Genomic DNA, 57,671 nt, shown 5'->3' with positions numbered 1-57,671 from the left:
GATTCTTTGCCACTGAGCTGATTGATAGCCTCTTCAAGCATACGAATATAAAGGCTATAACCGATATTTTTAATATGTCCACTTTGAGCTTCACCTACTAAGTTTCCTCCACCTCGGATTTCTAAATCATGGTATGCTATAGAAGCTCCACTGCCTAAATAAGAGTTTTTTTCTAGTGCAAGGAGACGTTTTTGTGCTTCTGGAGTGATAGATTTTTTGTCTTCTATTAAAAAATAACAAAATCCTTCTTTGTTACCTCTACCTACGCGTCCTCTTAGTTGGTGGAGATCTGCGAGTCCAAATTTATCAGCTCCATCAATGATGATAGTGTTTGCATTGGGCAAATGAATTCCTGATTCAACTATAGAAGTGCAAAGTAGCATTTGATAACTTCCATTGATGAATTCAAACATAATATCTTCACTTTCTTTAGAATCTATTTGAGAGTGTAGGATGGCGATTTTGAGTTTTGGGATAAGTTCTTGAATTTCTTTTTTTGCTTTAGCAATACTCGCAATATTGTTATGTATATAAAAAATTTGACCATTTCTACGCAGTTCCCGGTGGATGATTTCTTTTAACAGAGCAGGATTCTTTTCTTTCAAAAAAGTTTTGTTTGTTTGTCTTTCTATAGGTGGAGTAAGCAGAGTACTCATCCCTTTGATTTGTGAAAGAGCCATATTCAGAGTGCGTGGAATAGGGGTTGCAGACATACTGAGTAGGTGTAAATCTTTGTTGAGGGTTTTGATAGCTTCTTTTTGTTTGACACCAAATTTATGTTCTTCATCTACGATAATCAAAGCAAGGTTTTTAAACTTTACATTTAAAAGTGAATGTGTGCCTATAACAACATCAATTTCACCTTCTAGGAGTGATTTGAGGATATGGGCTTTTTGGGAAGGTTTGATGAAACGATCAAGTTTAGCTATCCGCATTCCATAGGGTTCCAATCTTGTTTTGAGGGTGTTGAAATGTTGGTTAGATAAAAGTGTGGTAGGTACAATCATTGCAGATTGGAATCCATTTTTATAAATGGCAAAAATAGCATTGAGTGCTACTTCTGTCTTGCCAAAACCTACATCACCACTCAACAATCTATCCATTACTTTGCCACTTTCTAAGTCTGAGAATATTTCTTTTATAGCTTTTTGTTGGTCATTTGTGAGCGTAAAATTAGAAGAATTTTTAAATATTTCGATTTCGGGCAAAGTTGTATCTATTTTTTTTCCTTCAATGAGATTGCGTTTGGCTGCAAGATCAATGATATTGCCTGCAATTTCAAATAGCTTAACCCTGACTTTTTCTTTCAGCTTGCTAAAGCTACCTTTGCCCAGCTTATCTATGATGGGCGTATTGCTAGAAGTTGCGATATATCGTTGTATTAAATGCAAGTTTTCTACAGGAAGCAATAGTTTATCTTCATCTTGATAATCAATATGGATAAAATCCCTTGTATGACCTAAAATATCGGTTTGTATGATACCTCTAAAGATGCCTATACCATAATCATCATGTACAATACATTCTCCTATATTGAGTTCATCAACGCCCAATTTTGATTTTTTTTGTTTTTTTGTTTTGGAGTAAGTGTTTAGTGAAATGATGAGTTCTGTCGGAGTAGAAATATTGATGATACAATCAGAAATGATTGGGCTGTATTGATTTTTCAGACCAAGGTTTTTTATGAGAGCTTGATTTTTTGCAATAAGGGTGATTTGTTTATTTGTATTGAGTGCTATGATAGAGTCTAAAATTTTTGTATCTACATTGATATCAAAACTACCATCAATAGGTTCATCAAGTGTTTTTAGATTTGTGAGATCTTTGAGTTTGATGGTGGGGTATTGTTCAAGAGAAAATATTTCTCCTGCTTCTTTAAGGGCTTCTTGAGTGATGATACTTTTATAATGTTTGATAAAATCTACCCCCCATTCTCCCAAAAACCAAAAACCTAAAGAAGCAATATCTTTGCTAAATACATCAAAAGAGGAATTTTGAATTTTTTCATCAAGGGATTTGTACTGTTTTTCATTGAGGCTGAATATTGCTGGGGGGATTATGAGGGATTGTTTTTCTTCCTGGATACTGATTTGAGTGTCTGGATCAAATATGCGTATGCTTTCACATTCCGTATCAAAGAAGCTGATTCGATAAGCATTTCCAAAGGGGATAAAAATATCCATAATATCTCCTCGAAAACTTACCTCGCCTTCCATTTCTACAATATCAACATTTTCATAGCCATAATAGAAAAGCTTTTTTTTAAGCTCTTCTATTTGAATATACGATTTTTCTTTTAGTTCAAATGATTTTAAGAGATCACTACATGGCAGTGGATAAAGAAGTGTTGAAAGTGGTGCGATGATGATTGAAGTTTGAGTAGAAGTATAAAATTCACGCAATTTTGTAAGTAGCTCGCTTAATTCATTTGTAAATGAACGCATATCATCACCCATTTTTGCTCGCAAATCGGGTAATAAAATAGGTTTAAGGGAAGTTTTTGATTCAAGAAATTTGGCAACTTGATAGGATTGCAGTGCTTCTTGAAAATCTTTAGTGATTAAAATGTTAGTTTTTAAACCCTTTTGCAGGGCATCATAAAGGCTAGATTGTATCATTTTCGTGTTTAGTGATTTTTTGAAGTTTTTGGATGGTATTTTGTTTCGTTTTGCTCTCACCCATAAAAATACCTTTACGTTCAATGACGAGTTCTGAACTGATTATCTTGCCATCAATTTTACCAAGTGGAAGTATTTCGACTACTTCAGATTCTACAACACCTTCAAATTTACCACTTACTATAAGTTTTTGAGAGTGTATCTCGCCACTTACTAAACCACTTTTCCCAACCATAACGGTATTTTTAGAATGAATATTGCCTTCAAATTCACCATCAATATGTAAATGGCAATCTGTATGGATTGTGCCATTTAGTTTTGTTCCTTGAGCGATAATTGTTGCTGGTCCCATTTTTCCTGCCCCATTAGGTTGTTTATTGTCGTTAGTAAAGATTGCCATGCTATTGTCCTTTCTTTTTGAAATATAGAATCAAAATGTTTCATATCCCATTTTGCAAAATTAATTGGATTTAAAGGTTGGTTTAAAAAACGAACTTCATAATGCAAATGAGGACCTGTACTCACTCCTGAATTACCACTATAAGCGATTAATTGTCCTTTTTTTACGAATTCTCCATTTTTTACAATGATTTTATTAAGGTGTGCATAATAAGTCTTAAATCCAAAAGAATGTGCTACTTTTACAAGTTTTCCATAACCGCCATTCCAACCATTGGCAGCATAATCTATGACTCCATCAGCAGTCGCATAAACAGGTGTATCGACTTTAGTGCTAAAATCAAGGCCTGTATGTTTATGTAAAATGTGCAAAATAGGGTGCATTCTGTTTCCAAATTCTGCTGAAATACGACGATAATTTTCAAGTGGATAGCCATTAGGGATGAATTTCATTACAAAAGCTTTTTGTGCCCCAGTAATACTAGCTATATCAATACGTCCAATCAAATCATTATTATTTTCTAGTTCATAATCATCTTTGCTCACACCAATGACACTTTCAAGATCATTTATTCTGTCACCTGCAAGAGAAATTTCTTCTAAACGTTGGTTGATTTGTTCGGTGAGATAAGAGTTTCTTTTGAGCATCCTCTGATATTGGTCTTTGATGAGGATATTTTTTGAATTGATATCTTTGATTTCAGAATTGAATGCACTAATAGAGACTATCAAAAATAGTACAATAGAAATGATAAATAGTAAAAAATACAGACTAAGCTGTCTGAAAATCATACTTACATTGATATGACGACTGCCATTTTTATCTGTAATCATCAAGACAAGTCGTTTATCTGTAATCATTGATTTATTGTTGCTCGTATCTTGGTAACTCACTGGCTTGAGAGAGTTTATAGTTTTGGAGACGAGCAATATCTCCTATTGCCCATACTAAAGTTTTCCAGTCTATTGAAGGATCATTTTTAAATACTTCTTCAAAATTATCAGAATTCCAAGCAGTGTAGATGGCAGGATTGAGTATCTTGCCTAAAAACCTGACCTCATAATAAAGTGTGTTACCATTAGAATTACCTGTATGCCCACTATACCCAATGACTTGACCTTTTTGAACAAAATTTCCTTTTTTTACTACAGATTTTTCTAAATGTGCATAAACAGAGCTAAAACCAAAAGAGTGTGTGATTTTGACCAAATTACCATAGCCACTATTAGATTGATTGCGTACAATATCTATGACTCCATCAGCAGTCGCATAAACAGGAGTACCCTCATTTGTAGCAAAGTCATAACCCGCAGGGATTCCTTTGACTCTTTTTGTGGGATGAGGTCTCATAGAGGTAGATGTTTTAGAAGTGTATGAAGTGATAGGATCTCCACTTGGGATGAGGGTAAGGATAAGGATTTTTTGAGAATTTGATACATCTTGAAGATTGATTGTATTTTCATTAGATGTTTGTTTGTTTGCATTCTTTTTTAAATCCACTATATTTTCTAAATCATCTATTTTTTGACTCACAATAGTCAGTTCATCAGTTTTTTGCTTTATCTGGTCTTTTAGTCGATTGTTTTTTTGATAGATAAATTTGTATTCCGAAAGAGCAATGTTTTTATTCAAAGCAATTTGGTCTATTTTTTGCATCAAAAATTTCATCAATAAAAAACTTGATAATATGACAATCATAATGAAAGTGCAACAAAAAACGATGACTTTTTTTATATTTTTAGGCAATCGGAACTGCTTAGAGCCTGATTCATCGACAATTGTGATGACAAGTTTATCGTGCATTCCTTTCCTCCAAAAATTTTTTGATTACACTAAAAGATCCAAATACTAGATATTTTTCTTGTGCTGAAATTTTTTGCATTTCAAAAGGTTCAAAATCTATACCTAGAGATGATATTATTTTCTCCAATTTTTCATTTTCTATTATCCTTTCATTTTCGACTTGGATAATGAGGATTTTTTTGATAATTCTTTTAAGTGTTATCAAAATGGATCTGACATCTTTTTGTTTGTAGGTATTATACACCAGGATTACTTTTTTGTTGCTAAAAAGTTTTGCCAGTTCTTCTGCGGCTTGTTGGTTATGCCCAACATCAATAGTGATATTTGGAGCTATTTTTTGTGCTCTTCCAATGATATCAAGTTTTGGAAATGTAGTTATATTGATTTTGCATTCAAGATAATGCAGGACATTCAAAGCTGTTTGAAAATTTTGAGCTAAAAATCCTGCTAAATTGTATTTTGAAATATATAATTTAGCTTCTTTTGAAATAGTTGAAGGGATTTTGTATAATTTGGATTTGTATTTTTTAGCAATCTCTTGAGCTAGATAGTTTACAATACTTGATGGTTGATGGGATAAAAATGCTATTGGTGCCATTGATTTGAGTTTGGTGGTTGCAATTTCTTCAATACTATATCCTAAAATCTCTTGATGATCTAAACTAATAGGGGTAAAGACAGAAATATCACGTTTCAGACAAGTCGTAGAATCGTATTCTCCTCCAAGTCCAGCTTCAAGGACTACAAAATCTACATCTTCAGATAATACCATAGCTAAGAAAGTTGCGTATTCAAAATAGCTACAAGCTGCAATAAAATCAAATTGTTGCAAAAATTGATGAGCTTTTTGGAGTTCTTCATCTTTGAGGATTTTGCCATTTTTATAAAAACGTTCATTGAACTCAAATAAATGCGGAGAAGTAAAATGCAAGACTTTATACCCTGCATTCAAGAGTCCTAATGTGATAAATCTTCCAGTGCTTCCCTTACCATTTGTCCCTACTATATGGATTTTTTTAGTTTTATCTTTGATAAATTTTGATAAATTTTGATAAATTTTTTGAGCCCTTTGAGGATCAAAAGGTGCATATTCTGCACCTTTTTTTTCTAAAAAATCTTTGAAATTATTTATTCCCATTCGACACGGTTTCTTCCTGCTTTTTTTGCCTTATAGAGGAATTTATCAGCAGAGTCTATCATTTCATTTTTGTTTTCATAAGAGTTCCTATCGGCTATTCCAATACTAGTAGTGATGTTGATTTTTTGATTTTTGTAAATAAAATTGCTTGCTTGAATGGTTTGACAGATTCGTTTGGCAAATTCTTTAGCTTTTTCTAGATTGGTTGAAGGCATCAAAATCATAAATTCATCACCACCATATCTACCAACAATATCTGTACCACGACAATTTTGTTTTAGGATTTTGCTGAATATAGTGAGTAATTTATCTCCTGCTGCGTGACCATAAAAATCATTAATATTTTTAAAATTATCAATATCAAAAAACAAGATTGAATAATTGATATTTGCACCTTGAAATTGTTGTTCATAGATTTCTGCTATGTTGTCAATATATTTGCGATTATAAACATCTGTTAGATTATCTAGCTTGGATTGTTCTTCAATATTTTTTACATATAAAGAGAGCGTATTGAGTTGTTCATAAAGGTGTTTGATTTTCTCTTCTTTTGTTTTTAAGATCGTATTAACTTCTGTAATTTGGGTATATAAAACATCTGTCGCATTCACAAGACTTTCTTTTTCTTTTTGGAGATTATCATCATTATTAGATATGGCTTCTTTGATTTTTAGGATTTCTTTGATGTGTTCATTGTTATTATTGACAGCTTTATCAATTTCTATTAGTAATTCATTTGTATTTTGACCAATTTCTTTACCACTTTTTTTAATTGTGTTACAATTTTGTATTTTCACTTCACAAATTTCTTCTAGTATCTTGAGTATATCATTATCGTTGATTGATTGAGGGATTTTTTCAATCTCTAGGATAGCTTTTTGAAATTCTGGTTTCCTCTCAAATGGAGAAGAATTGATAAGTTTAAGGATTATATTACAGATTTTCTTTTGTATTTTAATGTGTTCTTGATTTTGGATAAAAGCATTCCAACTTTCAATGAGGTTTTTAATATCTTCTGGATTTTGAAGATTATTAGTGATGAAAAGTTGAGGGTTTTGTTCTTGTATTTTTTGACTTAAACTTTCTGTGATAAGCCTTAATAAAGTATTTAAGAGCATTCTTGTTTGGTTTAAAAATTCTGTTCCATTTTCAGAACTATTGATATTTAAAAACAAAATGAGTCGATTGATGAGTTCATCTTTTGTATGGATATCATATTCAAAAAGGTTTTTTATGTTTGGACTTATGGAGCTTAATACTTTTTCTAGCCAGTCGTCTTCTTGTGTAATGAGGTGTTCTTTTTCCCATTCTTGGCAAAATAGTTCTATTTGTTCTTCTTCAGATAATTTAGACATTTGATTGATTTTTTTAAATATTTTTCTCACTAGAGGCTTAAAATTAGACATTTATATTTCCTATTCCTTTTTGTTTAATTATAATATCATATTTATTTGCCTTGATAGGAAACTTGAGAGATAAATTTATCAATAGTTTGATCAAGTGCTTCTTCAATTGCATAATAGCGATTATTATATGTTGTTAGAGGGTTTTCTAAAGATACTGCGTAATCATAATAACCGCTATTTTTAAAACTTTTTTTAATGCCTTTTTTGTCATCGTAACTGAAAGTCACATATACTGTTGCTCGATAAAAAGTTGTGAATCCTTGTTCGTTAGTTGCAATTGAAGTATCTGTTATATTGGTTATTTCAATAGTGATGATTGAATCAGCTTCTTGTTCTGAAGCTAGTTTATTTTGGAATCTAGATACAATAGCTTTATTGAGTGAGTCTTTGAATTGGACAGAGTTTTCAGGATTAGCAAGGTTGACAATAAGTTTGACATAAATACTATTACCTAAAATTTTTTGTGCATAGTAAGCAGATGGCATATATCCACAGCTTGTCAAAATAATAAAAATAATCAGTAAAAGAGTATTTTTCATTATTTGATAACAAAATTCACAATTTTATTGGGAATGATTATTTCTTTGAGTATTTGAGTATTTTCTAACCATTTTTGAGCAGCTATTTTTGAGACTTTGAGCACTTCTTTTTCATTAGTGTTTGGTGGTAATTGGATTTGGGTTCGTTTTTTCCCATTGATAGTGATAGCGATAGTTAGTTTTTGAATTTCTAAGGCTTCTTCTTTAGGTTCTATGGGGGACATATTTTTTAGTTCAAAATATTTTTCACTGAGTTCCCAGCAAATATGAGGGATAATTGGTTCAAGGATGTGTAGTAATATAAAGTATCCTTCTGTCCATATAGAACTATTTGATTGTTCATTAAGGGCATTCAAGGCTTCCATACAAGAAGCAATAAGAGTGTTGAATGCATAGCCACTTTGTTTTTTGTTAAAAATATCATTAGATTTGTTGAGTGTTTCATAGACTTTTTTTCTGGCAGTTTTTTCTTTTTCATTTAGTTTTGATTGGTTGATTTTAGGGATGGTTTGAGTCGGGGTTATATTTTTTGATCTTTCCCAAAGACGTTTGATAAAACGGTAAGAGCCTTCTACTGCATTATCACTCCATTCAAGTTCTCTGATAGGGGGTGCGGCAAATAAAATAAATAATCTAGCTGTATCAGCTCCATACTTTCCAATGATACTGTTAGGATCGACTACATTGCCTTTAGATTTACTCATTTTAGCCCCATCTTTTAAAACCATTCCTTGTGTCAATAGGTTTAAAAAAGGTTCATTGGAATTTATATAACCCATATCTCTAAGGACTTTTGTAAAAAACCTTGCATATAAGAGATGTAAAATAGCATGTTCAATACCACCAATATATTCATCAACATCCATCCAATAAGACAAGGATTTTGACTCAAAAGGTTTTTGTCCCCAAAGATTACTTGGAGTGGTGTATCGTAAAAAATACCAGCTAGATTCTACAAAAGTATCCATTGTATCCGTTTCTCTAATTGCTTTGTTGCCACATTTTGGGCATTCACAATATTTCCAAGTTGGGTGTTTATCTAATGGATTGCCTTCGCCATCAATGACAACATCTTCAGGTAGGATAACGGGTAGATTTTCATCTTCTTGAGGTATCAACCCACATTTTTCGCAATGTATTAGTGGAATTGGAGTTCCCCAATACCTTTGACGTGAGATACCCCAATCCTTGAGTTTGTAATTTGTTCTAGCTTTTCCTAAGTGATTTTTTTCAAAATATTCAATGATTTTATCACGAGCTTCTTGAGAATCAAGTCCATCCCAATTTTGACTGTTTTCAAGGATACCTTCCCCGATGTAGGGTAGGGTATCTGTTTGTGGTGTGTTTGATCGGAGAACTTTTTTTATGGCAAGGTGATATTTTTTTGCAAATGCAAAGTCTCTCTCATCGTGTGCGGGTGATCCCATTACTGCACCACTACCATAGTCAGCCAAAACAAAATTTACTGCCCATACAGGCAATCTTTCTTGAGTGATGGGGTGTAGGACACTAATTCCTAAATCAATACCCTCTTTATCACTCATTGATCTTTCTTTAGCGTTCATATTTTGTATTTTGTTGATTTCAGAGATGGCTTTTTTGGGCAGATGATTGTTTTGGCATAATTCTTTTACAATAGGGTGTTCTGGAGCGATTGCACAAAAAGTAGCAGCAAAGATTGTATCTGGACGTGTCGTAAAAACCTCTATGTCTTGAATATTTTTTATAAGCAAGCAACTTTTTTCATCTAACTTGAATTTAAAGCTCAACCCTTTTGATTTCCCAATCCAATTTTTTTGCATCAATAAAACTTGTGATGGCCATTTCCCTTCAAGTGTATTGAGGCTTTCAAGAAGTTCTTCTGCATAATCAGTGATTTTAAAATAATATTGGAACATTTCTTTCTGGATGACTTCAGTATCGCACCGCCAACATTTTCCATCAATGACTTGCTCGTTTGCCAAGACAGTTTGATCATTTGGACACCAATTTAAGTAGGCTTTTTTGCGATAAATCAAACCTTTTTTCCACATATCAATGAAAAATTTTTGTTCCCAACGTGTATAGTCATTATCACAAGTGGCAAATTCCCTATCAGCACTGAAAGATAGCCCTAAACTTGCGAGTTCTCTTTTCATATTTTTTATATTATCATAAGTCCATTTTTTTGGATGGGTTTTGTGCTTAATGGCGGCATTTTCAGCTGGCATACCAAATGCATCAAAACCCATTGGGTGTAATACATTGAATCCATTTTTGCGATAAAATCTAGCTAAGGCATCGCCAATACAGTAATTCCTAACATGACCCATATGGATGGCTCCACTAGGATAAGGCAACATACTCAATATATATTTTTTTGGTTTAGAAAAATTTTCTTCAGGTTCGTGTGTATGGTTTTTTTTCCAAAATTCCTGCCATTTTTTTTCTATTTTTGTGGGTTGGTAGGGAATGTCCATATTTGTTTCCTAATAATCCGCATCGTTTGTTTTAGCACTCTCTATTAACAAAAGTGCGATAGAGAAAATATTAGCAATCAAAGCACCAATGATGAGTACATAAGTAACATTTAAATTCCCCAAAACTTGCAAAAAGAAAAAAGCAGGTATTAGGTGAAAATCAGCCACTAGCGAACTGGCTAAAAGTTCAGAAGCAAGTTGTTTTTTTACACCGATTTTGAGTGTCGTTGAGATTAGATTTAAAGCAAGTGCAATGAATAAAATCACAAGATTAGGATCCCATAAAAATCCTGCAGTAGAAGTTAAACTACCAAGACTAAAGAAAATAAAAATTACCTTACCCCAATCCATATTCTTTCTCCTTAAACTCGACCATTTTCATACATCTGTCGTAGTTGTTTTTTTTCTTGAGCTTTTTTAGCTTTTTTGATTTCTTTGGCGTGGTATTTTTCAATACTGAATCCAAAAATAATTGCTAATTTTGGAGCCACAAACATTGAACTATAAGTCCCAAATATAACACCTACAAGCATTGGTAATGAAAATCCAATGATAATTTCTCCACCAAAAATATAAAGTGTTAAAACTACAAAAAATACTGTCAGAGAAGTCAATAATGTTCGTGAAAGTGTGCTTGAAATAGCTTCATTGATAACTTCTTGAATGTTGTTATTGCGTGTGATGAGCATTTTTTCTCTGATGCGATCAAAAACAATGATAGTATCATTGATAGAATATCCCAGTAAGGTTAGCAATGCAGCAATCACTTCCAAATTAAGATCAATATCAAATATAATAACAGAAGCTGCTGTGATGATGACATCATGGACTAAAGCAACAATGCCTGCAAGTGCAAATCTCCATTCATAGCGGAAACTTACATAAAGCATCATTGCTATTGTTGCTAATATAAGAGATAGGATACCTTTTTGTTTGAGTTCATTCCCTACTTTTGGTCCTACTGTATCAAGTTTTCGGATTTCGAATTTTCCAGTTGATTGAAGAAGGTTGCTGATGATTGGGCTTAGATTTTTTTCTGCACTTGTTGGTGTATAGGGTATTCTAATTAGGACTTCTTCTTTTGAACCAAATTCACTGACTTGTACTCCTTTGAATTGAGTATCTTTTTCAAGCAATTCACGGATTTTTTCAATTGGGGCAGGTTGTTCATATTTGATTTGAGCAGAGCTACCTCCAGCAAAATCTATACCAGGCGTAAATCCTTTTGTTATAAGTAATATAAAGGCGCCAATAGTCAAAAAAATAGATAGGATAAGTCCATATTTGGAATAGTGCACAAAATCAAAAATCTTGACTTTTTTAAAGATTTCCATTTTTAATCCTTTTTATTTATGCCAAACCAAAAATAAAAATGCTTTGTTTTAGCAATTTTAGGAAGAATGGCAAGATAAAAACCTTGTGTTCCAATGATAGCAGTGATGATTGAAGCAATGATGCCAATACCAGTAGTGATAGCAAAGCCTTTGATAGCTCCTGTTCCATAGACATAAAGTAAAATGGAGGCAATCAGAGAAGTGATATTAGAATCAAAAATAGCTCTAGAGGCATTGATATATCCTAAATGGATAGCTCTAGTAATATTTTCTCCTGCTCTTAGCACTTCTCTAATCCGTTCATTGATAATGATATTAGCATCAACTGCAATGCCTACTGTCAGCACAATTCCAGCCATGCCTGGTAGGGTAAGGGTCGCACCAAAAATTGCCATCACTGCAATGATCAATAATAGATTTACAATAAGTGCGATAGAGGCAATTACACCTGCCATTGAATAATACACAATCATAAAACCTACGACCAAAATAAACCCACTTATGAGAGCTATCATTGAAGCTTTGATACTGTCTTGACCAAGACTTGGTCCGACACTTCTTTTTTCCAAGACTTGTATAGGTGCAGGGAGTGCACCACTCCTTAATGTGATAGCCAGATCACTTGCCTGTTCAACATTAAATCCACCGCTAATCTGACCACTTCCACCGCCAATTCGTTCTCGAATGACAGGGGCTGAATAGACTTTTCCATCTAAAACAATTGCCATCCTCTTATTGATATTTGCTCCTGAAAAATCCCCAAAGATTCTAGCACCTTGAGAATCGAGTGTAAAGCTTACTACTGGTTGATGGTTTTGATCATAAACGACTCTCGCATCTGTTAGCATATTTCCATCTAGTATAGGGATAGCTTTGAGGAGGATTTTATTCCCTCTTTCTCCTGAAGAGTCAGAAAAAGGAAGGATCACATCCCCATATTTTTGTGCTTCAAGTTCACTCATAGTGTCTACTCGACTATTCCTTTCTTCATCGACAGCCATCATTTGGAGGTGTGCAGATTTTGAGATGAGTTCCCTAGCTCTTCCTTCTTCTTGGGGAGTTTTGATTCCGGGTAGTTGAACTAAAATATCATCTTTCCCCTGTTGGGTTACGCTAGGTTCGCTCAAGCCAAACTGATCAAGTCGGTTTCGGATTGTTGAGATTGCCTGTGATATAGCATTTTTTTTGATAGTATCTTCTTCTGTAGGGGTTAGAGTAATAGTGTAGTGTTGATTGTTGGAGTCTATTTTAATTCCATTGAATTTATTTAAAATATTTGAAAGACTCCCAGATTCATCTGCATCAATCAGATCAAAACTCACACCAGTTTCATTAGAATGTATATTATTTAGCAAGATATTTGCTTGTTTTGCTTCATAGTTTACTGAAGAAGCGACAGAAGAGTATTTGGTTTTGATAGCTTCTTGGGTTTTGACTCCCAAAAGTAGATTAAGACCACCCTGAAGATCAAGTCCTAAGGTAATTTGTGGTCCTTTTGTATGGAAAATAGAGGGGACAGATAAAGCAATCCCAAAGATAATAGCAATCAGAAAAACTATCAACCTAGGATTAAAAATTTGCCTCATAAAAATCATTTTGAATTCATGTCATCAAGTTTATAAGCTACATATTCTTTAGCTAATTTTACTATTGTTTCATCATTAAGTTTGACACTGAAAAAAGTTTCTTCAGGTTTGATTACCTCGCATATAAACCCACCTTGAGCGACTATTTTATCACCTTTTTGTAGATTGCTAAGCATTTCTTTGTGTTTTTTTTGTTGGACTCTTTGAGGTCGGATAATAAAAAAATAAAAAATTGCAAATAGCACAATCAAAGGCAATATTGAAGTCAAGAGTTCTTTGTAGTTTTGCATAAACATCCTTTCATTGTTAGAAAAATTAAGCGGTATTCTAACATTTGTTTTATTTATTTTTCTTTAGGATTTATTTTTGATAGGAATATTAAATAAACAACTCCAATCATTCCTGAAATAAGTGAACCACCTAAGATTGCTATTTTAGATACTTCCATAGATTCAGGATGTGAAAATGCAAGGTTAGAGACAAACATTGACATTGTGAAACCAATTCCTGCTAACATCCCAGCTCCTAAAATATGACCCCAATTTATCCCTTTGGGTCTAGTGGCGATTCCTATTTTTTCACAAAGGAATGTGATGATAAAAATACCTAATGGCTTACCTATAACCAGACCTAAAACTACACCCAAAAGGATATGATCAATGTTAAAATTGATATCGCCACCAATATTTACTCCTGCGTTAGCAAATGCGAATAAAGGCATTATAAAATACGCACACCATGGTTGTAGAGTATGCTCTAGTTTACCTAAAGGGCTTTGTATGGTTTTGAGTTTCTTTTTTATAGTATGGATTTCTTCTTCAGTAGGATATTGTTCTTTGGTGGTTTTGGATTGAAAGGATTCTCCTAGTGTCTTGATGAGATTTGAAAAATCTTTACTTTGTTTTTTTGGAGAAATTGGGATACAGAAAGCTAAAATGACCGCAGCTATAGTGGCGTGGATACCACTATTGTGGATAGTAAACCAAAGCAATACCCCAAGAACCATATAAGGGATAAGATTTTTTATATTCATTTTATTTAAAAGTATCAAAATCATCACAACACCTATAGCACATAATAACCATAGGAGTTTTAAGCCTGTAGTATAAAAAACAGCTATTATTATAATAGCTCCCAAATCATCAGCTACTGCAAGGGTTACTAAGAAGACTTTTAAGGCTATGGGTACCCTTTTGCCTAAAAGCATTATGACTCCTAATGCAAAGGCAATATCTGTGGCCATTGGAATACCAAAACCATGAGAAGATTCACTCCCCGCATTCAATAAATAATAAATCAAACCTGGTGCTATCATGCCACCAAGTGCTGCTATAGCAGGAAAAGCAGCTTTTTTAAATCCTGCAAGTTCTCCAAATAAGATTTCACGTTTGATTTCTAAGCCTACCATCAAAAAAAACAATGCCATCAAGACATCATTAATCCAATGATGAATAGAAAAACCGACAAAATGTTCTCCAAATTGGAATCCAAATTCTGTATGCCAAAAATCAAAATAATACGAGTTTAATGTAGAGTTAGCTATAACCATAGCTAAAACAGCACTGATAAACAAAAAAATCCCTCCAAAAGATTCGCTTTTGATGAAACTTAAAAAGACATTTATAAGGCTTGTTTGAAGAGGTTTTTCAAATTTATTCATCCATTATCCTTTTATTTGATCGTGTGCTCAGTATCATTAATATGATCCCTAAAATAATTGAAATCAAAGAGGCAAATAATATAGAAATTTTCGACACATCAACACTTGCGGGACTAGAATAAGCAAGGTTGGCAACAAACATTGACATTGTAAAACCAATCCCAGCTAAAGAACCTACTGCTAGAATATGTGCATAAGTTAGACCTTTTGGACGGATAGATAGATTGATTTTTTCACTCAAATAAGTAAAAAGTACAATCCCAATAGGTTTTCCGACTACTAGCCCTAACACTGTTCCCCAAAAGATGCCATCAATGTCAAATTCTACCTGCGAGTTTATGCTAACCCCTGCATTTGCAAAGGCAAATAATGGCACTATAAAATAGGCACATAATGGTTGTAGGGCTACTTCAATACGTATCAATGGATTTTGAGCATATTTGGAATATTTAGCAATAGTATCAAGCATATGAACTTGTTTACTGATTTTTTCCATATCTACTTTTTTTTCAGTATTTTCACTTGAAGTGATGAAATTTTTGATATTTTTCCAAGATGATGCAAAAAATCCTATTTTTTCCTCGTCTTGATGTGTATGGATATCTTTACCATTATTGGTCATAAAATTGATTTTATTCCATTCTTCCATCATATTGATGAAGTAAGTTTTAGTGATTTTTGACCTTCCTGGGATGGCTAATGCTAAAATGACTGCAGCTACAGTAGCGTGGATACCACTATTGTGAATAGCTATCCATAGCAATATACCTACTCCTAAATAACTCCAAAGGTATTTTGTATCTGTATAATTCAGATAGATGAGGACACAAATAAGCCCCAAAGAGATATATAACCATTCAATATGTAATGTATTAGTATAAAAGAATGCTATCACACTGATAGCTCCCAAATCATCAGCTACTGCAAGGGTTACTAAGAAGATTTTAATGATAGAGGGTACTCTTTTACCTAAAAGGAGAATTACCCCAAGTGCAAAAGCAGTATCTGTACTCATTGCCACACCAAATCCATGTTCTGATGGAGTATTGTGGTTGAAATAAATATAGATAACAATAGGGATGATAATACCTCCAAGTGCTCCAAATATTGAAAACCCTACTTTTTTAAAACCTGCAAGTTCTCCATAAAGAACTTCCCGTTTCATTTCTAAGCCTACCATCAAAAAGAAAAAAGACATCAAAACATCATTGATAAAATTCAATAAGGTGATACCACCAGATTTATTTGCAATGAATCCTCCAAACTCCATTTGCCAAATTCCAAAATAAATATTTGAAAATTTTGAATTAGCTATCAATAAGGCAATCACTACACAGAAAAATAACAATAAACCACCAAAAGATTCGTGGCTGATGAAAGTATGCAGACCTTTTTGTAGCCTATCTTTAACATAGGAGCCAGAATTTTGAGGCTTTTGTTCTTCTTTTATTACTCTCAATACTTTTTCCATTGCTTCCCTCAAAAAATATACTTTTATAGTATAGGTATGAATTCTATTTTTTCACGGACATATAAAATATAGGCTTCAATATTTTCCCATTGAGTTTTGGTAAATTCAAGATATTTTTTGACTTGCTCTTTATGTTTATCTTGATTTTTAATCCCACTTTTATAATCTAAAATGAACATTCTATTATTCGTATTTAGCAACATCGCATCTATACGATTTAAGCTACCATTATCCAAATACGATATTTCTGATTTTATCAAAGCTTCACTGATGATTGATTTAAACATTTCATTTTTTTTGAGTTTTTCTATCAAGTGCAGGATATATTGGATATTTTTTTGAGGCAGAAAATAGCCATATTCGTTTGTAAGGATATTAAAAATTTTTTCTTCAGTGATATTGTAACCCAAATCGCATTCAAGTGCTTTGTGTAAAGCCTGACCAAAAACAATATCTGCTGAGCTATATTGCTGAGGGTTTTCTTCTTGTTTGATGAATCCAACTTGTCTACCAAAATTTTTTTGTTCAATGATGATAGGCTTGGGTTTGATTTTTTGATTTTTTGATTTTTTTTGATTTTTTATAGAGCCAATCTCTTCAGTTTTTAGATCAAGAATTTTGAATGCACTTTTAGATTCTTTTTGAATAATAATGAGTCCTTCTATTCCACGAGTAAAGGCTACATACAAGACATTTTTTTCTTCTTTTTCTCTCGCTTGATTTTCTTTTTCTTTGGCTAGTTTGTATTGTGTATCAAAAAGTTCTCTATTGTTTTGTTTATAAAAGATTTTTTTAAGTTCAATACCATCATAATCAAAGATAAGCTTATCTTTATTGTTTGGTTCCCCACTCATTCTATCACAAAGGATAACATAAGGGAATTCAAGTCCTTTAGAATTATGAATAGTCATTATTTGAAGACCTTTTCTGAACTCTAGAGCAAAGTCATTTTCAAGCCTGCCAATAGTATTGTAAAACTCATCTAAATCATTATAATCACAAGAGATTTCAAGCATTTTTTGTGCAGCTTCACTATAAAGATTAAAAGTTTCCATTATTTTTAGGATAAATTCTTGTGGTGTAGAAAAATCCTTTGCAATGGGCATTTGAATATCAGTATTGTATGATAATCCTGCAAGTTTTAAGGCAGATTTTTTGTAGAATTCTGATTTTGTTTTTGAATAATCAATTGAATGAATGATGATTTTTGATTCATTTTGTTCTATTAGTTTTTTATTGGTTTTAGTAATGATTGGGAGGTTTGGATTTTTACTCAAAAGATAATTTTTGATATTCAATCCATCTTCATTTTTAAAACATAAAATAACAATGTCTTCCAAAGCAATATTATTTTGTATCAGCAAATCCAAATTATCCCAAATATAAGCATAAATATCTTCATTTGGTGTGCATATTTTGACAAATCCATCATAAGATGTGTTTTTGTTGGGGAAATTTTGAGGTGTATAACCCTCAATTTTGGAATCAAAAATTTTATTCACATAATCAATAATATTTTTATTACTACGATAATTGTATTGTAGATTTTTTTTTGTTATATTTTTGGAAGCAATATCAAAAAGGGCAGGGTTGCTACCACGAAATCTATAAATACTTTGCTTGGTATCGCCGACAAAAAATATGCTTCGTTGTTCAAATCGACCCTCTCCAGAGTAGATTTCATCTATGATGGGTTTTAGGATTTTGTATTGGATAATGCTAGTATCTTGAAATTCATCAATTAGAATATGAGTGATTTTATCATCAAGACGGAAGTAGAAAAAATCTCTTTCAAAATGATTTTGTAACAATTCATAGGTTTTGAGCGTGATATCTTGAAAATTCAGGGTATTATTAGTGAGTTTTGCCTTACTTTTTTTATATAGTTTTAGAAAATCAGAGATTTTTGAGAGTATAAGGGATTCACGGTATTGGTAACATTGTCTTACAAGCTCTCTTAAAGTTTCAAAATCTTGTTCTAAGCAAGAAAGATTAAGTGCTTTAAAGTAGAAAAAATCATTTCCCTTTTCAAGCCAAGTGAGTGAAGTTTTTATAAAGGTATTGAAGTTTTTGTATTCTTCTATCTTAATAGTTTTTTTTGCACTATTTGAAGCATTTTTTTCTTTCAAAATAACATTTTGTATTTTTTGTGCTATTTGCAAAATTTCTTCAAAAAATATATTTTTAGGTGTCTCTATCATGTAGTCTTTTGGATCAAAATTTTCAGTATTCATTTTATCCAGTAGCTCAAATAGGGTTTTTGGTTGGATATTTTGTTTGATGCAAAATTCTGAAAATTCTGAAAATTCTACTTGAATTAAAGAGGATAGAAATGTTTCATAATTCTTGTCTTTATCATCAAATTCCACTTCAAAATTATGCTTGACCCCAGCGTGCCAGCAAAATTTCTTTAAAATAGATTGTAAAAAAGAATCAATAGTCATTATTTTTACATTCGCACTCAAAAATCTCTGATAAATCAGAGGAATATTTTTTTCAATCTCTTGGACATCAATGTTGTATTCTTTTTTTAGTTCATCAATAAGGTTTTGGGCATTTTTATTTTCTTTTAATGAAAAGAGATTGTCGTGTATCCTTTTTTTCATCTCTGTTGCTGCTTTTTTGGTGAAAGTGAGGGTAAGGATTTCGTTAGGATTAGCCCCATTCAAAAGCAAACTGATATAACGCATTGCTAGGGAAAAAGTTTTTCCACTGCCTGCAGAAGCCTTTAAGGCAAGCCATTGTTTGGAGTCCATTTTTATTAAACCTTAATATGAATTGATTTTGTTAAATATAGCAAAATTTTTGCCGATATATTGAGTAGATTTTTGTTATAAAAATTTTGATGTGGAGATTCAAATGAAAAAGCTATTTTTTATTTTATTAGGGGTTTTGTTATTTTTATCGACTATTGATGCTGCTACAAATACAACAAAAAAGAATCAAAGCACAAGACCGACTATAAAAACAGTCCAACAGAAACGTAATCTTATTTTGGGTAATTTTACTAAAGGTTCTATTGTTGATGGTACTAAAGGTACAGGCTCTGTTAGGAGATGGTATCTTTTTAATGAAGGAAGTGTGGGTAGCTCTTATACCATATTGGGTAAATCACAATATGTCTCAGTTGATTTGGGCTATAGTACTTATATACGTACAATAGAGTCTCTTTTAGGGGGGATGAATTTTATAGTTGGTACAGAGATAACTGTACCTATTTATCTGATGACTAAAGGAAGATCAAATATTTTAGATGATCATCGATTTTTAGAACGTGAAGAAACTAAGGGTGTTGCAGGTTTTGGTGTTCAGCTACCTTTAATAATGGGATTGGAATACAAGGGATTTTATATCTTAGGACTTGGTGGATATACTTGGCTTTTCATGAAAGATACTTATTATAATGCAGGACAAGGCGAGAATCCTACCGTTTCAACACAATATGATGGTATTATTTATGGTGGTGGGTTAGGGTATAAAATCAGCAATGTTGTCAATATAGGTCTACGTTATGTCAGGGGTAATATGACCAATCGACTCAATCAGACAAATTTTGATGCTCAAGCAATAGCAGAAGGATTAGAGGATAACAGCATTACAAAAGCTCGTGGTAGAGACCTTTATAATGTTAATTATGAAAGATTTTATGCTTTTATTTCCTATGTTTTTTAAAGTTTAGTTTTTGCCTTTGCTAGCCAAGATGATATATTGATTTTTCTAAATTTGTTATAGAAAATGACTTATGTTAATTTATTAGGATTGTTCAAAGACTTTTAAGATTTTTCCTGCACACTTTTTGGCATCATCAAGTGTCATTTTTTGATGGCAGGGGATTGATATTTCTGCACGATAGAAATCATTGGCATTATTGAGTTTTATATCACCAAAAAGCTTTTTGTAAAGACTAAATTCATAAATAGGTTTGTAATGGACTTGTACGCCCAACCCCTCTTTTTGAAGTTGAGTAAAAATATTTTCTTTAATACACCAAAATTCAGGTGATAGTATGATTGGATAGAGGTGATTGGTTGTTTTGTGTGGTATATTTTGATGTAGAGTGAAAAAATAAGGATTATTTTTGAAGATAAAATCATAAGTTTGTGCGATTTCTTCACGTATGCCTATAAAAATATCAAGCTTTTTGAGCTGAGAGATTCCAAGTGCTGCTTGAAGCTCTGTCATACGGAAATTGAATCCGCTATTATTCACATCAGTATTCCAAAGATCTTTTTTTATTACTCCATGAGATCGGATAAGTTTAGCTTTTTCATACAAGTCTGTATCGTTAGTTACAATTGCTCCGCCTTCACCTGTTGTGATCGGTTTGATAGCGTGGAAGCTAAAAATACTCATATCTGCAAGGGTGCCAATCTTGTGATCTTGATAGATGCCCCCAATAGAGTGAGAACTATCAGAGATGAAGAATAGATCATGCTTTTTACATATATTTTTAATAACTGCTGCTTCAATACTATTGCCTGCATAATCGACACTAACAATAGCTTTTGTTTTAGGGGTGATGAGAGGTAATATAAGCTTTTCATTAATATTACCATCTCTTTTAACATCACAGAATATAGGCTTAACACCACATTCAAGGAGCATATTTGAAGTAGCTACAAAGCTTATGGGTGAAGTGATGGCTTCATCATTTTTGGATAATCCGATTGCTTTGTAAGCAGCATAGAGAGCAGAAGTAGCAGAATTGAATGTCAAGCAATACTTCATATTGAGGTATTCTGAAAGTTTTGATTCAAACTCTTCGTTTATTTTGCCTTGGGTAAGTTGAGGACTACGCAGAGCATTTGTGACAGCTTTGATGTCATCTTCATCTATTGATTGAGTGCTATAAGGGTTCATCCTAATAACTTTGTGATACGTTCTAAAGTGATGCCTTCAGGTTTGTGTGCATTTTTGAATTGACTTTGATTGAGGGCTGATTTATCAAGCGTGTTATAGCTAGAATCAGTTTTTTTAAGTTCATCCATCGTTGTGCTGAGTTTATTATGAAGTATGTCAATCGCTTCTTTGGCATATTTTTTTTGTTCATCAAGATTTTTGATGAAATTTTGAGGGGTATTGGGGTCTTGGATATTGACAATAGAAACTTTAATTGATTTTGGATCAAAATGGATGTCTGTGGATAGTCTTTGGTAATTTTTGGAAAAAACATTTTCTCCATTGAAGTTTGAATCTTGAAGTATTTTGTAGATTTTTTCTTTGAGTTCGTCGGCTTTTTTGATATTTTTTTCTTCTTGAGGTTTTTTTGATATTTTTACTAAGTCTTTTGCATCGTGATTTATTTCATCAATTTTTTTTACTGCTATTTGTAATGCACCGATAGCATTGTTAATATCTTTTACAGTTTTAGAAATTTCACTTTGATTGATTTTTATAGAATCTTGAGTTTCTTGAGTATCTTGTGTTTTGTCTTGAGGGTTGATTTTTGAAGATTGTTTTGAAGTGATATTTTCTTTGATAGAGGTAGAGTTATGTGGTGTAATCTTCATAATCCATTCCTTCGGGTTATTTTGATTATTACAAGCATTTGTTATTCCATATTTTGTTCCAAATATTTTGTATGTATTTTGGAATTTTTGAAATCAATATTGTCCATCATTTTGAGGTGAAAAGGTATGGTCGTCTTAATGCCTTCAATGCAAAATTCTCTGAGGGCTCTTTTTGTCTTATTGATAGCTTTTTCTCTATTTTCTCCCCAAATAATGAGTTTACCAATCATTGAGTCATAAAACATCGGCACTGTATAGCCAGCATAAGCATGTGTATCTAACCTCACATTGGCACCCCCAGGTGCAATCCATTTGGTAATCTTGCCTGGGCAAGGATAGAATTTTTCAGGATCTTCTGCTGTGATGCGACATTCTATAGAATGTCCTTTGAAAGTGATGCTTTCTTGTTTTGGGAGTTCTTCTCCTTCTGCAATCCTTATCATCCACTCTACCAAGTCTAGACCACTGACCATTTCACTAATAGTGTGTTCAACTTGAAGCCTTGTATTCATCTCCATAAAATAAAAGTCTTTGTTATTTGCATCCAAGAGAAATTCAAAAGTACCTGCTCCTACATACTTGATGTATTTAGCTGCTTTTACAGCTGTTTGCAAGAGAGATTCTCTCACTTCGGGACTCAAAACCACTGCAGGGGTTTCTTCAATAAGTTTTTGTTGTCTACGTTGCACTGAGCAATCTCTTTCACCAATATGGATAACATTACCGTGCTTGTCTGCAATGATTTGAACTTCTATATGTTTTGGATTTCGGATAAATTTTTCCATATAAATGGTGCCATCACCAAAAGCATTTAGTGCTTCACTTTCAGCTGCCAGATAGAGATTTTTGAGTAATTTGGGATCTTCAACTACACGCATTCCTCTACCTCCACCCCCTGCAGCAGCTTTTATGATGACAGGGTAGCCAATTTTTTCAGCTACTTCTTCAGCTTCTTTATAGCTTTTTAGTGCACCATCGCTCCCCAAAATCACAGGCACACCTGCTTCTTTCATTACATCTTTTGCTTTGGATTTATCGCTCATCATTACCATTACATTTGCATTCGGACCAATGAATTCTATGTTATGGTGGGAGCAGATTTCGACAAAATTTTGATTTTCACTCAAAAATCCATAACCTGGAAATATAGCATCCGCATCAAATAATTCTGCTGTACTCATGATTGCAGGTACATTCAAATAGCTTTCAGAAGATTTTGGACCTCCAATACATACCTTTGCATCGGCAATATCAAGATAATGAGTGTCTTTATCAGCTGTTGAATAGATAGCAATAGCTTCTTTACCCATTTCTTGTATAGTCCTAATAGCTCTTAGGGCAATTTCTCCTCGATTGGCAATCAATATTCTTTGAAGTGTTTTTCTTTCTTTCATTGGATTATATTTTCTCTACTTTGATAAGTTTAGTGCCAAACTCTACTGGTTGAGCGTCATTGACTTCAAGCGAGATGATTTTGCAATCATATTCAGCTTCAATTTCATTCATTATTTTCATTGCTTCAATGATGCCTATTGTTTGACCTTTTTTGATTGTATCGCCTATATTGACATATGGGGCAGCACCAGGAGATGGACATTTATAAAATGTACCTACCATAGGAGATGTGATAAATTCACCAGAATTTGTGTTTGTTTGCACAGTTGTTTCATTTTGAGTTGAATGTAATTGAGAGGCTTGGGGTGCTGTGATTGTTTGGGAAGGAGCTTGTCTTGAAGGTATTTGTGTGCTAATAGATTGTTTGTCAAGTTTGAGTTCAAAGTCATTTTGTTTGAGGCTTAAACGTGATACTCCAGAGTTGTCAAATATTTCAATTAGCTTTTTTATTTCTGAAAGGTTCATAATTCTCTTATCCTTTTTTGGAGATTTTATCAAGTTGGGTTTTTATCTTTGGTATAATACCATAAGTTTAATTTAAAAAAATTTTTAGGAATAAGTAACAATATGGGATTAAAATCAGATACATGGATCAAAGAAGCAAGTCTTAAATATGGAATGATAGATCCATTTTGTGAAAAGCAAATTGGTGAAAATGTTGTGAGCTTTGGTTTGAGTAGTTATGGGTATGATATCAGAGTGAGTGATGAGTTCATGATTTTTACAAATGTAGGGGCTATGATTGTTGATCCTAAGGATTTTCATCATAGTAATGTCATAAAAGTCAATGCCTCAAAAGATGGCTATTGTGTCATCCCGCCAAATTCTTTTGCTTTGGCAAGGACAATAGAATATTTTAGGATACCAAGAGATATATTAGCGATTTGTTTGGGTAAAAGTACTTATGCTAGGTGTGGTATTATTGTGAATGTAACTCCTTTTGAGCCAGAGTTTGAAGGGCATATCACAATAGAAATATCTAATACTACACCTTTGCCTGCTAAGATTTATGCAAATGAAGGTATTGCACAAGTATTGTTTTTGCAGGGTGATGAGGCTTGTGCTACGAGCTATAAAGATAAAAAAGGAAAATATCAAGGTCAGATAGGTATCACCCTCCCTAGAATACTAAAATAATCTAAAATCTATAATTCAGCGATAACATATAAGTATTTTGATAAACACCTTTTGATATTTCTTCATTATCAAGGTTGATGTCAATATTAAGGTTTTTATCTAATCTGCTCGTAACTAAATAAGACAGACCATACCCAATGATAGCTCCAGAAATCACTTGAGTGACGGTATGCCTTTGTGCAGTGATTCTTGAAATTCCAACTAAAGTAGCTAAGAGTGTTGTTGGGACTCCCCATTTCCATCCATATCTTCTTTGCATAAAACCAGCCGCTGAAAATGCAGCAGCAGTATGCCCTGATGGGAATCCATCATAGCTTCCATGATTTGGTCTTTGGGAGATTTTTGCCCAATTGGGATGGTTCCTAGAAATACCTACAAAGCTATATTTAATAGCATAAGTTAGGGCTAGAGTGCTTCCAGTGCCTATGGCAAGTTGTCCCAAACCTTTGTAATCTTTTTGAGTCAAAGAATAGACTGCTGCCATTGCTGGTAAAAATTGAAAAATATCTCCATAGATTTCAAAAGCATCTTTTTTTCTTGCTTGAAGTTGTGTCATAAGACCAATGAATAAAAAAATAATCATAAATTTTTTGAAATATTCCATAAAATCCCCTATAAATTATATGTGTTTTTAGATGAGGGATTATACAGATTTTATGCTTATTTGATTTTTTAATCAAATAATATTATTTTTTGTCAAGTATTTTTTTGCTATGCTTTATTAAAAGCTTATAAAAAAGTTGCTTTGAATGATTTTTAATTTTGGTGAAATTAATGAAAATGATTTTAATACTTGTTTGTTTTATTGGAGTAGTTTTTGGTGCTGGGGGTATTTTCATAGAACCTAAAATTGGTATAGTCCCTTATCAAAACTTTAAAGCAAAGAATGAATCTGAAACATTGATTAATTTTTTTGATTATGGAGTAGATATTTATTCTACTGTTCCAAAATTTGGACAAGTTCAAATTGGCCTAGGTGCGGAGATACGTAGGATTAATCCATTATTGAGTGATAAAAAGAATGTAGGGCTTTTTTTTACACTCATAAAGTTGCCTACTTTTCTTGATACGATGATAGTCAGTAGAGTAGGATTTTTACAAAATAGGACTTTGGAAAGGACATTTTATTATGCTATTGGATTTGAGAAGTCTATTTATCGGGTTATTTTTCAGGTTTTGTTTGATGATATGAGGATCAAAAGAGGGGTATTAGATGGTCATTATCATTCAATAGTATTAAAAATGGGGATAAAGATTTGAAAAAAGTTTGGATTTTTTTGATTGCCATTAAGCTTTGGGGTGATAATTTAGATACTCAATTACAAAATCAAAACCGTATTTTAGACCTTTTGCACAAAGAAGATGAACAAAAATACATCCACGATCAACTCCAATACCCTGATAAATACAAAGGGATCGTAGAAGGTGAGATCAAAACATTTGAGGACAATCAGAAATATATTTTTTCTCATATAAGTCTTGATGGAGTTTCAAAAATCCCTAGAGCTATAAGTAAAATACTTATCAGTTATGAAAACAAGCCTTTGAGTAAACAAGATATTTTTGAATTGATAAAAAAGACAAGTGAATATTATATCAAAAAAGGCTATAGCACGACCCTTATAACTATAAAATCAGGGAATGTAAAAACAGGAAAATTGATTTTAAAAATCCAGTTTGGTTATATCAATAAGATTGAGATTAAGGATTCCAAATTTTCTAAATTGAGAGTTTTTGATGCCTTTCCTATTAAGAAAAATGATGTGCTAGATATTTATGCACTAGATCAGGGATTGGAAAATTTAAACAATGGTGGTTATAGGTATGTTATGCAAGTTGAGCCTGCAGAACAAATAGGCTATTCTAATATTTTGATTGAAGGTTATCAGACGCCTGGAGGCGTCAATATTGGAATTAACAATAGTTCTACTATAGATAAAGGAGCGTTTAGGTCAGTTTTAGGCTTGACTCAATACAATTTATTAGGATTGAATGATGTATTATCTTTGACATACATGGAACGTTTTATTCATAATCGATTAGAAAATAAAGAGAGTATTTATTCAGGGAGCTATTATTTTCCTTTTAAATATTGGAAATTTTATTATTCGACAAGCTATACTGATAATTATGCACTAGTTAAAGGGCGATTTGGAAACTATACGAATAAAAGTCAAAATATTAGGAATACTTTTAAAATCCAAAGAGTAATGGATAGGGATAAAAATAGCAAAACCACTCTTTATGCAGAACTTAAACTCAGGGGTCAAAAAAATAAAGTCAATGATATTCTTATTGAAGTCAATAGCAAGAGTTATACTGCTTTGGGTATAGGATTGGAATATGTTGATAAGCTATTTGGGGGGAATTTATATTTGGATATTGAATACCTAAGGGGGGTACCTATATTGGGTGGACAAGGAGATGTAAAAAATTCTGTTTTCAAAGCAGAGTATAATAAAATCAATTTGAATGCTTCTTGGCAAAAATATCTTTATTATAATCAGTATCTTGGATTAGTGTATCGTTTGAATATTGGGTCTAGTTATAGTAATGATGAGTTATTTTATGCAGATAAATTTTTCATTGGGGATCAATATACAGTGAGGGGATTCAAAGAAAGTTCTTTGGCTTTGGATATGGGTGCTTATTGGAGCAATACGATTACTTTAAAACCAATCTATTTTCAAGGAAGTGTTTGGAATATAGAGCCTTTTATAGGTCTTGATTATGGTGGAGGGAGGGATTATGGATTAGACTATAATGACCAAATTATTGGAACTGCTTTTGGTATAAACTATTTTTGGAAAATATTGAATTTGAGTTTTATTGTTTCTCAGCCATTGTTACGATCTAAGGATATGCCAAAAGAATTTATGCCAATTTATTTTAATTTAAATATTTTTATTTAATAATTATTATTTTAAAAATATATTTATTAAAAGGATTTTATTCAATGCATATTCCTAAGCAGGCTCTTTCGATTTTTATTGTCCTCACTCAAATCATATCACCTCTTTTTTCAGCTGATTTGAGGGTGAGGCATCATATTGCTCCTCTTGATGGTGATGTCAAAGCCCCTCAAATGATAAATTCTGCTAATGGCAGAGATGTTGTCAATATTGTTAATCCAAACACAGATGGTATTTCTCATAACAAATACCAGAGTTTTGATATTGGTAAAGACAATGGAGTGATTTTAAATAACTCATTAGAAAATGGAACTTCTCTTATTGGTGGGTATGTGGTCGCAAATCCAAACCTCACTTCAAATGCAAAATTGATCATTAATGAAGTCATTTCTACTACCGATACTTCTTTGAATGGGGTGCTTGAAGTTTTTGGTAAAAATGCAGATATTATCATTGCTAATCAAAATGGATTGGTTGTGAATGGGGCTATTTTTATCAATACTAATGGGGTAACTTTAACCACAGGTTTGATTGATAATATCAATCGTCAAATTAGCGTCAACAAAGGAAATATAGACATCTTAGAAAAGGGAGTGGGTGCAGATGGAGATTATTTTAATATTATTGCTAAAAGTATGGAGATTTCGGGCAATATTTCAAAAATTGATGGTAATGGGCTAGGATCTGTAAATTTTATTGCTGGTTTGAATGATGTTAGTTTGGATGTTTCTATGGATAATCCCCATATCAATCAAATCAGGCAATCTGAATCCTCGAAACCAAGTCTTTCTATTGATGGGAATATTTTAGGTTCTATGTATGCAGGTTATATTCGTTTTATTAGCACTCAAGAAGGAGTAGGTGTGCGTCATGATGGTGTGATACGAAGTGCTAATGATATTATCATTGATGCTAAGGGAGACATCAGTAGTTCTGCTTTGCTCGCCACAAATATAAACATAAAGACAACAGCTAACATCAATAATGAAGGACTTATGCTTGCTAGTGAAGTTTTAAAAACAGAGGCCAAAGATTTTCACAATACTAAAATCTTCAATAAAAGCGTGAAGGAAAAAATTAATTTAAATGTTTCAAGTCCTTATGTTCAAGCTAAACAATTTGAGACAAAAGCAAAAAAATTTCATAATAAAGGTAGCATTATTTCTAATAATTTTAAATCCCAAAGTGTAGATTTTAAAAATGATGGTGTGATAAATGTAGGGAATTTTGAGGCGGATTCTAATGATTTTTCTAACACTTCTCAAATCAATGCTTTGAATGCAGCATTTTTGGTTTCTAGTTTATCTAATAGCGGCAAGATTGAAAGTGAGGAACAAACACTTTTGAGTTTCAAAGATGATTCCAAACCATTGGCTAATGTATTGGATAACCATAATGGGACTATTAGTAGCAAGGGTATTTTAAAATTAAAATCAGGGTTAGTCGTTGTGGATTCAACATTTAGGAATTTGAATGCAGGCGAGAAATTTTTGATTGAAAGCAGTGGAGATATTGACATCAAAGAAGATTTTATAAGCGTAGCTTCGATTGGTTTGAAGGCTGCTGGAAATATTAAGAATCAAAAAAATACTTTGCTAGCTTCTCAAAAAGATATTTATTTGGAGGGGAAAACATTTTTTAATGAGCAAGGAGGTTATATTTTTGGTAATGATATTGCGATCAAAGCTGATAACATCACTAATAAAGAAGATGCTATGATTGATGCTAGGAATATTTTATTTTTGAGTGCAAAAAGGATTGATAATAATGTAGGGTTTATACATTCTTTTGGTGATATGAATATTTTTACCCAAACACTCTATAACAATTCAAAGGCTATAGGTGCAATAGAATTTCAAACAAATCCGGGTGGTTCTTTGTATTATTATTATGCAAAAAATTATTTTGGCAATAGGGATTTTAATGCTAATTACACTAGTTATAGCATTAAAAATAATCTTGAGAATAAACAAGCCATCATTCAATCTGGAGGTAGACTAAACATACAATTTGAAGAGGATAAGAAGGCTAATGTTTATAATAATGGTTCTGTGATCGCTGCGACTAAAGATATAATAATTTCAGGCAATGTTCATAACCATACAAAAGAAATAAATTACAATGTAGAAGATTTATTGAGAAGATTTTCTATTCAGGATATAACAGCAATCCCTACTTTTGCAGGGAATTTATCAATTTATAAAATTGGGAGCGGGAATGTTTTAGAGATTTTAGATAAAGCAAAATATTCTGAAGATGATAATGTAGGTTATTTTGGATTGCTCAAGGTTTTAAGCAGCAAAGATAGTTTTTTTAAGGCATTGATGGCTAAGGGATTTGGTTCAGATTGGGTAATAAAAGAGGATCCTAATGATCTGAGCTTCAACCCGAATACAACCATTTCTTATCTACCTAAAAATACTGCGAAGATTTTATCAGGAGGTCAAATCATTCTCTTAGGTGGAGGGATATTACAAAATTCTACAGGTTCAACTAGTAAGGAGCAAGCTCAAGCAGATATCAGTCTCATCCCACAAGCAGGACTGAAAGAAAAACCCATTATTCAAAATCCAGACAATCTGAATGAGGGAGATGGCGTTGATTTTCAAGGACTTGATGAAACAACCATTTTGGCATTTGGCAAACAGCTTTTATTCCATAGTGATGCAAATCATTTGAATAAAAAAATAAATTTTTATATTGAAACAAGGAAAGATTTAGTAGATATGAGTCAATTTTTTGGTTCAGAGTACTTTTTTTCCCAAATCAATTATGTTCCAGAAAAACCTATTTCGGTCATCGGAGATGCTTACTTTGAAAATAGGCTTTTAAATGAACAATTGATACGCAATCTAGGTTATAGCCAGTCTTTAAACAATAATGATATCAAAGAACTTTTTGATAATGCTGTTTCTGAAAGTGTAAAATTAGGTTTAGTCATTGGAAAAGCTTTGAGCGAAGAGCAAATCAAAGAGCTTGATAAAGATATTATTTGGTATGTAGAAAGGAAAATTGGGGATAAAGAAGTTTTAACACCACAGATTTTTTATTCTAAAAACACAACTTTTAAAAGACTCCCTGATTCTAATGAAAAAAACTCAATGATAGCTTCTGTGGGTAATGTATTTTTAGAAGTAGGGGATGTAGAAAATCAATCTTCAGTTATAAAAAGCTTACAAGGCAATACTATCATCAAAGCTCAAGGAGAAGTGAAAAATATTGGAGGAGTTATTTCTGGGGATGAAGTTGGGATTATTGCTGAACGTTTTTCTTCAGAAAGCGTTATAGGTATGGATAAAACTGGAAATGCCATCAATATAAATCAAGCAGCATTGGATTCCAATAATGGGCTTTTTATCCAAACTCAAAAAGACATCGTTATTAAAAACACTTCAATCCAAAGCAGTGATGAAGGTGCCCATATTGATCTTATCTCTGAAAATGGTGAGATAAAAATCATAGAAGACAATGCCAAGAACTCAGATTTTATGCAAGAATCAAAAAAAGATTCAGATTCTTTTTGGGTCAGCACAACGATGGTAGAAGTGGATTCTGTGCAATCTTCAAAATTGCAAGCAGATAATATTACTATTAAGTCCAAAGAGGGCATTACTATTCAAGGTTCTGCTTTGTCTCAAACTTCTAGCAAGGGCAATCTTAATCTGATTTCTGATGGAGATATTAAAATCCTTGAGGGCAGAGAAAAAGTTAACCTTGTGAATGACACACGTTTTGATGGGATGAATAAAAATACTAATATGTTTGAATACTTGAGCTTGAGCCATACAGATACCAAAATAGATAAGGCAGTAGGCAGCAGTATTCAGGCTTTGGGTAATATAAATATTGTGAGCAAAAAAGATTTAAGCATCCAAGCTTCTGATTTGTATTCCAAACAAAAAATAATCCTAGTGGCTGATGGCAATATTGATATTATTGATTCCCATAATCAAACAACTTTAAACTCTTCTCAAATATCTAGTCAACTTCTTGGATTTAAAGGCAGTGATAAACATCAAGATTCTTCTTTATCTACAGGTTCTTCTGTAAAATCAGATGGGGAGATGATTATTAGTTCTGAAGGGAATACATCAGTAATTGGATCAGATGTTATTTCTACTGGAGGGAGGATTGTTTTTAATAGTAAAAAGGATTTGACTTATAAGCCTGGAAAAAATTCAATGCATTATGAAAATATTTCTTATGGTTTTGGCATCGTTGGTTCTGCTGGGGCAGGTTTGTTAGGAAATAGTGTTTCAGCAGGTTTTGGAAATAATGAAGAGCAAAATTTTACAAATACTCATAATGCTTTTGATCCGCAAAGCCTTACATCAGGAAAAACAGTAATGGATGCTTTAGCTTCTGCAGATGTTGGGTTAGAATTTGGTTTGGATTATCAAAAAGCAGACCCTATAACTTATACCAATTCAAATATAGTAGCTAATGATGATTTATTGATGTTTGCTAAAGGAACAGCTGATATTGGAGGGGCTAATTTTATTTCAAGTAATAATGGAGGGTATTTAGAAGCAGGGAATGTTCAAAGCACTAAATATAAAAATGAAGAAAATAATTTTTCAATTGGATTGCACCTTTCACTCAAACAAAAATTAAGCACAACTTCTTCTATGGCAGATTCAATGAATATGATCTCAGGAGTGAGTGCTCAAGTAGCAGCAGGTCAAAATATCAATGCAGGCATTGTCGCAGCACAAGCAGCAGGAGCTGCTACAAATCTTATTTTTAATGATATTATTGGAGTAAACTCAACCCAAGAAGTCAGTTTGAATTTAGGGTTCAATGCTTCTTATGGTGGGATTGAAAATATCACGCATATTGATAGTTCTAAGGATTTTATCATTAAAACCACAAAGGGAGATATTGATTTGAATGGAGTGGCTTTTAATGGGGGTTCTTCTTTGTATTTGGATTCTGCTAGAGATGTTAATATACAAGCAGCAAAAAACACAAAGAAAGAAATTGGACTTGATATCAATGTATCTGGAACATTTCAAGAATCTGCAGGTTATTCCGCATTATGGGGAGCTAATACTGATATAGGTACGGGTGGAAGTGCTAGTATTTCTTATAGTCAAAAGGATCAAAATACTTTTCAAAGTTCTATGTTTGATGTCAAAGATCATTTAGTTATCGTTGCTAAAGAAGATGTTAATATCAATGGAGGGAGATTCAACGCAGATACTGCAGATGTTTATGTAGGTGGTAATTTAAATATCACAAGCCCAATAGATTCAAAAGATTCAAAGGATTTCAACATAAGTTTAGGAGGGGATGTTTCTTTAGGTGTAGCCAGCAATACGATTGCTAAAGGAGATTTTTCACTCAATGCAGGAGCAGGATATTATTATGATAATTCTAAGAGCGTCGGAGTCCAATCAGGTATTCTTACAAAAGGAGAATTGAATGTAAAAGTGTTAGGAGATGCACAACTCAATGGAGGTATTTTGAGTTCAAGTATTGAAGAAGGAGATTTTGATGTAGGGGGTAAATTACAAATCAATGATTTGGATTTAGAGATAAATTCAGGTGGTGGAGCTGTATATGTTTCTGGGGGTACATCTGGAGACTTTGGAACACAGATTGATATAGGTGATTTTAATACTCAAAAAAGTATTTTGCACACAGCTATCAATATCAATACAGCTGCTAAGGGAGGTATAGAAGTAAATGGTAAAAGCATTGAAGCTAAAGATATTTTTTCTGATGTGAATAATGCCCTTGAGATTACTTCAAGCAATTCATTTGCAGGAGGTAATATGAGTTTTAGTGGGAGTGTGGGTCAGATAAAGCAACTTTTAAGTTCTAAGCCCAAGCCAAATCACCTTATTTCTTCACAAGACAATACAACTCAGGGTAATGTGATTTTTTCAGGCATTGCAGAGCCTCTTCACTTTGAACCAGTGGTTTTAAAGAAAGAGGTTTTGCTTTATGGTAAACCTAACAGAACTGATAATGAGGGGAGTAATCCCTCTGTTACTCGACCATCGACTTCCATGACTTCTGTTTCATTAGAACAAACTCCTTTCATAAAAAAAATTAAGAATTTTTTTAGACTTGATAAATCAACTTATGATGTAGGGAATGCACAAAATCTATCAAATCAAGCATCAATGGATTCTTATAAAAAAATCAATGAAAATCTCCCTCCAAAAAGCGAATTTGCGCAAACCGAACAAGCTTTGATAGCAAGTCAAAATAAACATCAAAAAGACTTGGATAAATTTGCAAATATTGGAGAAGAAGTTATACCTGAAAGGATACCAATTAAAACTGAAGATAAACGAAGTGAATCTGATAAACAAGATTTGATAGATTTTATGGAAAGAGGTGTTTTTGAGGTACAAGATGTCAATTTATCTCAAACTGCTGGTATCCTAAATACTTTAATGGAAAATCCAATTTTTTCAAAACAAAACAGAGATAGAGATGTCAGAGAAAATTTTATTATTCTCCTTTCTGAAATTGGTGAAAATTTACCTTATCATAATGATTCAGGCGAATATAAAAATTTTTTAAGAGGAGTTTATCAAGACTTAGATTCTAGATTAATTAATAATCCTGCGATCAAGGATTATTTACTCAATAGTGATTTTTCAAAGCAAAAGCATTTCAGAGAGTTCACTCAAATGATTGTTGATGCTTATACTGAAACTTTGAACAATACTCCTTTGAATTCTACGGATACAAAGATTAATTTTTCCCCAAACTATGATTACGCACGTTATTCCCATCAAAGGGATGCTATTGAAATCTTAACACCCAAAGAATATAAGGAACTTTATTTAAAAAATCAGAAAAATGTTACATCCAAACAAGTTGGCTTGACTCTTTTGGATACTGTCGTTCATGAGATGACACATAAACAACAAGCTGTATTCATCAAAAATTTAGATAATCCTAACATACCTCAAAGCATTAAAGATTATACAACTGTTTTGAAAGCTAATAAAGAGTTTTATTTTCGTGATGGTGATCAGAATTATCATATGTATCGGGATCAGATATTTGAGAAAGAAGCTTTTGAACATGGCGGAGCTGTTAAAAGAAAGTTTGAAAATATATTAGCTCAAGACCCCCAATTAGATAATCCTATTGAGGCAACACAGTCTAGTGGTTCAAACTCAAACTCTATTTTAGATAGAATCCGAAGGGCTTTTTCAAGGGAAAATCTAAACGAACCAGATGCTGAAGTTCAAAATCATTTTTACAATCAAAAAGAAAAAAATATAGAGCATTTCCCTGTCAATCAGAAAAATTTTGAATCCAGTCTTGAAGGTGAGCCGAATTTTTCAAATATAGCCCTCATATATGGCTTACACCAAACTAGAGGAGATTTATATCATAGCCTTTCGCCCGAAGAAGTTGCTAAAAGACCTTTGGTTGCAGATGATTATTTGAATGCTTTGAATATGGCTCAGAGTCCTGATAGACAGAAAAGATTTTATGAGTTTGCCTCTTCAGTTGCTTCAGGTAATCCTAATTTATTGAAAGAAGAAATTTTAAATTTTAAACCCCCGATCACTAAAGCTCGTGAAAATGGAGTTGCTAGTATTCCAAAAGGTGATAATCAAAAAATTTTTGAAGGTATTGTTGGGGATGAAAATAATCTAAAAATAATTAAAAATATCGATAGTGGAAAAAATCTAATGGATGCTATTAAAAAAGTCGCTCAAGAACACAATATGGATGGGTTATCAAATCTTATCAATCGATCAACACCTAATGTAGAAAATCTAACAAGAGAAGAAAAAAAATTGTATGATATTTATTTCAAAAATGCCAGTGCTTTGAATGAAGAAAGATTTTTTGGAATCAAAACGACAGAGGTTTTAAAAAATGTTTTGGATTCTGGAGGAAAAATTTATTTCAATCTTGATCTTTTAGTGACAGAACATCATTCTCATACAGATAAGGTTAAGGATTTAGACTTAAAGAAGCTTAAAAATGTTTTCGATCCTTCCAATGAACATTATGAATCAGTGACTTCTGAAGAATTGCGTTATATATTTAAAAATTACAGAGAACATCCTAATTTGAAATTCACAATAAAAAAACAATTCATTGAGAATCCTTTTAAATCAACTGAAGTGATTGAAGCGATACAATCTCAAATAAATAAAGTTAAGAATTAAAATATATTCTATTTAATTTTTTATTGTTAAAAATTATTTAATTATAGATTAAAGGAGATCATACTTTATTGGTATAATGTTTATGGAGAGTGCATAATGTAAATGATAACTATCGTTATCTGTATGGATTTTATCCTAATATAGATTTTTGTAGGTAGTGGTGGACCCTGCAGGACTCGAACCTGCGGCCGATCGGTTATGAGCCGAGCGCTCTAACCAGCTGAGCTAAGGGTCCCTTTTTGCTGATATTTTTAAAAGGGTTGGAATTATACTCAAAATTGAATCTAAAGGCAAGTAGGTTTTCAAGTATGGCTAAAAGAATGATGAATGTGATGAAACTACTCCCTCCATAACTGAACATTGGCAAGGGGATTCCAACAACAGGTGCCAGTCCCATTGTCATCGCAATATTTACGCTTGTATAAACAAAGATTAAGATAGCTGTCCCACTTGCACATACACGCAAACGATAATCCTTTTTATTGACAAAACAAAACGATAGGATATGTAAAATCATTCCAATATACAGACCCAATAAGATTATCCCACCAAAAAATCCAAATCTCTCAATATAGTAGGCGAATATAAAATCACTCGTTGCAATCGGTAGGAATTTGAATTGTGTTTGCGTGGAGTTTTCTTTTGATTTGCCCAAAAGACCACCCGAGCCAATAGTGATGACTGATTGCCTAACGTGATAGCTTGGGCTTTCTGAAATGAAGTCATGGATTCTTTTACGTTGATAATCATGCAGAGATCCATATATCAATGGTGAGGCGATTAAAACCACAATTAGGATGGAGAGCCATATTTTATAATTGACCCCTACCAAAAATAAAACCCCAAAACCCATGATTAAAATAACGATAGCAGTGCCTAAATCAGGTTGCTTTAGGATAAGCAAAAAAGGAAGGATAATATAAAAACTAATTTTGAAGAAATCTTTCCAGAGGTATCCACTTCTTGGCGGTGGATTGTAATAGATGATATTAGCAAGCATTAAAATGATAGCTATTTTGATAGGTTCACTAGGTTGTAGTGAAACTCCTATTCCGGGTATAACGATCCAACGTTGTGCTCCTAATTTGGTGATGCCATAAAAATCGACTAATAAAAGCAATACAATACACAACCAATAAAAAACTACGATGATCTTATTCATGCTCCTGAATGGGAGTAAAAAAATAATCCAAAAAAGTGCAAATCCTCCAGCAATGTAAAAAGCCTGCTTGATGCTCATTGCTTCATTAGCTTCATTGATGAGGAAAAATGACATACTGATGATGGGTAAGATAATCAGTAGGAGTAAGAAGTCAAAATGTGTTAAAATCCGCCTATCAATCATTTTATTTAACTTTTGAATAATTTTAAACGATTTTAGCAAAAATGGGTGGATAAGGCAATGGATCAAATATTTGAAATCAAAGATTTTCATAAACGTTTGGATGAATTTTTGTCTGTAAAACTCAAAATTTCTAAAAATCAAGCACTGCATTTGATCAAAAACTCTTTAGTTTTTCTTAATGGTTTGGTTTGTAAAAAAGGTGGTCAAAAGCTTAAAATAGGTGATAAAATCATCGTTTTAAAGCCTAATGCTATTGATTATGAAAAACCACTGGTTGATATTGATGTAGCTATAATTTATGAAGATGAAGATATCTTAATACTGAATAAACCACCTGGAATTGTCATACATCCTGCACCGAGTGTGAAAGATTTTACTTTAGTTGATTGGCTTTCTTCAAAGGGATTTTTACTTTCAAACTTGAGTGGCGAGGAACGTTATGGTATTGTCCATAGGCTTGATAAAGATACCAGTGGAGCACTCTTAATTGCTAAAAATAATAATGCACATATGAAGCTTTCAGAGCAGCTTAAAAATAGAGATATGGGGAGGTATTATCTTGCAGTGATTGAAGGGAATATCAAAGAAAAAATTGTTTTTGAATGTCAAATAGGTAGGAATCCAAAAAATCGTCTCAAAATGGCAAATATTGATACTTTTAGGCGAAAAAATATTCCTTCAAGGTATTCTAAGAGTGATTTTTTACCATTATTAGATAGCAAGGATAGTTCTATGAGCCTTGTAGCAGCAAAATTATACACAGGCAGGACACATCAAATTCGCGTACATTTAGAAGCACTTGGTAAACATATTATTGGTGATAAAGTTTATGGCAAGAAGGATATTTTGAATACACGAATGCTTTTACATGCTTATTTGATTTACTTTATCCATCCTACTACGGGTAAAAAAATGTTCTTTAAAGTTCCTGTTTTTGATGATATGCTAGAATTTTTGGCACAGAATTTTGATGGAGCGAATTTAAATGAAGTTACAAAAGAAGATTTTATATTATATTATTTTAATACTATTTAGTTTACTTGCTGGTTGTGCATCTATGCAGAATAATGTTTTAACTCTTTTTGGCAGTCAAGATAAGATAGACCCCAGTTTACCTATGATAAAAAATATAAAAACGATTAATGATGTTAAATCTGTTGGCTTTGAATGGGATATGATAGATAATCCCTCTTCAATACAAGGATTTGTCCTTTATAGGGTTGAAAAAAATGGAAATATAAAAAAAATTGCTACGATTAAAAATCCTTTAGCCACACATTATTATGATGATGCTCTGATGCCACAAACACCTTATGCTTATGAAATGTCTTCATTGGGAAAAAATGGTTTTGTTTCACCACATTCTCCTGCTATCCGTATAAAAACCTCTTTTATAGATGCTGTAGAAAGTGTATTTGCAAGTAATGATTATGCTAAACAAATCAAGATTATCTGGAGTCCTCATCCTAACCCTAGTATTTCAAAATATATTATACAAAGACAGGATGAAAGAGGAAAATTTTTAAATATTGGTGTGGTTAAAAATAGACTTTATGTAGAATATTTTGATAAAGATTTACAAGATGGTAAAGAGTATAGATATCGAGTCATCGCAGAAAGTTTTGAAGGAGCAAAATCTTTACCTAGTGTGGTAGCTATTGGAAAAACAAAAGCCAAACCTATTTCTATTACTGGGGTCAAAGCAAGTAATGATTTGCCTCAAAAGATAAAAATTGATTGGGATAAGTCTCCTCAAAAAGATATTGTCAATTATAGGGTTTATGCAGCCCCTTCTTTGAAAGATAATTTTAAAATGATAGCAGAAACCAAAAGTACAACTTATACTGATAATCTTCAATCAAATGGGGCAGAAAGATTTTATAAAATCGTTGCATTAGACTCTGCTGGGATTGAGGGTGAGATGCCTTTGGGTGCTGTGAAAGGAGCTACTTTATCTCCTCCTCCTATACCTGTAATCACAAAAGGTGTAATACAGAATGGTCAAGCTATCATTGAATGGGATAAAATAAGCAGTCCTAGAGTTAAAAGTTATGCTGTGTATCGTTTTGAAGGTAGTTTTTCTTCCAAGCCACTGCGTTTTTCAGATATCACAAAAAATGAATTTATTGACAAAGATATGGTTGCTGGCAAAAAATATCGTTATCAGGTTGTGAGTGTGGATGTAAATGGGTTAGAGTCTGCTCCAAGCAAGGCTGTCGAGCTTCTTATTAATAGGTAGTTTATGCCCCATTTTTTAGCCAAAGATTTGTTTTTGCAAACTCCATTTTCAGAAGATGGTTATGAGTTTTTATATCAGGCTAGGAGCTTAAGGAAACCAAATGAATCTTTAATATGTATTTCTTATGGCAAACATATATTTTTTTTGCGGGAAGTGGAACGAAAAAAAGATATTTTAATCAAAGCTGAAAAAAATACCAAGCCAAACCCTACAGGTATACTCAAAGGCGCTTTGAGGGTCTTAGCAAAAAGAGCTTGTGTGATTTCTCATAACCTAAATGAAGATTCTTCAAAACAGACCAATCAAAGTGATTTTTTACTCAAACCAAGTCAAATAATGAGTATGGAACTGAATGATTTTTGTATTGAAATTGGATTTGGATCAGGCAGACATTTGCTAAAAATGGCACAAGAAAATCCAGATCAAAAATATATTGGTGTTGAAATCCATACCCCTTCTATTGAACAAATTTTAAGACAAGTACAATTACTTGATTTGAAAAATATTTTTGTTGTGTGTATGGATGCTAGGATTTTGCTTGAAATATTACCTTCAAATCGATGCCAAGCTATTTATATACATTTCCCCATTCCTTGGAATAAAAAACCTCATCGCAGGGTTATTGTCCCAGCATTGATGAATGAGGCTATGAGGGTGCTGAAAAAGGATTCTATGTTGCATTTTAGGACCGATGATGAGGTTTATTTTAAAGATGTTTTTGAATCAATCTTGAGTGAAAAAAATGTTAGAATAGAAGTGGCAAAAAATCTATCAAATACTATTGTGAGCAAATATGAAGCAAGATGGCAAAGGCAACAAAAAAATATATTTGATTTAAAGGTTTTTTGTCTCAAAGAGGACAAAGAACAAAAAATAGAGTATGATTTTAATTTTGATTTTTTTGATATAAAAGAATCAATATGTGAATCCCAAAAAATCGTTAGACAAGATTATTTTTTACATATTTGTGATGTTTTTAAAACTCAAGATAAAGTCATTTTATCAGTTAGTTTTGGAAATTTTAATCAGCCTGTGAATAAAATGGTTATTTTTGATAAAAAAAATCAAGAAGCTTTCTATTTTGGAGAGAAACCTTTAGCAACTTGTGCAAATGTAATGGCTCATCAAGAGTTATTAAAATTATTGGCGGAGGATAAATGAATTTTATTATTCGAGCAAAGGATTTATATTTAGGCTATAAAAAAAACGAACCAATTATTAAAAATGCGAATTTTGAGATTGAACAAAAAGATTTTGTTTTTATTTCAGGAGCTAGTGGGAGTGGAAAAAGTACTCTTTTAAAATCTTTGTATGGTGGGTTGCAAATATTTGATGGTAGTTTGGAAGTGTGTCATGTCAATATGGCTTTTGCGAATAAAAGTATTGTGAACGAACTACGTAGGAATATTGGGATTGTATTTCAAGATTATAAATTGATTGAAGAATGGAGTGTTGAGAAGAATATCCGTTTACCAATGCTTATCAGTGGCTATAAAAAAGAAGTTTGTGATGCACAGATTGAAAAATTACTCTCTCATGTTGATTTGCTTTATAAAGCAAATCGTTATCCTTTGGAGCTAAGTGGAGGGGAGCAGCAAAGGGTTGCTATGGCTAGGGCTATCGCACATCGACCTTTATTGATATTGGCTGATGAACCTACTGGAAATCTTGATGATTATTCAAGCGATATGATTTGGAGCTTATTAAAAAGTGCCAATGAACAACTTGATGTTACCGTTGTTGTTGTCACCCATAGGATACCAGATCGTTTGAATATTGCATATAGAAAACTTAATATCAAAGATGGAGAAGTATATGAATACTCTTAAGAGACATTTTTCATTGATTATCCCGTTATTTGCATTGCTTTTTAGTCTTGAGAGTATTGTTTTGGTCAATCGTGCTATATCCATAAAAGAAAATAAATTATCACAAAGTTATTCTATCTTATTGGCAACTCAAGAAAAGATAAATTTTGATCTGATTGTGAAAAATGTTAAAGAAGCTAAGAATTTGACATTGATCAATCCAGATTTTTTGCTTGAACGTTTGAAACAAAATATGACAGAGGCTAATATTTCCAATATCAAAAAAGATTTGCCTTATTTTTATTCGCTCAAGCTTTCTGTTTTTCCTGATCAAAAACAACTCAAATTGATTACAAAAACTCTCTTAAAAATTCCATCTGTCTTGAAAGTAGAATCTTTTAGTAAAACACACAATCAAGTCTATCGATTGTTATTTTTAATCAAATTCAATATTTGGATTTTTGCTTCTTTGATTACAATTTTATCTGTTTTATTGATAATCAGACAGATTCAGATTTGGCGTTTTGAGCACAGTAAAAGGATGGAAATTATGAGCTTTTTGGGAGCTCCAATATGGATAAAAAATGGAAACCTATTTCAATTAGCTATTATAGATTCAATCATCACAAGTTTTATCATTACTTTAGGGACTTTTTATTTGTCGTTGCAAAGTAGTTTTAAGGAGATGATTGAAGCCCTTGAGATACAAGAGAGTATTTTTAGATTTGGTAATGATTTTTTAATGCTTTTATTGATTTCTATTATTATTTCGGTATTTTCTGTGTTTGTTGTGATTGTTTCTCAAAGGAGAGCATGAGTGTTTTTTATTAATAAATTTTTTTTATTTTTATTTTTATCAATTTTTTTATTTGCTGTGAATATAGATGAAATCAATAAAAATATCAATACCAATCAATCCAAATTACAAAAAAAGAATCAAGAAAAGGTTCAAATTAGTAATCTTTTGAACACACTAGGTGCTAAAATCAATCAAAAACACCAGCAAATAAAAGATTTTGACAAGCAAATCCAAAATGTTCAAAAAAGTATCAATAAAAATCAATCAGAAAATTTCACTCAAGAAAAAACCCTCAATGAACATAAAAAGACTTTGAATGAATTAGAAAAAAAGAAAAATCGTATTCAAGATGATATTGCCAATATTATCATTAAGGATATGGCTTTTATCATGGTTTTAAATCATCAAAGCCCCATTTCTCCTGATGATATCATATTGCAGGAGATTTTTAGGAGTTTGAATAAGGATTCTAAAAATAAGATTGAAAAACTCACTCAAGAAGAGTTAAATACCAACATTCAAATCTCTCAAATTAATAACAGTATTAGTAAAATCTCTTCATTCATCAACACTCAAAAAGATAAAAAGCAAAAGCTTCAAACAATGATTTCTCAACAAAAAAAGATGATGGCAAATTTAGAATCTGAATTAAAAGCTTATGACAAAAAACTAAAGACGATTGATGATGAAAGGAAAAGTCTTGATAGTATATTGAGTAATTTGAATATTTTGAAAAAAAACAAAGAAAAAGAATTGTTGGCGAAAAAAGCAGCTGAAGAAGAAAGAAAAAAAGCAGCTGTAAAATCCAACCCTGATATTTTGAGTGATTTACAAGCACCTTTGGATGTCAAACAGGTAGCTAGCTCTTATCGTAGTATTTCTACAACCAATTATAAAGGACCTAAAACTATTTCGCCATTGGCTGCCTATAGTGTAGAACAAAAATTTGGACCTTACTTTGATCCTGTTTATAAACTCAAAGTATTCAATGAGTCAGTTACCCTGGTATCAAAAGTTCCAAATGCAGTTGTTAGGAATATTCTTGAAGGTAAGGTTGTTTATGCAAAAGAAGTGCCAATTTTGAAAAAAGTCGTTATCATTGAACATAAAAATGAAATCCATACTATCTATTCTCAACTTGATAAAATTGCCCCTACTATTAAACCAGGAATAAAAATACCAAAAGGCTATGTAATAGGCAGAATTCAAAGCAAGCTTGGTTTTGAAGTGACGCAAAAAGATAAGCACATCAATCCTTTGGAAATGATATCTAAAAACAAATAAGGTAAATAAAAAACTTTTTTTATTTGTCGATATTAGTTATGTAATATTATAAATAAAGGCATTTTTAAATAATAAGGAGAAAATAATGATAGAAAAGTTGCAACCTTCATCATTACACAATGAGTTAATCAGTCTGGCTAGTAATGCAGGAAAACCTATTAAGTTAGATCAAGCAAAAATATCAAATATCACACAAGATCAAGAAATAGAAGCATATCATGAAGGGAAACAAAAAGATGATCTAAAACAGGAATTGATATTGCTTAGTGGTGAATTGAATAAAGAAATGAAGAGGATCAATACAGATATAAATTTTAATTATAATGATGATATTAGGGGCTTAGTTGTGACAGTAAGAGAGGTTGATGGTGATAAAATCGTCCGTGAAATTCCTTCAAAAGAAGCTATTGAACTGATGAAAAAAATGCATGATATTGTTGGACTTATTTTTGATAAAAAAGGCTGATATTCTTTAAGGAGTCATTGTGGCAATGGGTAAACTAAGCTCCCTTGGTATAGGGAGCAATGTTTTGAATTATGATGTGATTGATAAGCTCAAAAAAGCTGATGAAAAGTCCATGGTTGATCCTATTGATAAAAAAATGGAAAAAAATGTTGAAAAACAAAAAGAGCTTGTAGAAATAAAAACCCTTATAAGTAGCCTAAAATCTCCTGTCAAAACACTTTCTGATTATTCTCCTTATATTGCTAGGACAAGTAGTGTTAGTGGCGATGCCATCAAAGCTAGTGTCGGTGCTGGTGTTCCCATACAAGATATTAAGATTGATGTTGAGAGTATAGCACAAGGTGATATTAATGAAGTTGGGACTAAATTTTCTTCAAGGGATGATGCCTTTAGTGATCAAGATGTCAAACTAAAATTTTTTACCAATGGCAGGAATTATGTTGTTGATATTAAAGCTGGTATGAGTCTTGGTGATGTTGCCCAAGCAATTACAGATACTACAAAAGGTGAAGTTACAGGTATTGTAATGAAAACTGGTGGTGCAAAACCTTATCAATTAATGATCAATTCTAAAAATACAGGTGAAAATAGTCGAATATATTTTGGTTCTATTTTGATATCTAATCCAATAAGTGAAACACCCATTGAACTCAAAGATGGTGATTTTAGTTTAACTTTTAAAGACAAAGAGGGCAATGATCAAACCATCAATATTGATTTTAGCACAAAAGAGAAGATATCAGTTCAAGACAAAGCCCAAGCATTAAAAGAAGCGATTAAAGAAGCCATTAAAAACAATCCAGATTTGAAAGATTTGCTTGATACTGATATTAATGTAGGACTTTCAGATGGAGGGAAGTCTTTGGTTATCAATGATAGGAGAGGATATGAAGTCTCTTTGGGGGGCAAGAAGCTTGCAGAATTAGGTTTTGAAAAAACCCAATCGCAAAAAGACCCCTTATTAGAATCTAATCTTCCTGTGAAGTCAGGACAATTAGAAGGGATTATAAATATTGGTTCAGTGCCTTTAGATCTTTCTAAGATGACGAATAAAAAGAATACTGCAGAACAAAATGCTAAAATCATTGCTGAAGCGATTGAAAATATTGCAGGTATGCATGCAAAAACTGATGGCAATGGAAAATTGATTTTGAATTCAGAAGTAGGGGAAGTCAAAATCACTGCTAAAGATAGTGCTGGGAAAAATGCCCTCAAAGATATTGGTTTAAAAGAAGGCTTGATAAAAGATTATTCAAAGTTAGAAAGTGAAATTTTTAAATTTAAAAATCTTCAAAGTGCTTCTGATGCTAGATTTACTTATAATGGAGTGTCTATTACTCGTCCAACCAATGAGATCAATGATGTCATTAATGGTGTATCTTTGACTCTTCAAGGTGTGACCGAACCGGGCAAACCAGCTATTATAAGTATTGGCAGAGATAATCAAGTTATTATTGATAACATTAAAGAATTTGTAAAAGCTTATAATGAGCTGGTTCCCAAGCTTGATGAAACGACTCGTTATGATGTTGATACAAAAGTCGCAGGTATTTTTAATGGTGTGGGTGATATACGTACAATTCGTCCCACTATTAATAATATTTTTTCTTATACGATGAGTGTAGATGGCGATTTAGAAAGTTTGATGAAATATGGTTTGAGCCTTGATGATAAAAGTCAAATGAGTTTAGATGAGTCTAAGCTTGCTGCTGCCTTGAATGCTGACCCAAAGAAGGTTCAAGATTTTTTTTATGGGAGTGATAAGAAAAACTTTGAAGGAAGAGAAATCCATCAAGATGGTATTTTTGTAAAATTTAATAAAGTTTTGTCTGATTTGGTCGATGGTAATAATGCAAAGTTGAAAATATATGAAGATTCCTTAGACAAAGATGTTAAAAATCTCAAAAAAGATAAGGAAAGTGCTATGGATCTTTTGAAAACCCGTTATGACATAATGGCTGAAAGGTTTGCTGCTTATGATGGTCAAATTGCAAAGGCGAATAATCAGTTTAATGCTGTTCAAATGATGATTGATCAATCTGTTGCTAAGAAAAAATAAGGAAAATCAATGCGAAGTGCTAATGCTGCTTATAATCTATACCAGCAAAATTCAGTTTCTGTAGAATCCCCAGCAAAGCTTATTGAAATGCTTTATGAAGGAATATTGAGATTTGCTTCTCAAGCTCGACGTCATATTGAGCTTCAAGATATTGAAAAAAAGATTTATTATATCAATCGAGTTACTGATATTTTTACTGAATTGCTTAATATCCTTGATTATGATAAGGGTGGTGAAGTTGCTGTTTATTTGACAGGTCTTTATACACACCAAATCAAATTACTCACTCAAGCAAATGTAGAGAATAATTGTGAAAAAATTGATACAGTAATCAATGTTGTTAAAGGCTTACTTGAAGCTTGGAGGGAAATTTATCAGAATGAATTGGGTAGATAATCTTAAAATTGCTATTTTAGAAAAAAATATACAAAAAGCCTATGAACTCGTGCTTGATTTACCTACAGATTCATTCAAAGATATTGAAGAGATGTTAATTGCCCAAGAACTAATCTCTCAAGCAATTGAAATGCTTGAAAATGATCAAGAAATACTAAAAAAACAAATGCTCCAAATCAAAATGGCAAAAAAATTCCTTGAATAAAAGTTTTACCGTTCAAATAATGCAGAGCCAATACGTACCATATTTGCACCGTAGCAGATAGCGATTTCAAAATCTGAACTCATGCCCATCGATAGAGTTTTAGCCCCATAGTTAGAAAGTTTATCAAAAATATCTTTTGTGATTTGAAAGGATTGTTCAATTTTCTTTATTTCTTCAGTATGTGCACCAATACTCATCAATCCTTCAAGCTTGATATGTGGACATTCATTTAGGATTTTTAGATAAGTTTGGAAAGCTTCTTGAGGTTTTACACCGCTTTTTGTTATCTCTTCTGAAGAATTGATTTGTAAAAGGGCTTTCAAATTATAATTATCCCTTGCACAACGTTTTTCAATCGCTTGAGCTAATTTTAGTGAATCTAAAGAATGCAATAAGGCTGGTTTTAAGGCAAGAAGAGCATTGATCTTATTTTCTTGTACAGAGCCTATCATATGCCATTGTAAGGGTAATTCTTTTAGAGTATCTGCTTTGGTTTTGAAGTCTTGAATTTTATTTTCCCCAAATGCTCTTTGTCCACAATCATATAAGGTTTGTATATCATTGGTATTGACATATTTTGATACAGCAATCAGATGGACAATTTGATGCCTTGAGAAAGCAATCCTTGCCTTTTCGATCTTTGAGATGATATTATCAAGATTTTTTCTAAAAGGATTCATTTTACTGCCTTTAAGTATGAGGGGATTGACAAATTTGAAATCGTTTCATAAAACCTTCAGAAATCCCTTCCAAAAGTCCTTTTTCTCTAAGATTTTGAATGATATTTTCAGAACAATCTGTTTCTAGCGGCCATTCTCTCAAATAGTTATCTGATTTATTTTTATCTGTAGCATCAATAAAAATTGTATTTTGGTGTATCAATATATCTCGTTTGGCATCTATATTGTTTGTTATTCTCCATATCAACATATAGGGATTGTTTAAGTCATTTTTATGTGCATCAACGCAGATGACAATGGCTAAAGAATTTTGAAGTTTTTTGAGATTATTGCAAGCTTTTATGATGCTTTGATTGGTTTTCTTCACGCCAATGATGCAGATAGGATTTTGAGTATGGACAAAGTATTGTTTTAAAATAATAGCTTCAGATAAATATTTTTGGATAAGTATCAATAATTCTTCATCACTATAGAGTTCAAAATTTCTTTTTGGAGATGCTTTTGTGGCATCAATTCCAAATTTACCCCCCAAAGCATAATCAGGAGATGAATGATCAAGAGCATCACAGATGCCTTCTGTTATGAGTAAATTATTTGTGGAGAAATGATTTAAAATATGTTCGGTGATGGCTTGTGTGTCAGTGAGTTTTGGGGCAGATTCATCGACAAAAATAACATGTTTGACAAAGCTCATCTGACCAGTTCCCCAAAAATTGTGCATTATTTGTTGGCTGTGTCCAGGGTATCTTGGTGCGATTTTTGCCAGAATAAGATTGTGAAATACACCATTTTCAGGCATATAATAATCAATCAATCCATGTGCACTAGTTTGTAGCAATGGCAAAAATACCCTTTCTGTCAAATATCCCATATATTTATCTTCTAATGGTGGTTTTCCTACGACTGTAGCTAAGTAAATTGGAGATTTTTTGTGCGTGATAGCACTCACTTCCAACACAGGGTAAGGTTCAATGGGAGTATAAAATCCGGTATGATCACCAAAAGGACCTTCAAGCATCATTTTTTCAGGATCTACCCACCCTTCAATCACAATATCACAATCATAAGGCACAGATAAAGGATTTGTGATACATTTTGAAACTTTTGGATTTTTGCCTTTGATGAAGCCATAAAGCATTAATTCATACATTCCATATGGCAAAGGTGCTTGACCACACCAAGTATACAGAGGATTGCCACCAATTCCTATACTGACAGGCATTTTAATGCCTGCTTTTTTGTATTCGTGAAAAAAATGATTAGAATCTTTATGGATTTGCCAGTGTAGCCCTAAATGTTTTTCATCATATACTTGCAAGCGATACATCCCTAAATTTTTTTTCTTTCCATCCAAGCTTTGAGTGTATACTTGCCCCATTGTGATAAATGCCCCACCATCTTTTTCCCAAGTCGTTAGAATGGGTAGGTCAAAAAGGTTGATAGTATCTTTTATGACGATATTTTGTGAAGGCGGCACAGAGCGTACAAGTTTGGGTAATACATACCGCAGGAATAAAAAATCTTTGATCTGTGAAAGCAGTGATTTTATACCTTTTGGTGGTGTAAAATTGATTAGTTTTTTGAGGTGATTGGGGATATTTTCAATAGGGGATCCGATGATAAGCTCAAGTCGTCTATAGGAGCCAAAAACATTCATCAAGACAGGTATGTCAAATGTTTTATTATTTTTTTTGTCTATTGGATGAGTGAAAAGCAAGGCTTTCCCACCATCTTTTTTTTTGACCTCAATATAGGCTAAATGAGGGATTTCTAGGTAAACATCTAAAGGGGTATCAATGATTTTTAATTCATCGTTTTTTTTGAGTATAGTGATAAATTCTTGCATTTTTTTTCCTCTAAGTTTATCATCCAATACCAAAAGACTTATGGTTTGAAATGCTAGTTTTAAAGGATAATCTTTAAAACTAGTTAGAAATATTTTAAGAGGATTGTAGCAAAAATGATAGAAAAATTTTCTTAGAAGATTAAACCTATTGTTGCACCTATACGATTCATTTCATAACGACCACCGCCAATTATTTTTGGTTTTTGATAGCTACCATCTAGACCGACTGTAATGTGGATCAAAGGGATTTGAATCTTGATGCCATAATTAAATGCAGCTGTATCAGATAACCCTACGCCATCAAAAGTTGAATAGCTAGCTCCAATATAAGGAGTGATAGGAAGGATGGGGATATCAAAGCCAATGAGTCCACCTGCTTGTATATTTTTGTAGGAATAATCATTGTTGTGTTTTGCGATGACATCATATTTGAATTGTGGAGCAAAGACAATACGAGATACGCCAAGCCATATCCTTGCATAACCACCATATGTAAAATTATTTTTTCCGTTTTGATAGCTTAAATTCGCACCAATTTCTGGACTAACTTGATAGTTGCCTATACCAATCCCAAATAAACTTGTCGTGGCAATAAGCAGGGCTAAACCTATTTTTTTCATATTTTCTCCTTAAATTACTGAAAAGTTAAATACACAACAAAGTATATCGGATTTTTTGAGATTATTTTTTGTGAGGTATTTAAGTATATAGATGTTTTACATTGAGTTCAAATTTATTTATTTTAAATGTTAGAGAGTTTTCATTCCAAGTTTTTAGATAGAATTTATTGAGAAAAAATGAATAAATTTAAGGAAAATTAATGGAATTTAATGACCCAAAGATGTTTTTCAATCGCGAACTTTCTTGGCTTAAGTTTAACACAAGGGTTCTAAACGAAGCAAAAAATGTTATATTACCTTTGCTTGAAAGGCTAAAATTTTTGGCTATCTATGGTACAAATCTTGATGAATTTTATATGATTCGAGTGGCTGGTTTGAAACGTTTATATACCAATAGGATATCTGAAGTAGCAGCAGATAAACTCACTCCTTTAGAACAACTTGGATACATTAGAGATTATTTACATAAAGAACAGGCTGTGATTGAAGATGTTTTTAATGAAATCAGGTTAGGTCTTGTGAATGCTAATTTGATTATCAAAAGTTTCAGTCAATTGAATAAAATCCAAAAGATAGAGATAGAAAAATATTTTAAAAGTTATTTATACCCCATTATCGTTCCTATAGTGGTGGATTCTACTCATCCTTTCCCACACCTCAATAACTTAAGTTTTGGCATTGCAGTGAAATTAAAGAGTCAAGAAGATGGAGAGATAAAATATGGAATGATACGTATTCCAAGGGTCTTGGGACGATTCATTGAAGTTGGCAAAAATATTTTCGTGATCATTGAGACGATCGTAGGAGAATTTGCAGGTGATTTATTTGAAGGGTATGAATTGATGAGTTATATCCCTTTTAGGGTAACTAGAAATGCAGATATTGAGATTGAAGAAGATGAAGCAGATGATTTTATTGCATTGATGAGTGAAGGACTCAAAGCTAGGAATAGAGGTGAAATTGTTAGGCTTCAGATTGGCAGTGGGGATGAAAGTTTACTTGAGTTTGTTAGAAAACAGATCAATGTCTCAAAAGAGGATATTTATACAAGCAATATTCCTTTGAATTTGAGTGGATTTTGGGAGCTTGTAGAAAGGAAGGATTTTGCTCATTTATCTATCCCTCCTTTTAATCCTAAGATCTTGCCTCCATTAGACAATACTCCTTCTATTTTTGATACGATTGACAAGCAAGATGTTGTGTTATTTCATCCTTATGAGAGTTTTGATTCTGTTGTGAGGTTTATCCAAAGTGCAGCCAAAGACCCTGATGTGCTTTCTATCCGTATGACACTTTATAGAGTGGGCAAAAATTCTCCTATTGTCAAAGCCCTCACAGAAGCTGCAGAGAACAAACAAGTTACAGTGCTTGTAGAACTCAAGGCAAGGTTTGATGAAGAAAATAACTTGCATTGGGCAAAGGAACTTGAATCTGCAGGAGCTCATGTTATTTATGGTGTTCCTGGATTGAAAGTGCATGCAAAAGCTGCATTAATAATCCGTAAGATTGGCAATAAGCTTAAAGAATATGTTCATTTAAGCACAGGAAATTATAATGGTATTTCAGCAAAAATTTATACTGATGTGAGTTTGTTTACATCTCACAAAGGGATCGCTAATGATGTTGTTAAGCTTTTCCATTCTCTTTCTATTGGCACTTCATACAAAACAGAATTAGATGTTTTGTATGTCGCACCTATTCAAATCAAGCCAAAAATAATTTCTTTGATTGAAAATGAAATCAGATATGGCACTGAAGGCAGGATTATTTTAAAAGCCAATGCTTTGGTTGATGCAGATATTATTTGCTGCCTTTACAAAGCTTCCAATGCAGGGGTTAAAATAGATTTGATAATACGAGGAGTATGTTGTCTTCGTCCTAATGTAAAAGGTTTTAGTGAGAATATTAGGGTATTCTCTATCATAGGGAAATATCTTGAGCATTCTAGGATTTATTATTTTGCCCATTCAGACAAACAGATTTATTTCTCAAGTGCGGATTTAATGCCTAGAAATCTTGAAAGAAGGGTTGAATTACTTATTCCTTCGACTTGTGAATCGGTTACAAAACGATTATTTGAGGTATTAGAAATTCAACTCAGTGATAATGTTCAAATCCACGAACTCAAAGAAAATGGAGATTATTATAAAATAACTACCAAGCAAAATCCTGTGAGTTCACAGCTTTTATTTGAAATGTATGTGAATGAGATTTATAATAATGGCAAAATAGAACAAGAATATTCAAAAAAACTTTTAAAAAAAGTAAAAGGAGACTTGCTATGAGAGGGAATATTATTTCATTTAAGGGTGCTAAACCTGATATAAAATCCAGTGCAATGATTTTTGATAATACTTCTATTATAGGCAATGTAGAGATAGCACAAGAATGTAGTATTTGGTATGGATGTGTATTGAGAGGCGATGTGAGTTTTATAAAAATTGGTGCTAGAAGCAATGTGCAGGATTTGAGTGTGATTCATGTTGGTTATCCTGATCAAAAGGATAATGGTGCAGTCTATATTGGTGAGGATGTGACAATAGGGCATCAGTGTATCATCCATGCTTGCAGGATAGAAGATCTCTGTCTTGTAGGGATGGGTAGTATTGTTATGGATGGAGTGCATATTGGAAAAATGAGTATTGTCGGGGCAGGGAGTCTTATTACTAAAGATAAGGTTTTCCCTCCAAAAAGTCTCATAATGGGTAATCCAGCTAGATTGATACGTGAGCTTAATGATAATGAAATCAATGCTATTAAGCATTCTGCTGCTGAATATGTTCAGTTAGCAAAAAGCTATTTTTGATTTAATTTTCTTCTCATCAAGTAAAATTGTAATTATTTATTCTTAAATGTTTTTTGAGTAGAATATAAAGAACATATAACAATAAGGTTTTAGATGTCTGTTTATAAAAAAATTCGTCCTTTTTTGTTTAAAATAGATGCTGAAAATGCACATTATGCTGCTGAAAAATTTCTTATAATGGCTTCAAAATCGATCTTATTTCAAGAATTTTTAGCAAGGAGTTTTTGTTTTGAAAATGAAGTTTTGAAAAACCAGATCTGTGGTTTGGATTTTTATAACCCAATAGGTTTGGCAGCTGGATTTGATAAAAATGCTACAATGATTAGAGGGCTAAGTGCTTTGGGTTTTGGATTTATTGAAGTTGGTACATTAACCAAGCAGCCACAAAATGGTAATCCAAAGCCAAGATTGTTCCGTCATCTCAAAGAAGAAAGCTTGCAAAATGCAATGGGATTTAATAATGAAGGTTCCATAAAAGTTGCCTCAAGGCTAAGCCAGATTTATCCTTATGCGTTGCCTATAGGGATAAATTTGGGTAAGAATAAATCTATCCCTGTTGTAGATGCTTTGAAAAATTATGAAGAAGTTTTGAAGGATTTTTTAGAAGTTGGCGATTATTATGTTTTCAACTTATCTTCACCTAATACCCCAAATTTAAGAGATTTGCAAAATAGTATTTTTGTCAAAGAGCTTTTTTTGATGGCAAGAGAGCATACTCAAAAACCAATATTTTTAAAAATATCTCCAGATATGGAGATTGATGTTATGCTTGAAGTGTGTATGCAGTCTATAGAAAATGGTGCGAGTGGGATCATTGCTACAAACACAACCACTGATTATTCTTTGCTGTCTTTGCCTAATCAGATTGGAGGTATTAGTGGAGCTGTGTTAAAATCAAAAAGCTCAGAAATATTCACTCAGCTTGCTAAGGCATTTTTTGGGAAAACAATTTTGATTTCTGTTGGTGGTATTGATAGTGGTGAGGAAGCATACAAGAGGATTAAAATGGGAGCTTCTTTAGTGCAGATTTGGACAAGCTTGGTTTTTCAAGGTCCTATTTTGTGTAAGGATATCAATCAAAGCATTGTAGAATTATTACAAAAAGATGGATTTTTGAGTATCAAAGATGCTATAGGAGCAGATTTATCGTGATAAGATTAGTTTATATTTTTTTAGTTTTAGGAGCAATGATGGGTTTAGGAGCAAAGGCACAATCATTTTTGCCAAAATTTGAGCAAATTGAGTTAAAAAATGGACTTCAGGTAGTCGTGGTGCCTATGAAAAATGGCAGTGGTGTGATTGAAACAAGTGTTTTTTATAAAGTGGGTTCAAGGAATGAGGTCATGGGTAAAAGTGGTATTGCACATATGCTTGAACACATGAATTTCAAATCCACTAAAAATCTAAAATCAGGCGATTTTATGGATATTGTAAAAAAATTTGGTGGTGATACCAATGCATCGACTGGATTTGATTACACTCATTACTATATTAAGTCATCAAGTGAAAATTTGGGCAAATCTTTAGAATTATTTGCTGAACTCATGGAAAATCTCTCACTCAAAGAAAATGAATTTTTACCAGAACGTAATGTGGTTGCTGAAGAGAGACGTTGGAGAACGGACAATTCACCAACAGGTTATTTATATTTTCGTTTTTTCAATACTGCTTTTGTATACCATCCTTATCATTGGACACCTATAGGGTTTATGGAAGATATTCAAAATTGGAAGATTGATGATATCGTGAAATTCCACTCTACCTATTATCAACCAAAAAATGCTCTTGTACTGGTAGCAGGGGATATTGATCCAAAAATTGTATTCAAAGATGTTGAAAAATATTTTGGTGGGATAAAAAATAAGATTGATGTTATCCCTGAAGTTTATATGCAAGAGCCACCTCAAGATGGTGCAAGAGAGACAATAATCCATAAAGATACCGAGCTAGAATGGTTAGCTTTAGGTTATAAGATACCTAATTTTATTAGTAAAGATCAGGTTGCTTTAAGTGCCATAGCTGACTTATTGAGTATGGGTAGAAGTAGTATACTTCAAAGTGAGCTTGTGGACAAGAAAAGATTAGCCTCTCAAGTCTATGCTTATAATATGGAACTTAAAGATAATGGAGTTTTTTTATTTATCGCTGGAGCTAATCAAGGAGTAGAAGCACAAAAGATCAAAGAAGCTATCCTTGATCTAATAAATGATATCAAAAAAGGCAAAATCACTCAAGAACAACTTGATAAGATAAAAGTAAACAATAAAGCTAGTTTTATTTATGGATTAGAAGATTCATCAAGTGTTGCTGATTTGTTTGGGGGTTATTTTGCTAGAGGGGATATAAAGCCTCTATTAACATACCAAGATGATTATCAAGCTTTGAGTATCAAAGATATTGTAACAGTGGCGAATAAATATTTTATTCCTTCTGCTTCCACGAGCGTTATTTTGAAAAAATAAGAGGTATATGATGTTAAGCGGAGCAATGAGTGCTTTGATCACTCCTTTTAAAAACTCTTTGATTGATGAGGAAGCTTATTCTTATTTGATAAAAAGACAAATAAAGTATGGAATGGATGCTTGTGTTCCTGTAGGCACGACGGGAGAATCAGCCACCTTAACGCACAAAGAACATATGCGATGTATTGAGATAGCTGTTGAGGTCTGCAAGGGTAGTGGCGTAAAAGTCCTTGCAGGTGCAGGGAGTAATTCAACAGCTGAAGCTATAGAGTTAGCCCGGTTTGCCCAAAAAAGTGGGGCTGATGGGATTTTATGCGTCAGTCCTTATTATAATAAACCTTCTCAAGAGGGTTTGTATGAGCATTATAAAGCAGTAGCTAATTCTGTTGAAATCCCCTTGATGCTTTATAATGTTCCGGGTCGCACGGGTGTGAATATTGAAGTAGAGACAGTTATTAGGCTTTTTAGAGATATAAAAAATATCTTTGCTATCAAAGAAGCTTCTGGATCAATGGAGAGGATTGTTGAGCTAGATTGGAATGTGAATGAAATGGCTATTTTTAGTGGTGAAGATGCGATAAATTATCCTATTTTGGCAAATGGTGGTAGGGGTGTGATTTCAGTGACTGGAAATTTATTGCCCAATAAGATTTCAGAATTAACAAAATCTGCCTTAAATGGAAATTTAGCCCTTTCTAAAAGAATTAATAATGAACTTTATGATATAAATAGGGTTTTGTTTTGTCAAAGCAATCCAATTCCTATCAAAGCTGCAATGTATTTGGCTGGATTGATAAAAAATTTGGAGTATAGACTTCCTTTAGTTATGCCAAGTAAGGAAAATATAGACTTAATAGAAAAAATCTTACAAAACTATGAGGTATTACAATGACGATTATGCAAGGCACAACAGATTATATGAAGGGTAAAACTTTAGTGATAAGTGGAGCTACAAGAGGTATTGGAAAAGCTATACTTTATAAATTTGCTCAAAATGGCGTTAATGTTGCTTTCACTTATAATAAAAATGAAGAAGAAGCCCAAAAGATTGCCAAAGATGTAGAAGAAAAATATAACATTCAAGCCAAATATTATCCTTTAAATGTCCTTGAACCTGAACAATACATAGAGCTTTTTAAAAAAATTGATATTGATTTTAATCGTGTGGATTTTTTTATTTCTAATGCTATTATTTATGGCAAATCTGTTGCTGGAGGATTTGCACCTTTTATGAGGCTTAAACCCAGGGGATTGAATAATATTTATACAGCTACTGTGCTTGCATTTGTTGTTGGTGCTCAAGAAGCTGCTAAAAGGATGAAGCAAGTTGGTGGAGGGGCTATTGTTTCTTTGAGTTCTACAGGTAATCTTGTCTATATGCCTAATTACTCTGGACATGGCAATGCTAAAAATGCTGTTGAAACTATGGTAAAATACGCAGCCATCGAGCTTGGAGATGATAATATACGAGTCAATGCTGTGAGCGGGGGTCCTATAGATACAGATGCTTTAAAAGCATTCCCTGATTATGAAGAAATCAAAGCAGCCGTAGAAAAACAATCTCCTTTAAACCGTATGGGTACTCCAGAAGATTTAGCTGGTGCAGCATTTTTCTTATGTGACAATACACAAAGTGCTTGGCTCACAGGACAGACTATTGTCATTGATGGTGGCACTACATTCAAATAACGCACTCTACTTTTTTATCTATCAAAAATACTTATATTTAAGGTCTTAATTTACTGTTCTAAAGCAAGTCTAAGCCCTTACAGCTAGTTTGCTAATCGCTTCAGTATTGAGGTCATCCATATGTGTTTTCAATACCCTAGAATACATATCAACTAGTCTGTTAGTTTCTATGAGATTGGTCATTTCAGTCACTGCATTCACATTGCTTTTTTCGACAAAATATTGATTGAGTGCATTGGATGTAAATAGGTTTTCCCTTTCATCTAGTTTATCTTGAGGGTATTCATATAGATTTTTCCCAACTTTTTTGAGGTATTTTGGGTTAGCAAAGCTCACGATAGCTATTGATCCTGCAGCTAATGGTTCTGCTATACCTTCATTGGCTATATCCCTGAAATAAAGGTTACCATTTTTATCTGCTTCTATATCCATACCTTGTGCGATGATGATACCACCCTCATTATCAAGACCTACTCTACTCAAAACATGATAGCCTTCTTTGGTGCTAAGCATACCATCTGTGCCTATTGTAAAGCTACCATCTCGTGTATACTTCACACCACCAGGGGTTTGGATGGCAAAATAAGCATTTTGTGTTTGCAGTGCGAAATCCAAAGGATTATCAGTTTTACTTATAGCTCCGATACTTTTATCAGTATATTCTTCAGAGATGATAGGGACTCTATCTAGATTTCTGTTGATATATTTTGCAGCATCTCTAGTTTGGTTCTTGATAGGGAGAGTTTCTTGATGTGTTTGATAGAGTCGCAAAAAATCCCCAATAACTACATCATCTCGTTTGAATGCAGTTGTATTGAGATTGGCAAGATTATTCGAAATAACATCAAGACGATTGAATTGCGTGACCATTCCACCAGTAGCGGAGTAATAACCAGATTGCATTTGAAACCTTTGATTGAAAGTTGCTATTTAGCAAAAAGCAAGTTCTGTTCCTAAGTGTTTATAAACTAAATTTCAACAATCACCATCTATCAATTTTTTACAATATTCCTTTTGCTTGATAGATTTGTAATTTTATATTTTTTTGATATAAAAAAGATAATAAATATTTTATTAAGTAAATAATATATACTAATATTCATAGATTATTGATGAAATTCGCCCAAATCTCTTCTAACATATTTTCAAATTTTATTAATAACTCTTTAAGTTTTATTTAAATGAAAATATGTTTAAATGGAGCGTCTAAAAATAAAATTAGTGCAGTTTTATGTATATAAAAACATAAATCAAAAAATCAAGGATCTCAAAATGAAAAACAACAATGATAAAATAAATAATACCCAAAATATCTATGGGGGGGGGGGGGTCAAATATGACTCCCTTCAATGCTCCTTCAAAAAATAATCTTCAACCTTTAAAATCTAAAAAACATTTTATCCCTATCATTTCTCTTGTATTATCTGCTTTTTTAACTTCCTTCAC

Annotated in this window: 46 protein-coding genes and 1 tRNA gene (1 of these 47 running past the window's edge); 21 read left to right on the top strand and 26 right to left on the bottom strand. The window is 32.6% G+C overall.

Annotated elements, in window-relative coordinates; translation table 11 throughout:
* The 15 genes in view from mfd to BKH44_RS06460 are tightly spaced (at most 53 nt apart) and all read right to left on the bottom strand, a layout consistent with a single transcriptional unit that may run on beyond the window.
* Positions 1-2,618, bottom strand: the 5' portion of a protein-coding gene (gene mfd / locus BKH44_RS06530; protein ID WP_095271473.1) for a transcription-repair coupling factor. Its footprint begins 376 nt before the window's first position; 2,618 of the gene's 2,994 nt are visible here — the first part of the coding sequence; the start codon lies at positions 2,616-2,618; its stop codon lies beyond the left edge, outside the window.
* A complete protein-coding gene (locus BKH44_RS06525; protein ID WP_095271470.1) occupies positions 2,605-3,018 on the bottom strand; it encodes a polymer-forming cytoskeletal protein in 414 nt (137 codons plus the stop codon). Before BKH44_RS06525 ends, mfd begins: the two co-directional genes overlap by 14 nt.
* Positions 2,931-3,878, bottom strand: a complete 948-nt coding sequence (locus tag BKH44_RS06520) for a M23 family metallopeptidase (protein ID WP_095271468.1) — start codon at positions 3,876-3,878, stop codon at positions 2,931-2,933. Before BKH44_RS06520 ends, BKH44_RS06525 begins: the two co-directional genes overlap by 88 nt.
* A gap of 4 nt (positions 3,879-3,882) precedes the next feature.
* A complete protein-coding gene (locus BKH44_RS06515; protein ID WP_095271465.1) occupies positions 3,883-4,821 on the bottom strand; it encodes a M23 family metallopeptidase in 939 nt (312 codons plus the stop codon).
* Positions 4,811-5,959 (bottom strand): Mur ligase family protein, encoded by a 1,149-nt coding sequence (locus tag BKH44_RS06510; RefSeq protein WP_095271462.1) that lies wholly within the window; start codon positions 5,957-5,959, stop codon positions 4,811-4,813. Before BKH44_RS06510 ends, BKH44_RS06515 begins: the two co-directional genes overlap by 11 nt.
* On the bottom strand, positions 5,950-7,365 hold the full coding sequence (locus tag BKH44_RS06505) for a GGDEF domain-containing protein (RefSeq protein ID WP_095271459.1): 1,416 nt from the start codon (positions 7,363-7,365) through the stop codon (positions 5,950-5,952). Before BKH44_RS06505 ends, BKH44_RS06510 begins: the two co-directional genes overlap by 10 nt.
* Positions 7,366-7,406: 41 nt before the next feature.
* The gene (lptE, locus tag BKH44_RS06500; RefSeq protein ID WP_095271456.1) at positions 7,407-7,904 is read right to left on the bottom strand and encodes an LPS assembly lipoprotein LptE; all 498 of its coding nucleotides are present in this window, start codon (positions 7,902-7,904) and stop codon (positions 7,407-7,409) included.
* Entirely contained in the window at positions 7,904-10,363 is a 2,460-nt protein-coding gene (gene leuS, locus BKH44_RS06495; protein ID WP_095271453.1) for a leucine--tRNA ligase, read from the bottom strand. The genes lptE and leuS overlap by 1 nt, the downstream gene beginning before the upstream one ends.
* Before the next feature lie 9 nt (positions 10,364-10,372).
* Positions 10,373-10,714, bottom strand: a complete 342-nt coding sequence (locus BKH44_RS06490; protein WP_095271450.1) for a DUF6394 family protein — start codon at positions 10,712-10,714, stop codon at positions 10,373-10,375.
* Between the two features lie 11 nt (positions 10,715-10,725).
* Positions 10,726-11,697 carry a protein translocase subunit SecF gene (gene secF, locus BKH44_RS06485; RefSeq protein ID WP_095271447.1) on the bottom strand — a complete coding sequence of 324 codons (972 nt, stop codon included), beginning with the start codon at positions 11,695-11,697 and terminating at the stop codon, positions 10,726-10,728.
* Between the two features lie 2 nt (positions 11,698-11,699).
* Positions 11,700-13,283 carry a protein translocase subunit SecD gene (gene secD / locus BKH44_RS06480; protein WP_095271492.1) on the bottom strand — a complete coding sequence of 528 codons (1,584 nt, stop codon included), beginning with the start codon at positions 13,281-13,283 and terminating at the stop codon, positions 11,700-11,702.
* Positions 13,284-13,288: 5 nt separating this feature from the next.
* A complete protein-coding gene (gene yajC, locus BKH44_RS06475) occupies positions 13,289-13,573 on the bottom strand; it encodes a preprotein translocase subunit YajC (RefSeq protein ID WP_095271444.1) in 285 nt (94 codons plus the stop codon).
* Between the two features lie 53 nt (positions 13,574-13,626).
* Positions 13,627-14,943 carry a sodium/proton antiporter NhaA gene (gene nhaA / locus BKH44_RS06470; RefSeq protein ID WP_095271441.1) on the bottom strand — a complete coding sequence of 439 codons (1,317 nt, stop codon included), beginning with the start codon at positions 14,941-14,943 and terminating at the stop codon, positions 13,627-13,629.
* A complete protein-coding gene (gene nhaA / locus BKH44_RS06465) occupies positions 14,936-16,414 on the bottom strand; it encodes a Na+/H+ antiporter NhaA (RefSeq protein ID WP_095271438.1) in 1,479 nt (492 codons plus the stop codon). Before nhaA (BKH44_RS06465) ends, nhaA (BKH44_RS06470) begins: the two co-directional genes overlap by 8 nt.
* Positions 16,415-16,437: 23 nt before the next feature.
* Complete coding sequence (locus BKH44_RS06460) at positions 16,438-19,170, bottom strand: RecB-like helicase (protein WP_095271435.1); 2,733 nt, start codon at positions 19,168-19,170, stop codon at positions 16,438-16,440.
* 103 nt (positions 19,171-19,273) lie between these two features.
* Between BKH44_RS06460 and BKH44_RS06455 the strand changes: the two genes are divergently transcribed.
* The gene (locus BKH44_RS06455; protein ID WP_095271432.1) at positions 19,274-20,086 is read left to right on the top strand and encodes a hypothetical protein; all 813 of its coding nucleotides are present in this window, start codon (positions 19,274-19,276) and stop codon (positions 20,084-20,086) included.
* Between the two features lie 81 nt (positions 20,087-20,167).
* Here BKH44_RS06455 and pseC read toward each other — a convergent pair whose 3' ends face one another.
* From pseC to accB, 4 genes are read right to left on the bottom strand one after another with little or no spacing between them, the layout of a single operon-like run.
* Positions 20,168-21,274: a UDP-4-amino-4,6-dideoxy-N-acetyl-beta-L-altrosamine transaminase gene (gene pseC / locus BKH44_RS06450; RefSeq protein WP_095271430.1), complete on the bottom strand. Its 1,107-nt coding sequence runs from the start codon at positions 21,272-21,274 to the stop codon at positions 20,168-20,170.
* The gene (locus BKH44_RS06445; protein WP_095271427.1) at positions 21,271-21,924 is read right to left on the bottom strand and encodes a hypothetical protein; all 654 of its coding nucleotides are present in this window, start codon (positions 21,922-21,924) and stop codon (positions 21,271-21,273) included. Before BKH44_RS06445 ends, pseC begins: the two co-directional genes overlap by 4 nt.
* A gap of 41 nt (positions 21,925-21,965) precedes the next feature.
* Entirely contained in the window at positions 21,966-23,318 is a 1,353-nt protein-coding gene (locus BKH44_RS06440; RefSeq protein WP_095271425.1) for an acetyl-CoA carboxylase biotin carboxylase subunit, read from the bottom strand.
* A gap of 4 nt (positions 23,319-23,322) precedes the next feature.
* A complete protein-coding gene (accB, locus tag BKH44_RS06435; RefSeq protein WP_095271422.1) occupies positions 23,323-23,784 on the bottom strand; it encodes an acetyl-CoA carboxylase biotin carboxyl carrier protein in 462 nt (153 codons plus the stop codon).
* 102 nt (positions 23,785-23,886) lie between these two features.
* Here accB and dcd point away from each other — a divergent pair, with 102 nt between their 5' ends.
* On the top strand, positions 23,887-24,456 hold the full coding sequence (gene dcd, locus BKH44_RS06430; RefSeq protein ID WP_095271419.1) for a dCTP deaminase: 570 nt from the start codon (positions 23,887-23,889) through the stop codon (positions 24,454-24,456).
* A gap of 1 nt (position 24,457) precedes the next feature.
* Here dcd and BKH44_RS06425 read toward each other — a convergent pair whose 3' ends face one another.
* Entirely contained in the window at positions 24,458-25,060 is a 603-nt protein-coding gene (locus tag BKH44_RS06425) for a phosphatase PAP2 family protein (protein ID WP_095271416.1), read from the bottom strand.
* Between the two features lie 170 nt (positions 25,061-25,230).
* Here BKH44_RS06425 and BKH44_RS06420 point away from each other — a divergent pair, with 170 nt between their 5' ends.
* The 3 genes from BKH44_RS06420 to BKH44_RS06410 are packed head-to-tail and all read left to right on the top strand — an operon-like array spanning position 25,231 to position 35,521.
* Positions 25,231-25,716, top strand: coding sequence for a hypothetical protein (locus BKH44_RS06420; RefSeq protein WP_095271412.1), 486 nt, complete (start codon positions 25,231-25,233; stop codon positions 25,714-25,716).
* Positions 25,713-27,368, top strand: a complete 1,656-nt coding sequence (locus BKH44_RS06415) for a ShlB/FhaC/HecB family hemolysin secretion/activation protein (protein ID WP_180674133.1) — start codon at positions 25,713-25,715, stop codon at positions 27,366-27,368. Before BKH44_RS06420 ends, BKH44_RS06415 begins: the two co-directional genes overlap by 4 nt.
* A 44-nt stretch (positions 27,369-27,412) precedes the next feature.
* On the top strand, positions 27,413-35,521 hold the full coding sequence (locus tag BKH44_RS06410; RefSeq protein WP_095271406.1) for a hemagglutinin repeat-containing protein: 8,109 nt from the start codon (positions 27,413-27,415) through the stop codon (positions 35,519-35,521).
* A 158-nt stretch (positions 35,522-35,679) separates the two neighbouring features.
* Here the strand turns inward: BKH44_RS06410 and BKH44_RS06405 are convergent.
* Together BKH44_RS06405 and BKH44_RS06400 are read right to left on the bottom strand one after the other, a co-directional pair.
* Positions 35,680-35,756: transfer RNA gene (locus tag BKH44_RS06405), tRNA-Ile, on the bottom strand.
* Positions 35,718-36,866, bottom strand: coding sequence for an FtsW/RodA/SpoVE family cell cycle protein (locus BKH44_RS06400; RefSeq protein ID WP_095271489.1), 1,149 nt, complete (start codon positions 36,864-36,866; stop codon positions 35,718-35,720). The genes BKH44_RS06405 and BKH44_RS06400 overlap by 39 nt, the downstream gene beginning before the upstream one ends.
* Before the next feature lie 57 nt (positions 36,867-36,923).
* Here BKH44_RS06400 and BKH44_RS06395 point away from each other — a divergent pair, with 57 nt between their 5' ends.
* The 10 genes from BKH44_RS06395 to BKH44_RS06350 all read left to right on the top strand — a co-directional run bounded on the left by BKH44_RS06395 (position 36,924) and on the right by BKH44_RS06350 (position 46,122).
* Positions 36,924-37,901, top strand: coding sequence for an RluA family pseudouridine synthase (locus BKH44_RS06395; RefSeq protein WP_095271403.1), 978 nt, complete (start codon positions 36,924-36,926; stop codon positions 37,899-37,901).
* Positions 37,852-39,105 (top strand): fibronectin type III domain-containing protein, encoded by a 1,254-nt coding sequence (locus BKH44_RS06390; protein WP_095271401.1) that lies wholly within the window; start codon positions 37,852-37,854, stop codon positions 39,103-39,105. The genes BKH44_RS06395 and BKH44_RS06390 overlap by 50 nt, the downstream gene beginning before the upstream one ends.
* A gap of 3 nt (positions 39,106-39,108) precedes the next feature.
* Entirely contained in the window at positions 39,109-40,266 is a 1,158-nt protein-coding gene (gene trmB / locus BKH44_RS06385) for a tRNA (guanosine(46)-N7)-methyltransferase TrmB (protein ID WP_095271398.1), read from the top strand.
* The gene (locus tag BKH44_RS06380) at positions 40,263-40,934 is read left to right on the top strand and encodes an ABC transporter ATP-binding protein (RefSeq protein WP_095271395.1); all 672 of its coding nucleotides are present in this window, start codon (positions 40,263-40,265) and stop codon (positions 40,932-40,934) included. Before trmB ends, BKH44_RS06380 begins: the two co-directional genes overlap by 4 nt.
* A complete protein-coding gene (locus tag BKH44_RS06375) occupies positions 40,921-41,730 on the top strand; it encodes a cell division protein FtsX (RefSeq protein WP_095271392.1) in 810 nt (269 codons plus the stop codon). Before BKH44_RS06380 ends, BKH44_RS06375 begins: the two co-directional genes overlap by 14 nt.
* Positions 41,731-42,996 carry a peptidoglycan DD-metalloendopeptidase family protein gene (locus BKH44_RS06370; protein WP_257842613.1) on the top strand — a complete coding sequence of 422 codons (1,266 nt, stop codon included), beginning with the start codon at positions 41,731-41,733 and terminating at the stop codon, positions 42,994-42,996.
* Positions 42,997-43,081: 85 nt separating this feature from the next.
* A complete protein-coding gene (locus BKH44_RS06365) occupies positions 43,082-43,462 on the top strand; it encodes a FlaG family protein (protein WP_095271389.1) in 381 nt (126 codons plus the stop codon).
* A 19-nt stretch (positions 43,463-43,481) separates the two neighbouring features.
* Positions 43,482-45,521: a flagellar filament capping protein FliD gene (gene fliD / locus BKH44_RS06360; protein WP_095271387.1), complete on the top strand. Its 2,040-nt coding sequence runs from the start codon at positions 43,482-43,484 to the stop codon at positions 45,519-45,521.
* Between the two features lie 9 nt (positions 45,522-45,530).
* A complete protein-coding gene (gene fliS / locus BKH44_RS06355) occupies positions 45,531-45,917 on the top strand; it encodes a flagellar export chaperone FliS (RefSeq protein WP_095271384.1) in 387 nt (128 codons plus the stop codon).
* A complete protein-coding gene (locus BKH44_RS06350; protein WP_095271381.1) occupies positions 45,901-46,122 on the top strand; it encodes a hypothetical protein in 222 nt (73 codons plus the stop codon). Before fliS ends, BKH44_RS06350 begins: the two co-directional genes overlap by 17 nt.
* Positions 46,123-46,127: 5 nt before the next feature.
* On the opposite strand, the gene BKH44_RS06345 is transcribed toward BKH44_RS06350, so the two are convergent.
* The 3 genes from BKH44_RS06345 to BKH44_RS06335 form a co-directional block, all read right to left on the bottom strand.
* Complete coding sequence (locus BKH44_RS06345) at positions 46,128-46,802, bottom strand: YggS family pyridoxal phosphate-dependent enzyme (protein ID WP_095271379.1); 675 nt, start codon at positions 46,800-46,802, stop codon at positions 46,128-46,130.
* A 10-nt stretch (positions 46,803-46,812) separates the two neighbouring features.
* On the bottom strand, positions 46,813-48,648 hold the full coding sequence (locus tag BKH44_RS06340; protein ID WP_095271377.1) for a menaquinone biosynthesis decarboxylase: 1,836 nt from the start codon (positions 48,646-48,648) through the stop codon (positions 46,813-46,815).
* A gap of 131 nt (positions 48,649-48,779) precedes the next feature.
* The gene (locus BKH44_RS06335) at positions 48,780-49,268 is read right to left on the bottom strand and encodes a hypothetical protein (RefSeq protein WP_095271375.1); all 489 of its coding nucleotides are present in this window, start codon (positions 49,266-49,268) and stop codon (positions 48,780-48,782) included.
* Between the two features lie 200 nt (positions 49,269-49,468).
* Between BKH44_RS06335 and BKH44_RS06330 the strand changes: the two genes are divergently transcribed.
* From BKH44_RS06330 to BKH44_RS06305, 6 genes are all read left to right on the top strand, one after another.
* Positions 49,469-51,553 carry an RNA degradosome polyphosphate kinase gene (locus BKH44_RS06330; RefSeq protein WP_095271372.1) on the top strand — a complete coding sequence of 695 codons (2,085 nt, stop codon included), beginning with the start codon at positions 49,469-49,471 and terminating at the stop codon, positions 51,551-51,553.
* Positions 51,550-52,074, top strand: coding sequence for a gamma carbonic anhydrase family protein (locus BKH44_RS06325; RefSeq protein WP_180674132.1), 525 nt, complete (start codon positions 51,550-51,552; stop codon positions 52,072-52,074). The genes BKH44_RS06330 and BKH44_RS06325 overlap by 4 nt, the downstream gene beginning before the upstream one ends.
* Before the next feature lie 93 nt (positions 52,075-52,167).
* The gene (locus BKH44_RS06320; RefSeq protein WP_095271369.1) at positions 52,168-53,226 is read left to right on the top strand and encodes a quinone-dependent dihydroorotate dehydrogenase; all 1,059 of its coding nucleotides are present in this window, start codon (positions 52,168-52,170) and stop codon (positions 53,224-53,226) included.
* A gap of 38 nt (positions 53,227-53,264) precedes the next feature.
* On the top strand, positions 53,265-54,536 hold the full coding sequence (locus tag BKH44_RS06315) for a pitrilysin family protein (RefSeq protein WP_257842612.1): 1,272 nt from the start codon (positions 53,265-53,267) through the stop codon (positions 54,534-54,536).
* A 10-nt stretch (positions 54,537-54,546) separates the two neighbouring features.
* A complete protein-coding gene (gene dapA / locus BKH44_RS06310) occupies positions 54,547-55,428 on the top strand; it encodes a 4-hydroxy-tetrahydrodipicolinate synthase (protein WP_095271366.1) in 882 nt (293 codons plus the stop codon).
* Positions 55,429-55,454: 26 nt separating this feature from the next.
* Complete coding sequence (locus BKH44_RS06305; RefSeq protein ID WP_180674135.1) at positions 55,455-56,225, top strand: enoyl-ACP reductase; 771 nt, start codon at positions 55,455-55,457, stop codon at positions 56,223-56,225.
* Positions 56,226-56,294: 69 nt separating this feature from the next.
* Here BKH44_RS06305 and BKH44_RS06300 read toward each other — a convergent pair whose 3' ends face one another.
* The gene (locus BKH44_RS06300) at positions 56,295-57,128 is read right to left on the bottom strand and encodes a flagellar hook-basal body protein (RefSeq protein WP_095271360.1); all 834 of its coding nucleotides are present in this window, start codon (positions 57,126-57,128) and stop codon (positions 56,295-56,297) included.
* Between the last annotated feature and the right edge of the window lie 543 nt (positions 57,129-57,671).

The sequence above is a fragment of the Helicobacter sp. 13S00477-4 genome, assembly GCF_002272785.1.
Lineage (GTDB): Bacteria > Campylobacterota > Campylobacteria > Campylobacterales > Helicobacteraceae > Helicobacter_J.
This window is presented reverse-complemented; position numbering and strand designations above follow the sequence as displayed.

Excerpts from the sequence above, each read along its gene's own strand:
- trmB (WP_095271398.1), top strand. The coding sequence starts at position 39,109 with ATGCCCCATTTTTTAGCCAAAGATTTGTTTTTGCAAACTCCATTTTCA.
- BKH44_RS06340 (WP_095271377.1), bottom strand. The coding sequence starts at position 48,648 with ATGCAAGAATTTATCACTATACTCAAAAAAAACGATGAATTAAAAATC.
- nhaA (WP_095271441.1), bottom strand. The coding sequence starts at position 14,943 with ATGAATAAATTTGAAAAACCTCTTCAAACAAGCCTTATAAATGTCTTT.
- BKH44_RS06515 (WP_095271465.1), bottom strand. The coding sequence starts at position 4,821 with ATGCACGATAAACTTGTCATCACAATTGTCGATGAATCAGGCTCTAAG.
- BKH44_RS06440 (WP_095271425.1), bottom strand. The coding sequence starts at position 23,318 with ATGAAAGAAAGAAAAACACTTCAAAGAATATTGATTGCCAATCGAGGA.
- BKH44_RS06460 (WP_095271435.1), bottom strand. The coding sequence starts at position 19,170 with ATGGACTCCAAACAATGGCTTGCCTTAAAGGCTTCTGCAGGCAGTGGA.
- BKH44_RS06420 (WP_095271412.1), top strand. The coding sequence starts at position 25,231 with ATGAAAATGATTTTAATACTTGTTTGTTTTATTGGAGTAGTTTTTGGT.
- secD (WP_095271492.1), bottom strand. The coding sequence starts at position 13,283 with ATGAGGCAAATTTTTAATCCTAGGTTGATAGTTTTTCTGATTGCTATT.
- BKH44_RS06455 (WP_095271432.1), top strand. The coding sequence starts at position 19,274 with ATGAAAAAGCTATTTTTTATTTTATTAGGGGTTTTGTTATTTTTATCG.
- BKH44_RS06510 (WP_095271462.1), bottom strand. The coding sequence starts at position 5,959 with ATGGGAATAAATAATTTCAAAGATTTTTTAGAAAAAAAAGGTGCAGAA.
- accB (WP_095271422.1), bottom strand. The coding sequence starts at position 23,784 with ATGAACCTTTCAGAAATAAAAAAGCTAATTGAAATATTTGACAACTCT.
- BKH44_RS06445 (WP_095271427.1), bottom strand. The coding sequence starts at position 21,924 with ATGAAGATTACACCACATAACTCTACCTCTATCAAAGAAAATATCACT.
- BKH44_RS06395 (WP_095271403.1), top strand. The coding sequence starts at position 36,924 with ATGGATCAAATATTTGAAATCAAAGATTTTCATAAACGTTTGGATGAA.
- BKH44_RS06400 (WP_095271489.1), bottom strand. The coding sequence starts at position 36,866 with ATGATTGATAGGCGGATTTTAACACATTTTGACTTCTTACTCCTACTG.
- BKH44_RS06305 (WP_180674135.1), top strand. The coding sequence starts at position 55,455 with ATGAAGGGTAAAACTTTAGTGATAAGTGGAGCTACAAGAGGTATTGGA.
- BKH44_RS06315 (WP_257842612.1), top strand. The coding sequence starts at position 53,265 with ATGGGTTTAGGAGCAAAGGCACAATCATTTTTGCCAAAATTTGAGCAA.
- BKH44_RS06365 (WP_095271389.1), top strand. The coding sequence starts at position 43,082 with ATGATAGAAAAGTTGCAACCTTCATCATTACACAATGAGTTAATCAGT.
- BKH44_RS06390 (WP_095271401.1), top strand. The coding sequence starts at position 37,852 with ATGAAGTTACAAAAGAAGATTTTATATTATATTATTTTAATACTATTT.
- BKH44_RS06525 (WP_095271470.1), bottom strand. The coding sequence starts at position 3,018 with ATGGCAATCTTTACTAACGACAATAAACAACCTAATGGGGCAGGAAAA.
- BKH44_RS06380 (WP_095271395.1), top strand. The coding sequence starts at position 40,263 with ATGAATTTTATTATTCGAGCAAAGGATTTATATTTAGGCTATAAAAAA.
- BKH44_RS06330 (WP_095271372.1), top strand. The coding sequence starts at position 49,469 with ATGGAATTTAATGACCCAAAGATGTTTTTCAATCGCGAACTTTCTTGG.
- BKH44_RS06325 (WP_180674132.1), top strand. The coding sequence starts at position 51,550 with ATGAGAGGGAATATTATTTCATTTAAGGGTGCTAAACCTGATATAAAA.
- dcd (WP_095271419.1), top strand. The coding sequence starts at position 23,887 with ATGGGATTAAAATCAGATACATGGATCAAAGAAGCAAGTCTTAAATAT.
- BKH44_RS06505 (WP_095271459.1), bottom strand. The coding sequence starts at position 7,365 with ATGTCTAATTTTAAGCCTCTAGTGAGAAAAATATTTAAAAAAATCAAT.
- pseC (WP_095271430.1), bottom strand. The coding sequence starts at position 21,274 with ATGAACCCTTATAGCACTCAATCAATAGATGAAGATGACATCAAAGCT.
- BKH44_RS06410 (WP_095271406.1), top strand. The coding sequence starts at position 27,413 with ATGCATATTCCTAAGCAGGCTCTTTCGATTTTTATTGTCCTCACTCAA.
- BKH44_RS06490 (WP_095271450.1), bottom strand. The coding sequence starts at position 10,714 with ATGGATTGGGGTAAGGTAATTTTTATTTTCTTTAGTCTTGGTAGTTTA.
- BKH44_RS06300 (WP_095271360.1), bottom strand. The coding sequence starts at position 57,128 with ATGCAATCTGGTTATTACTCCGCTACTGGTGGAATGGTCACGCAATTC.
- BKH44_RS06335 (WP_095271375.1), bottom strand. The coding sequence starts at position 49,268 with ATGAAAAAAATAGGTTTAGCCCTGCTTATTGCCACGACAAGTTTATTT.
- nhaA (WP_095271438.1), bottom strand. The coding sequence starts at position 16,414 with ATGGAAAAAGTATTGAGAGTAATAAAAGAAGAACAAAAGCCTCAAAAT.
- dapA (WP_095271366.1), top strand. The coding sequence starts at position 54,547 with ATGTTAAGCGGAGCAATGAGTGCTTTGATCACTCCTTTTAAAAACTCT.
- lptE (WP_095271456.1), bottom strand. The coding sequence starts at position 7,904 with ATGAAAAATACTCTTTTACTGATTATTTTTATTATTTTGACAAGCTGT.
- fliS (WP_095271384.1), top strand. The coding sequence starts at position 45,531 with ATGCGAAGTGCTAATGCTGCTTATAATCTATACCAGCAAAATTCAGTT.
- BKH44_RS06425 (WP_095271416.1), bottom strand. The coding sequence starts at position 25,060 with ATGGAATATTTCAAAAAATTTATGATTATTTTTTTATTCATTGGTCTT.
- secF (WP_095271447.1), bottom strand. The coding sequence starts at position 11,697 with ATGGAAATCTTTAAAAAAGTCAAGATTTTTGATTTTGTGCACTATTCC.
- BKH44_RS06345 (WP_095271379.1), bottom strand. The coding sequence starts at position 46,802 with ATGAATCCTTTTAGAAAAAATCTTGATAATATCATCTCAAAGATCGAA.
- leuS (WP_095271453.1), bottom strand. The coding sequence starts at position 10,363 with ATGGACATTCCCTACCAACCCACAAAAATAGAAAAAAAATGGCAGGAA.
- BKH44_RS06520 (WP_095271468.1), bottom strand. The coding sequence starts at position 3,878 with ATGATTACAGATAAACGACTTGTCTTGATGATTACAGATAAAAATGGC.
- BKH44_RS06320 (WP_095271369.1), top strand. The coding sequence starts at position 52,168 with ATGTCTGTTTATAAAAAAATTCGTCCTTTTTTGTTTAAAATAGATGCT.
- BKH44_RS06375 (WP_095271392.1), top strand. The coding sequence starts at position 40,921 with ATGAATACTCTTAAGAGACATTTTTCATTGATTATCCCGTTATTTGCA.
- yajC (WP_095271444.1), bottom strand. The coding sequence starts at position 13,573 with ATGCAAAACTACAAAGAACTCTTGACTTCAATATTGCCTTTGATTGTG.
- BKH44_RS06350 (WP_095271381.1), top strand. The coding sequence starts at position 45,901 with ATGAATTGGGTAGATAATCTTAAAATTGCTATTTTAGAAAAAAATATA.